Origin of the sequence: Arenibacter arenosicollis, assembly GCF_014397245.1 — a bacterium.
GTDB classification, from domain to species: Bacteria; Bacteroidota; Bacteroidia; order Flavobacteriales; family Flavobacteriaceae; genus Arenibacter; species Arenibacter arenosicollis.
In genome coordinates this window covers 1-57,671 of record NZ_JACLHY010000029.1, presented here as the reverse complement: position 1 = coordinate 57,671, position 57,671 = coordinate 1, and the positions used below count along the sequence as shown (strand labels likewise).

General features: G+C 38.6%; 39 protein-coding genes (1 of these 39 running past the window's edge). 15 read left to right on the top strand and 24 right to left on the bottom strand.

Annotated elements, in window-relative coordinates:
• A protein-coding gene (locus H4O18_RS19615; RefSeq protein ID WP_187587826.1) for a PVC-type heme-binding CxxCH protein crosses the window boundary here: on the top strand, positions 1-1,430 show its 3' end. 1,453 nt of this gene lie to the left of the window's left edge; only the last 1,430 of its 2,883 coding nucleotides appear in the window; the start codon falls outside the window, past its left edge; it ends in the stop codon at positions 1,428-1,430.
• Between the two features lie 55 nt (positions 1,431-1,485).
• Positions 1,486-2,670, top strand: coding sequence for an FG-GAP repeat domain-containing protein (locus tag H4O18_RS19610; protein WP_187587824.1), 1,185 nt, complete (start codon positions 1,486-1,488; stop codon positions 2,668-2,670).
• A gap of 259 nt (positions 2,671-2,929) precedes the next feature.
• Here the strand turns inward: H4O18_RS19610 and H4O18_RS19605 are convergent, their stop codons facing one another.
• The 13 genes from H4O18_RS19605 to H4O18_RS19545 form a co-directional block, all read right to left on the bottom strand.
• On the bottom strand, positions 2,930-4,513 hold the full coding sequence (locus tag H4O18_RS19605; RefSeq protein WP_187587822.1) for a SusD/RagB family nutrient-binding outer membrane lipoprotein: 1,584 nt from the start codon (positions 4,511-4,513) through the stop codon (positions 2,930-2,932).
• A 34-nt stretch (positions 4,514-4,547) separates the two neighbouring features.
• Positions 4,548-7,874, bottom strand: a complete 3,327-nt coding sequence (locus tag H4O18_RS19600) for a SusC/RagA family TonB-linked outer membrane protein (RefSeq protein WP_187587820.1) — start codon at positions 7,872-7,874, stop codon at positions 4,548-4,550.
• Between the two features lie 544 nt (positions 7,875-8,418).
• Entirely contained in the window at positions 8,419-11,754 is a 3,336-nt protein-coding gene (locus tag H4O18_RS19595; protein WP_187587818.1) for a VCBS repeat-containing protein, read from the bottom strand.
• Positions 11,755-11,863: 109 nt separating this feature from the next.
• Complete coding sequence (locus H4O18_RS19590) at positions 11,864-13,336, bottom strand: SusD/RagB family nutrient-binding outer membrane lipoprotein (RefSeq protein ID WP_187587816.1); 1,473 nt, start codon at positions 13,334-13,336, stop codon at positions 11,864-11,866.
• 10 nt (positions 13,337-13,346) lie between these two features.
• Complete coding sequence (locus tag H4O18_RS19585; protein WP_187587814.1) at positions 13,347-16,454, bottom strand: SusC/RagA family TonB-linked outer membrane protein; 3,108 nt, start codon at positions 16,452-16,454, stop codon at positions 13,347-13,349.
• A 286-nt stretch (positions 16,455-16,740) separates the two neighbouring features.
• Positions 16,741-18,225, bottom strand: coding sequence for an alpha-L-fucosidase (locus tag H4O18_RS19580; protein ID WP_187587812.1), 1,485 nt, complete (start codon positions 18,223-18,225; stop codon positions 16,741-16,743).
• 11 nt (positions 18,226-18,236) lie between these two features.
• The gene (locus H4O18_RS19575; protein WP_187587810.1) at positions 18,237-20,480 is read right to left on the bottom strand and encodes a DUF4838 domain-containing protein; all 2,244 of its coding nucleotides are present in this window, start codon (positions 20,478-20,480) and stop codon (positions 18,237-18,239) included.
• An 18-nt stretch (positions 20,481-20,498) separates the two neighbouring features.
• On the bottom strand, positions 20,499-22,739 hold the full coding sequence (locus H4O18_RS19570) for a GH92 family glycosyl hydrolase (RefSeq protein ID WP_187587808.1): 2,241 nt from the start codon (positions 22,737-22,739) through the stop codon (positions 20,499-20,501).
• A gap of 285 nt (positions 22,740-23,024) precedes the next feature.
• Positions 23,025-23,408, bottom strand: a complete 384-nt coding sequence (locus H4O18_RS19565) for an endonuclease domain-containing protein (RefSeq protein ID WP_187587806.1) — start codon at positions 23,406-23,408, stop codon at positions 23,025-23,027.
• 579 nt (positions 23,409-23,987) lie between these two features.
• A complete protein-coding gene (locus H4O18_RS19560; protein ID WP_187587804.1) occupies positions 23,988-26,315 on the bottom strand; it encodes a glycoside hydrolase family 20 protein in 2,328 nt (775 codons plus the stop codon).
• Between the two features lie 58 nt (positions 26,316-26,373).
• The gene (locus tag H4O18_RS19555; protein ID WP_187587802.1) at positions 26,374-27,441 is read right to left on the bottom strand and encodes a carbohydrate-binding family 9-like protein; all 1,068 of its coding nucleotides are present in this window, start codon (positions 27,439-27,441) and stop codon (positions 26,374-26,376) included.
• Between the two features lie 57 nt (positions 27,442-27,498).
• Complete coding sequence (locus H4O18_RS19550) at positions 27,499-28,464, bottom strand: glycoside hydrolase family 130 protein (RefSeq protein WP_187587800.1); 966 nt, start codon at positions 28,462-28,464, stop codon at positions 27,499-27,501.
• A gap of 87 nt (positions 28,465-28,551) precedes the next feature.
• On the bottom strand, positions 28,552-30,429 hold the full coding sequence (locus H4O18_RS19545; RefSeq protein WP_187587798.1) for a sodium:solute symporter family protein: 1,878 nt from the start codon (positions 30,427-30,429) through the stop codon (positions 28,552-28,554).
• Between the two features lie 310 nt (positions 30,430-30,739).
• On the opposite strand from H4O18_RS19545, the gene H4O18_RS19540 reads away from it, so the two are divergent.
• The 7 genes from H4O18_RS19540 (at position 30,740) to H4O18_RS19510 (ending at position 39,958) form a co-directional block, all read left to right on the top strand.
• A complete protein-coding gene (locus H4O18_RS19540; protein WP_187587796.1) occupies positions 30,740-31,822 on the top strand; it encodes a sensor histidine kinase in 1,083 nt (360 codons plus the stop codon).
• On the top strand, positions 31,822-32,538 hold the full coding sequence (locus tag H4O18_RS19535; protein WP_187587794.1) for a LytR/AlgR family response regulator transcription factor: 717 nt from the start codon (positions 31,822-31,824) through the stop codon (positions 32,536-32,538). The genes H4O18_RS19540 and H4O18_RS19535 overlap by 1 nt, the downstream gene beginning before the upstream one ends.
• Positions 32,539-32,668: 130 nt before the next feature.
• A complete protein-coding gene (locus tag H4O18_RS19530) occupies positions 32,669-35,041 on the top strand; it encodes a PSD1 and planctomycete cytochrome C domain-containing protein (protein WP_187587792.1) in 2,373 nt (790 codons plus the stop codon).
• 2 nt (positions 35,042-35,043) lie between these two features.
• Positions 35,044-36,537 carry a DUF1501 domain-containing protein gene (locus H4O18_RS19525; protein WP_187587790.1) on the top strand — a complete coding sequence of 498 codons (1,494 nt, stop codon included), beginning with the start codon at positions 35,044-35,046 and terminating at the stop codon, positions 36,535-36,537.
• Positions 36,538-36,695: 158 nt separating this feature from the next.
• Positions 36,696-38,753 (top strand): FN3 associated domain-containing protein, encoded by a 2,058-nt coding sequence (locus H4O18_RS19520; protein WP_187587788.1) that lies wholly within the window; start codon positions 36,696-36,698, stop codon positions 38,751-38,753.
• 92 nt (positions 38,754-38,845) lie between these two features.
• Positions 38,846-39,409 (top strand): YeeE/YedE family protein, encoded by a 564-nt coding sequence (locus tag H4O18_RS19515; RefSeq protein ID WP_187587786.1) that lies wholly within the window; start codon positions 38,846-38,848, stop codon positions 39,407-39,409.
• A 135-nt stretch (positions 39,410-39,544) separates the two neighbouring features.
• Positions 39,545-39,958 carry a DUF6691 family protein gene (locus H4O18_RS19510; protein WP_187587784.1) on the top strand — a complete coding sequence of 138 codons (414 nt, stop codon included), beginning with the start codon at positions 39,545-39,547 and terminating at the stop codon, positions 39,956-39,958.
• Positions 39,959-40,128: 170 nt separating this feature from the next.
• Here the strand turns inward: H4O18_RS19510 and H4O18_RS19505 are convergent, their stop codons facing one another.
• The 5 genes from H4O18_RS19505 to H4O18_RS19485 form a co-directional block, all read right to left on the bottom strand.
• The gene (locus tag H4O18_RS19505; protein ID WP_103440092.1) at positions 40,129-40,404 is read right to left on the bottom strand and encodes an ATP-dependent Clp protease adaptor ClpS; all 276 of its coding nucleotides are present in this window, start codon (positions 40,402-40,404) and stop codon (positions 40,129-40,131) included.
• A 21-nt stretch (positions 40,405-40,425) separates the two neighbouring features.
• Positions 40,426-41,262: a 50S ribosomal protein L11 methyltransferase gene (gene prmA, locus H4O18_RS19500; RefSeq protein ID WP_187587782.1), complete on the bottom strand. Its 837-nt coding sequence runs from the start codon at positions 41,260-41,262 to the stop codon at positions 40,426-40,428.
• Positions 41,263-41,402: 140 nt separating this feature from the next.
• Positions 41,403-42,155: a triose-phosphate isomerase gene (gene tpiA, locus H4O18_RS19495; protein WP_187587780.1), complete on the bottom strand. Its 753-nt coding sequence runs from the start codon at positions 42,153-42,155 to the stop codon at positions 41,403-41,405.
• 75 nt (positions 42,156-42,230) lie between these two features.
• Positions 42,231-43,328, bottom strand: coding sequence for a BT_3928 family protein (locus H4O18_RS19490; RefSeq protein WP_187587778.1), 1,098 nt, complete (start codon positions 43,326-43,328; stop codon positions 42,231-42,233).
• Positions 43,329-43,452: 124 nt separating this feature from the next.
• Positions 43,453-44,001, bottom strand: a complete 549-nt coding sequence (locus H4O18_RS19485; protein WP_187587776.1) for a DUF1599 domain-containing protein — start codon at positions 43,999-44,001, stop codon at positions 43,453-43,455.
• Between the two features lie 108 nt (positions 44,002-44,109).
• Here H4O18_RS19485 and folP point away from each other — a divergent pair, with 108 nt between their 5' ends.
• Both folP and H4O18_RS19475 read left to right on the top strand, forming a co-directional pair.
• Entirely contained in the window at positions 44,110-44,946 is an 837-nt protein-coding gene (gene folP / locus H4O18_RS19480; protein WP_187587774.1) for a dihydropteroate synthase, read from the top strand.
• A 112-nt stretch (positions 44,947-45,058) separates the two neighbouring features.
• A complete protein-coding gene (locus tag H4O18_RS19475) occupies positions 45,059-45,844 on the top strand; it encodes a diadenylate cyclase (protein ID WP_187587772.1) in 786 nt (261 codons plus the stop codon).
• A gap of 23 nt (positions 45,845-45,867) precedes the next feature.
• Here H4O18_RS19475 and H4O18_RS19470 read toward each other — a convergent pair whose 3' ends face one another.
• Positions 45,868-47,634, bottom strand: coding sequence for an ABC transporter ATP-binding protein (locus H4O18_RS19470; RefSeq protein WP_187587770.1), 1,767 nt, complete (start codon positions 47,632-47,634; stop codon positions 45,868-45,870).
• Positions 47,627-48,379, bottom strand: coding sequence for a tRNA pseudouridine(38-40) synthase TruA (gene truA, locus H4O18_RS19465; RefSeq protein WP_187587768.1), 753 nt, complete (start codon positions 48,377-48,379; stop codon positions 47,627-47,629). The genes H4O18_RS19470 and truA overlap by 8 nt, the downstream gene beginning before the upstream one ends.
• 187 nt (positions 48,380-48,566) lie before the next feature.
• Here truA and H4O18_RS19460 point away from each other — a divergent pair, with 187 nt between their 5' ends.
• Positions 48,567-49,064 (top strand): metallophosphoesterase family protein, encoded by a 498-nt coding sequence (locus H4O18_RS19460; protein WP_187587766.1) that lies wholly within the window; start codon positions 48,567-48,569, stop codon positions 49,062-49,064.
• Between the two features lie 182 nt (positions 49,065-49,246).
• Here H4O18_RS19460 and H4O18_RS19455 read toward each other — a convergent pair whose 3' ends face one another.
• A complete protein-coding gene (locus H4O18_RS19455) occupies positions 49,247-49,657 on the bottom strand; it encodes a DUF4293 domain-containing protein (RefSeq protein ID WP_187587764.1) in 411 nt (136 codons plus the stop codon).
• 196 nt (positions 49,658-49,853) lie between these two features.
• Here H4O18_RS19455 and rho point away from each other — a divergent pair, with 196 nt between their 5' ends.
• Positions 49,854-51,539 carry a transcription termination factor Rho gene (rho, locus tag H4O18_RS19450; RefSeq protein WP_187587762.1) on the top strand — a complete coding sequence of 562 codons (1,686 nt, stop codon included), beginning with the start codon at positions 49,854-49,856 and terminating at the stop codon, positions 51,537-51,539.
• A gap of 235 nt (positions 51,540-51,774) precedes the next feature.
• Positions 51,775-52,461 carry a hypothetical protein gene (locus H4O18_RS19445; RefSeq protein WP_187587760.1) on the top strand — a complete coding sequence of 229 codons (687 nt, stop codon included), beginning with the start codon at positions 51,775-51,777 and terminating at the stop codon, positions 52,459-52,461.
• A gap of 274 nt (positions 52,462-52,735) precedes the next feature.
• Here the strand turns inward: H4O18_RS19445 and H4O18_RS22410 are convergent, their stop codons facing one another.
• The 3 genes from H4O18_RS22410 to H4O18_RS19435 form a co-directional block, all read right to left on the bottom strand.
• Positions 52,736-52,861, bottom strand: coding sequence for a hypothetical protein (locus tag H4O18_RS22410; protein ID WP_281387374.1), 126 nt, complete (start codon positions 52,859-52,861; stop codon positions 52,736-52,738).
• 467 nt (positions 52,862-53,328) lie between these two features.
• A complete protein-coding gene (locus tag H4O18_RS19440; protein WP_187587758.1) occupies positions 53,329-54,690 on the bottom strand; it encodes an NAD-dependent succinate-semialdehyde dehydrogenase in 1,362 nt (453 codons plus the stop codon).
• Positions 54,691-54,799: 109 nt separating this feature from the next.
• Positions 54,800-56,080 carry a DUF2254 domain-containing protein gene (locus H4O18_RS19435; protein WP_187587756.1) on the bottom strand — a complete coding sequence of 427 codons (1,281 nt, stop codon included), beginning with the start codon at positions 56,078-56,080 and terminating at the stop codon, positions 54,800-54,802.
• Between the two features lie 482 nt (positions 56,081-56,562).
• On the opposite strand from H4O18_RS19435, the gene H4O18_RS19430 reads away from it, so the two are divergent.
• Positions 56,563-57,435, top strand: coding sequence for a mechanosensitive ion channel family protein (locus tag H4O18_RS19430; protein WP_187587754.1), 873 nt, complete (start codon positions 56,563-56,565; stop codon positions 57,433-57,435).
• The last annotated feature ends 236 nt before the right edge of the window (positions 57,436-57,671 follow it).

Genomic DNA, 57,671 nt, shown 5'->3' with positions numbered 1-57,671 from the left:
GGGGCCCGGACGGATGGCTGTATGGCGTTCAGGGAGTTTTTACACATTCCAATGTGGGCAAGCCCGGAGCTTCTGACAACCAAAGAACCAAAATCAACGCAGGTGTGTGGCGCTATCACCCAACAAGACATGAGTTTGAAGTCTTTGCCGAAGGGAGTAGTAATCCGTGGGGAATTGATTTTAATGATTTCGGACATCCATTCATCACGGTTTGTGTAATTCCACACCTTTACCACGTTATTCAAGGAGCCAGATACCAGCGGCAGTCAGGGAATCATTTTAATCCCTACACCTATGATGATATTAAAACCATTGGGGACCATGTACATTGGCTGGGCGACCGTGGACCACATGCAGGTAATTTTAGGTCAGCGGCAGCTGGTGGTGGCCATGCCCATGCAGGCGCAATGATTTATTTGGGCGGAAATTCCTGGCCCAAAAAATATAGGAATACCATCTTCATGAACAATATCAATGGATCTAAACTTAATAATGATCAACTTACCAGGTCGGGATCGGGATATATTGGATCACATAATAAAGACTTCTTGGCAATGAACGATTCGTGGTCACAATGGCTCAACTTTAAATACGACCCCAGTGGATCTGTATTTGCCATAGATTGGTATGATCAGAACCAATGCCACAGTTCCAACCCCGATGTGCATGACAAAACTTTGGGACGAATCTTTAAGATCAGTCATAAAAATGATCAATGGGTACAGGTTGATTTGCAAAAAGCTACAGACCTGGAACTCGTCAACTACCAGTTACATCCCAACGAATTTTATGTGAGACAGGCCAGGACAATTTTACAAGAACGAGGCGGCAATCCTGAAGTCCATACAGCACTTAAAGATATTCTTGTCAATAATCAGGATGTAACCAGAAAACTTAGAGCGCTATGGACCTTACATGTTACCCAAGGGCTAAATGAAAAGGAATTAAATAATTTATTAAGCAACAACAATGAATATCTTAGAAGTTGGGCCATACAGTTACTGACCGAGGATAAGAAGATATCACCAACCACCTTGGAAAAGTTTGTAGGATTGGCAAAAAAAGATCCATCACCATTGGTAAGACTCTACCTGACTTCCGGCTTGCTTCGCTTAGCACCCGCAAAGCGATGGGACGTTTTGGAAGCCCTGGTCCAAAAGTCGGAAGACATAGGGGACCACAACCTACCCTTAATGCTATGGTACGCCACTGAGCCCTTAATCCCTTTGAATACAGAGCGTGCGCTCCAATTGGCAGGAAAAGCCAAAATTCCTGTTATTCTAACGTATACGATTCAGCGAATAGGCGCATTGAAAACTGCGGAATCCAAAAATTTATTGAAAAAGTACCATGACCAGTTAAAAAATGGGCAATCAGACGAAAGTAAGGCACATAAAATGCTCATTGAAAAACTATTGAGTGAACAATAGCCAAACATCATCATCCAAAAAACAATTAACTTTAATACCATAACAAAATCGAAAAATGAGAATGACAATTAACAATACTGTTGGACAAGTCTTATTTGGTCTTTTGATATATTTCTGTATTATACCTATGTCCATTGGCCAGAGCACAACCTCCAATGATTTTAAAAAAACAGTCATTACGAGGGATTTTATCTCTGAAGGTGTAGCAGTGGCAGACTTAAACAAGGACGGGTTGATGGATATTGTCGCGGGCTACTATTGGTTTGAAGCTCCTTCTTGGACGCGCCACGAGATGGCTCCCTCCCGCACCTTTAACCCGTGGAAGGAATACTGTGAATCTTTCCTAAATTTGGGTATGGACGTAAATTTGGACGGATGGGATGATGTGGTCATCATAGATTATCCTGGAAAACCAGGTTTTTGGTTCGAAAATCCAAAGAACAAATCCGGGGTTTGGAAAAAGCATATTATAGCTGACGGAATGGGCATTTCCAATGAGTCGCCGGGTTTTGTAGATATTGACGGTGACGGTAGATTGGATATCCTTTGTGGAGATGTGGATAAAAAACAAATAGTTTGGCTACAGGCTCCATTGAATCCAGGGGATACCGAATGGAAAAGATTTCCTATCAGCACTGAAAATGTACCCGGAACAGAGAAATTTTCCCATGGCATTGGTCTGGGGGATGTTAATAATGATGGTTTGGATGATGTGGTTATTACGGAAGGATGGTTTGAAGGAAAAGCTGATAAAAAGGCAGGAAATTGGAAATTTCACGCAGCTAACCTAGGTGAGCCCTGCTCCCACATGCAAGTGATGGATGTAAATAACGATGGTAAAAACGATGTGGTAAGTTCCTCGGCACATGCCCTTGGGGTTTGGTGGCATGAACAGCACGACGGACAAAACTTCAACACACATCTCATAAGCAGCACAACCTCCCAAACTCATTCCACCATTATGGCCGACATTAATGGTGATGGTAAAAAGGAACTAATTACAGGCAAACGATATTTGGCCCATAATGGCAACGATGCAGGGGACAGTGATGCTCCAATCCTGCTTTATATTGAATTTACTCCCGAAAAAGCCCCCTATTTTCAAGAGTACATAATTGACCATGATTCAGGTGCAGGCCTTAATATTGTGGTCGAAGACATGAATAAGGACAAGAAACCGGACATCGTAATAGCGAACAAAAATGGCGTTTTTCTTTTTGAAAATAAGATGGGGATGTGATGATTTAAATAGCTTTGTAGAATAAATTTAATTCCATAGCCTGTACTTAAACATATTTCTAGGATGATGGGAAACCGCTCACTAAATACTTAGTTCTGCATTATAGAACACTCTTTCCATCAACCTTTGATTAACTTTAAAAAAGTGCGTCCAAACAATCTTTCTTTGATATCGCTGAAGTTTACAGTAATGGTCAAAGAAAAAACCCGATACAATAATTGTATCGGGCTTCTTAAAAAAATAAAACTAACTCAAATCCTTAATTAACGTCCCAGAATATTTTGGTAGTTAAGTTATCCTCTCCACTAACCGCATTATAGTTTTCAGTGTTATAAACACGCTCGCTATTTGGGTATAACCATCTGTTAGGAGGCAAGGTTTGTTCGTTGGCGTTATCTACCTGAAATGAGAATTGAGGTAAATTTAATCTTCTTTGCTCCGCCCAACTATCAGGTAATTGAAGCACACTAAAATGTATCCACTTTTCAGTTGCAATTAAGGCCAATTTCTCTGCATTTGTAGTAGCGTTATCCCAATTAACATCGGCGCTATTAATATAAGCCTGTACTTCAGTATCATTTGTAGGAGTCAAGGGACCAGAGGTACCATCAGTACTCAAGTCACGTAGGCTATAGTAGAATTCGGTAGATTTCTCTATCGCATCCTCATAACTAGCTTGTGCCATAGCGTCATTACTGGCCTTCAAATAATATTCCGCCTTAAGTAGACTAACTTCCGCTGCCGTAAACAATAGTCCAGGGAAATATTCATTTCTACTTAAAGTGGAACGGTTATACCTAGATAATGTTCCAGTAGCAACTAAAGTTGTTTGAGCATTTTCGCTTAACAATGGATCCAAACCTAAATAGGAGGTACCGGCTTCTTCACCTGGCTCGTACATAGCCCTTAATCTTGGGTCAGCATTATCCAACATATGGTCGATCATTTCCTTTCCGGCCAAGTTACCATCCCAATCTTCCAATCCGCCTCTGAAACCCTTAGAGTGTATTGGGGTATCCAAACTAATAACGTCTATTTGTACGTTTTCAACATTGGTTTCCACTACAGGGTATTGAGAAGGATTTCCTAAAATAGCGGCAATTTCAGATGTTGCCCTAGACTGAAATTCCGAAACTCCGGAAACTCTGGTCAACATTCTTAATCTAAGCGAGTTACAGTACTTTTTCCAAGCAGATAAATCTCCTCCGTTAACAAAATCCTGAGTCTCAAAACCTACCATGATTCCAGGACTAACGTTGATACTGTTCAATTCATCCGAAAATCCTTTTAAACCATCCAACATAGTAGTATAAATACTTTCCGCTGTATCATAAGAAGGTAAGGAAGCCAAATAATCACCTCCATTTTGACTTAGACGACCAGCCTCAGAGAATGGGATATCACCATGTAGGTCAACTACCCTTTGGGTATGATCATAAAGGTAAATAGTTGCCGTAAGCATATACACCCGTAAATCAGCTTGATCTTCCGGAGAAAGATTATTGTAAATTTTCTCCAACTCCCTGTATTGAGCCAAGAAATCATAGTAATTACTCCAACGTCCGCCTATACCCGCTTCACCAGGAACATATTGGTTGGAAGAATTAATCCAACCTACTGCTTGGGTATAACGTGTTAATGTAGTTCTTAACACTACAAAATAGTTCCAATAAGCTGGAAGAACATATTCCCTATTTGCAACCAACATACCAGCAAATTGCTTTTCTACCGTAGCTGTCGATACTTTTGAAGGGTTTGCGTAATTCTCGCTAAAATCTGCCTCAGTACACCCGCTGATGGCCGTAGCCATAACAATACTGAGTATTATCGATAATTTTTTCATGAAATATCTTTTTAAATAATTCTTATTTATACTATTATAAACTAGCTCTAACCATTAAACCGAAAGAACGAGTGGAAGGGTTGGAACCAACGTTATTAACATTTTGGAACCATCTAGAACCAGCTGTTGTCTGTTCACCATCCATATCCTTAATTGTTCTGTACAGATAAAACAAGTTTCTACCAAATACAGAGAACTGTAGTTTACTAAGCCCAATGTTATCCAAAACTTTTCTAGGCATTTTATAACCTATGGACAATTCCCTCATTTTGAAATAGGTGTTCTCCTTAATGTATAGCTCGTAACGTGTGTTTGGGCTATATTGAGGTCCACCCCAGTTGTATACCGTCCAATAGTAATCAGCAGAGGAAGCAATTTGATCGTTAGGTTGACCATCATTGGTAACCCCATCCAACAAAATACCATCATGATAAACTACTTCTCCTCCTGGACCAGCAGTTGCGCTTGGGGTAGTCTGAATTCTGGTACCATTAACGTCCTCATAATAGCTAAGTCCACCACTTTCCGTATCCATGAACTTTGTGCTCTCTTCTGTTAAACCACGACTGGTCATCCAGTTTAGTGCAGTTGGCATAACGTGACCTCCAATTCGGCCATCCACAAGAGCGTCTAAAGTAATGTTCTTATAGCTGAAGGAGTTCATTACACCACCAGTCCATTTTGGCATGGCATTACCGAATTTTTCCATTTTATCGGCATCCACCTTGTAAAGACCATTGGGGTCAACAATTCTTCTTCCTTGAGCATCCGTTGCAACTGGATGCGCATAAAGATCTCCCATGGGTTGTCCTACTAGTGACTTTAACTGAGCGGCATTACCATCATAATCTGCATGTAATAATTCATCCAAACCAGGTGCAAGCTTTTCAACTACGTTTTCGTTCTTTGCTAGGTTTACAATAACATCCCATCTAAAAGATCCTGTGTCTATTGGAGTACCTGTTAAACCAAATTCATATCCTTTGTTCCTTAGTGTACCTATGTTGGTAAGCACTGAGCTTGCTCCTGAGCTGTTTGGAAGCGTTAAAGGAAGGATTTGATCAACAACTTGGGCATTGTAATAGGAAACATCAAGACCTAACCTACCTTGAAAAAATTTGAGCTCCATACCAAATTCGTACTCATGTTTTTCTTCTGGTCTAATCCCGTCATTACCGAAACTGGAAGGGATAGTAGTGTACAATACTGGGTTACCACCTTGAGAACCTAAAGTATTCTGATTGTAGGCGATGTTTGCCCCATAAATATCAGGGTAATTACCAACAATACCCCAAGATCCACGAATTTTGAAATAATTCATAAATAGTGGAAGATCAAATGCCTCTGAAAGAACAAAACTAGAGTTTACCGAAGGGTATACAAAGCTATTGTTGTTAGGATTCATAGTGGAAGTCTTATCCTTACGAATTGTACCTTCTACGTAGAAATATCCTTTGTAATCCAAATTCATGGTCCCCAAAAATGCATCTTTTACAATAGATTCACGGCTACTACCTGAATTGGGAGTGTTTACCGATGCGGCAACATCGAACCAGTTTTCTACACTTAATCCACCATTTGTTCCTCTGTTCAAATTGGACTCAGATTGTTTGGTGGCGTTGTAACCGGCCATCATAGCCAGAGTCAAATCTGTAGTAATTGGAGTTTCATATCTCAACAACAATTCACCGTACAATACATTGTAATTGTTATTACTCATACTAAATCCTCCAGAATTACCAAAAGCCAAAGGTCTTTCTGTAGAATTACTGGCCTCAGTTCTTCTATTGGTGAAGTCGTTGGAAATTCTACCTCTTAGGTTAAGACCTGTTGTTATGTCCCAGTTATTGGTAATGGTACCAATAACCCTGTTGCTCTGTTCTTCCAGCCTATTCTCTTTAACTCTCCAAATAAAATCTCCGATGGCATCCTTAAATCCGGGATAAATAATATTTTCCTCTGGAGTAAGACTTTGCCCTGTCCCTTGAACATAACGATAGCCTTTACTTGTTTTATATCTATCCAAATACCAGTCGGCACTATCGAAGGGAGACATCATTCCAGAAAAATTGTTCGTCAATCGGTCTACAGAATAAGGTCTATTGAATACGGACTGATTAACATAATTTACAATTACATCAGTAGAGAAATCCTCTGCCCATTTGAAGGTTGTATTCAAATTAAATATGTTCTTTTTCTCCTCAGCACCTATACTTATACCTTCGTTATCCTGACGTGTATAAGAAAATCTTAAATTGGAATTATCGGTAACATTGGTAATAGACATGTTAACACTGGTGTTATGGGCAGTGTTGAACAAACCGCTATAGCGATCATCCTGAGCCTCATAAGGTCTTACGATTCCATCCCAACCAATAGTTGGTTTACCGTCAAACTTAGGTCCAAAGTTAATACTATAACCTAGTACACCCCTTGTTTCGGCTGAACCATTACCATCTACATCGTGATAAATAAATCCTTCTGCATCCTGTCCTCCATCAGATACGTTCAAGGGAGCACCTGGACCCCTCACAGTTTGATATCTTGGAAGATAAGCTACTTTGTCAAAACTATAGGATGAACTTAAATCCACAGTCATACCATTCTTTCTATTCTTCCCACTCTTTGTAGTAATCAATACAACACCGTTTACCGCCTCAGAACCATAAAGCGCTGCTGCAGATGCGCCTTTAAGTATGGATATGTTATCTATATCTTCTGGGTTAATATCCAAAAGACCATTACCTCTTAAGCGTTGGTCTCCCCAATAGTTGTTATTGGAAACTTCACCATCCCTAATTGGCACCCCATCCAAAATAATTAGCGGCTGACTTCTCCCAGTAATGGAGGCCACACCCCTTATAGTGATGTTGGAAGCACTTGTAGATCCACCTGGAGTAGTGTTGATACTAACACCGGGCGCTTTACCGTACAATGCAGTGGCAAAGTTAGGTGTAGCAGTTTCGGTCAAAGCTTCTGCACTAATAGTTGCAGTAGCATAACCAAGGGCTTTCTTTTCCCTAGTAATACCCAATCCAGTTACAACAACCTCCCCCAATTGTTCAGCATCTTCTTCAAGAACAACATTAAGAGTAGTTTGTACGCCTACTGCAATTTCCTTTTTAGTAAATCCTAAAGATGAGAAAACCAAAGTGGCATTGTTGGATACTTTAATTGAAAAGTTTCCATCAAAATCTGTAGAGGCACCGTTATTGGTACCCTTCTCCACCACGTTTACACCTGGCAGTGGCGTGCCCAAATCATCGGACACTGTTCCGGAAACAGTCTTGGTCTGAGCCATCATTCCCTGTACCAGAAGAAATGCACTCAGCAATAAATAGTAATGAAATTTTTTAATCATACTAATAATTTTTAGTTAGTTAATTAGAAGTTATTTTAGGGAGTTACCCTAATGTTAAATAATTACTAAATTTTCGTTTTCTTAGTAAGGAAAAGAAATTAATTCGACTAATGACGATAGTGAAAAGTCTAACAACGTGTAATCGAAAACGATTGCGTTGAAAAATTAAATAGTATTCTTACAGCTGAGCACAAATAAAATTAATAAGGGTATAAAACGTATAACATTGTTCTCATTAATTAACATATTCTAAACATGGAGATTTGAGATACTGGAGAAATTATCGTGCTTGCCTAAAGCGTCGAAAGGACTATTTTTTTGATCTACAAACATTCCATTTATTAAATGTTTTGGACAAAAACGAAATGTCGTCCAAGTAGTTTTACAAAAAATCTAAAGGAGTTTTTTCCAGTCGGAAATTATATTGGTTTATGGATTTTATAGCTTTTTAACATTTGCTGCAATGGTGTAAGTTGTCTTTCTTCCAGACTTGCCATAGTTTGGCAAAAATGTAAAAATCAACAACTTTAGTCTTCATATGCCATCAGTCGATTGCAACCTTTTGGTGCACTGTAATCTTCTCGTTATTGTTACCTACTACAATCCATGTTTTTCCACTAGTGGATACAGAAATAATCTTTTTGGCATCTTTATTGGCAAAAAATCCACTTTCCATAACGGTCATAGGATCAAAGCCTCCCCGGCCATCCCCCAGCAATAATACTCCGGTACCGGCATCGTTCCTAGGGGTCTCAATTTCGGAAACATACAAATTACCAACGGCCAGGATATCTAAATGGCCATCCCCGTTGTAATCCTCCAGCAACATATCATTAATACTTGAAAATTGTGCGATATTTGGCAATGCCGAAATCTTGAAACTTCCATTGCCCAGATTCTCTATGTAGGATGATGCAAATGTATTTGCCTGATAGTGAAGTGATTTTTCTAAATTTTCCTTCCCATATACCTCATCTATTTCCAAGGAAGCGAACAGGTCGTACTTTTGAATTTTGTTCTTTAATCCCGGTATTTGTTCGGAGGAACAAGAAAACCCCCGAAGAGGGTAATGCTTTTCTCCATTGTAATATCCCAGGACTATATCGTAATTGCCATTATCGTCAAAGTCATTAAAGTAAATGTCGAAAGGTTTTTCCATCGAGGTCTTGTACTTATAATTCAAGCCAATATTGCCGGCAATAAAATCCATATCCCCATCTTTATCGAAATCACCTTTCGCTATACTATACCACCAGCCAGAGGTAGCGTTCAGTACTGGGACCGTCCCCTTCTTCAAGGTTCCATGTTCATTTTCAAATACGGTGATCGGCATCCACTCTCCAACCACAATAAGGTCCATATCCCCATCATTGTCATAATCGCTCCATACAGCATCGGTAACCATCCCCAAATCTTTTAATTGTGGTGCCAACTCCAAAGTACGATTTACCAGTTGTCCATTTTCATTAAGAAGCAACATGCTCGAAGCGGGAATTGGATAATGATGTGGCACATGCCTACCTCCAACAAAAACATCCAAATCCCCATCGTTATCATAATCTTCCGCTACAACGCTTGAACCGCTGCTACGGTCAACATTAAGAATAGCACCTTTTGTAAAACCGCCAAACCCGTTATTCAAATATAGACGGTCTACGTAATGGGCATCATTGACAACATACTCGTTTCCACCGCTTACCACATAAAGATCCTGAAACCCGTCTCCATTAATATCTAGAAACAATGCATCAACATCTTCATAACCCGCATCTTGCTCCCATAAACCCTGAGCTATCTCGGTAAAGTTGCCATTTTGATCGGCAATGAAAAGGGCCGGACTAAACCCGGTAGCGCCACCTATAAAAATATCATCCAAACCATCATTATTTATGTCTCCCTTCGCTAGAGCTGGTCCAAACTGGGACATTTTGTGAGGAAGCAAAACCTGATATTCGTAATCGTTAAAAACGTTTTCTTCGTGTGTAAACTCAAATGGCTTCGATCTATCTTGTAGTAACTTAAAAAGTGGTCGAATAGCATTCGAATTGAGAGTGGAGTTAAACTGTCCCTCCCCCATATCCAATTTTAAAAGTTGATTGACCTTTACTTGGTACAAATGGGTTATGGAACTATTAGGCCATTGAATCTCAAGACTATCGATAATTGATCCACTGCCCACACCAAAATGCAGAATGGGTTCGCTGGTCGAATATATTCCTCGGACATTGGTATGTTCCAAAAATTGTTTTCCCCCATCCATATAAAGTGTGGCCTTTGTACCAAATACCGGTCTATTCCTTGAATCCTTCAATTGAATACGGAAAAAATTACCAGCCTTAAATCTTTCAGAATTGTTTTTATAAACGAAAGCTTTTTCATTAATATTATTTACAACCAGATCTAAATCCCCATCATTATCGAAATCTGCATAGGCCGACCCATTGGAAAAGGATTTTTCCCTAAGCCCCCAATTGTCCATTGTCTTCTCAAATTCAAGGTTTCCCAAATTTTTAAACGCATAATTTTGTAATGGCTGAGAAGGAAGTACCGAAAGCACCTTTTCCAAATTCAAAATATCGAAGACGCTTTTCACATTGCCACCCTGTGGGTTTTCCTGCAAGTATTTAAAACTTGCTTCATTTATGAGTTTTGCAACCAGTTTATCCGCATCGGTATTCCTAATATCATGTAGTAGGCCATTGGTTATATAGGTATCTTTCAGACCATCGTTATCAAAATCGGCAACAAGGTTGGACCAGCTCCAATCGGTAGCGGCCATACCCGTCAATTGGGCCACATCACTAAAAGTTCCATTGCCATTATTGAGCTGCAGCGCATTGTACATATATTGATAATGCCCTCCATCGTTGACCACTTTCCAAAATGCATCCGGGTTCATCCCGCTCATATTGGATTTTAACCTGAAGTTATCCTCCGCAACCATATCCACAACAAAAATATCTAAAAGGGCATCGTTGTTAATATCGGCCACATCCACGCCCATACTATAGTAGGACATATGGCCAAGTGCTTCTTGCGCTACATTTGTAAAAGTGCCATCTTGGTTATTTATAAGCAGAAAATCCGGGGCATTAAAATCATTGGCAACATAAAGGTCCGTCCATCCGTCGTTGTTCAAATCACTGGCAGACACTCCATTTGGAAAACCCGTCAGAACAATCCCTGCTTCCTTCGTTGTTTCAACAAAAAAATCATTACCGGTGTTTCTAAAAAGTTTTACATGATATTCCTCTTTAAGCAAAGTAGTCCCGGAAAATTCAGAATAACTTCCAGGATTGGGAGGCTGTGTCAACAAAAACAAGTCCAAATATCCGTCCTTATCATAATCCAGAAAGGTGGCATGCCTAGTTCTTTGGGAATCGGCGATTCCAAACCTTAAAGCCGACTCCACAAAAGTTCCATTTCCCTTATTGATATATAAAAGATTGGTTCGCCAATCCGGCCTTTTGTCATAAAGTTCGCGACTTACATAAATATCCAAATTACCATCATTATTCACATCCGCTACGGTAACTCCCGTAGACCATCCGCCATCATCTTCAATTCCCGAGGAATTGGTTACATCTTTAAACTTAAAATTGCCTTGGTTGAAATATAACTTATCGGGAACCATATTGCCCGCAAAATAGATATCCTGAAGGCCATCATTGTTAAAATCGCCCACTCCCACCCCAGCACCTCCGTAAAAGTTGGAATACAAAAGTATATTTACCTCCTTGCTATCTTTAATTTCGTTGTTAAAATCTATACCAGTCTGTTTGGGGCTCAAAAGCGAAAATCTCGGGTCCACTTGGGATAGACCAAGAAAGCATCCAAACGTATGAAACGATAAAACCAGTAAAACAATTAATTTTCGCATTGCCCTAAGCGTGAAAACAATAAATAATTTAACCAAATAAAGGAGGGTTTCCCCTCCTTTATGAATTTAAAACTTTAGAATTACATTTACAAAAATAAATTGCAAACGTTTATTCTGCATCCCACCATACTCTAGTAGTCAGCTCATCTGGTCCTTGAGCTGCAATTGCGGCTGCATAATTTTCAGGATTGTTACTTTGTTCACTTTCAGAATAGGTAAGTCTCCTAGGAATAGTACCACCCGTAACATTCCCTGGATAGTTTACAGGAACCAAGGTTGGAAAACCTGTTCTTCTCCAGTTAGAGAATGCTTCGTATTCATTTAAAAAGGTTGCTGCCCAATATTGAGTGTTAATTTGCTCAATAGCATTGGCTGAATCGAAGGGATTCGCCACTAAATAAGCATCGATATCGGCATCGGCAATAACAGCATCCTGTCCATAAATTTCCAACATCTTCATCGCTGCCCTTACCCCCGCGTTGTAATGTGGTTCAGGGTCTCCTCCTGCCAAATTCCATCTTACTGCGGCCTCTGCCAACATAAATTCTACCTCTGCATAGGTCTGAAAGAACATTGGGGCTTCAAAAAAGGTAATTATATCACTAGGTTCGGCATAAAGCGTTGTATTCTCCTCTCCCGTAGCGGCCAGTAACAATTCTGAATCCAATCCATTAGGCAAACCTTTCAAATCTGCTGGTGCAGTACTACCGTCACTCCTTCTAGAAGCAAGTATAGGCAGTCTTGGATCACCCTGTAAAAAGTTTACAAATGTATCGCTCAAACGTTGGTTCCCATCCGCATCAAAAGCCTCACTATTACCATTACGGTTATTTACATCATGCTGAAGATAAAAAATGTCATCGTTAGATTCCATAACTCCTCCTGCAATTGCCTTTGTAACCCATTCTTGGGAAGCTGCGGCGTCTCTCTTTATCAAACGAAACCCTAATCTCAACATAAGGGAATTTGCTAACTTTTTCCACTTGGCCTGGTCACCTTGATAAATAAGGTCCGCTGCACCAAATTCAGAGGTACCAGTTCCCAAAGCCGCTGCAGATTCCTCCAATTCCTTTAACATATCAGCATAGATTTCACTTTGAGCATCATATTTAGGAGTTAAAATGCCAGAAATAAAAGCTTTACCCGCCTCACTGTAAGGTATATCACCATACAAATCGGTAAGCCTCGAATAAACGAAAACCCTCATTATTCTGGTAATAGCCTTCATTTCAGCAGGAGCTTCTTCCTCCTCCAACTGAACCAACATGTCTTCCAACGATTTTACTACATTTCCATAGTACCTATCGATCAATGAAGATGCATACCCTTTGTTCCAGGTATATTTGTCTCCGGACCAATATCCTGCAGTAACCGCCAGATGTTGCATCATGGTAGACTGATAAATAAGGTTGGCGCGCCAGTTGTCATATCGTTCACTGGACATAAATTTTTGTGCCGCAGTTAGTTTAGTGGAAAGGCTAACCTGTACCGGCTTGGTAGGGTTAACGTTGAGTTCCTCGAAACCTTTATCGCATGCACCGAACAAGAATGCAATTAATAATATATAAATCGAATTTTTCATAGTTATATTTTTAAAACTTAACATTTACATTTAATCCAAAACTTCTTGAAGAAGGAACACCAAAATATTCCAAACCTTGCGAATTACCCACATTGTAAGCACTTTCCGGATCTATGTTATCTACACTTCTTTTTAAATAAAACAAATTGGAAGCAATGACAGAAATATTTACATTGGTCAAGAAAATATTCTCCAATGACTTTTGGGGCAAACTATATCCAAGACTTAATTGCCTAAATTTTATGTAATCGGAATCTTCTACAAATTCTTCCGCGATATCGTTTATTTCCCCGTAATAATTCTGCAAAAATTCAGGAGCAACGGTTGTGGTAAAAGGCTGATTGGTATCTGCGTTGATTCCAGAAACCGTTAAACCATTTTCTCTTCCTGCCAAGGTAGCTTTATGAAGACCATTTCCGTAAACTGTAGTATTGGTACCAGAAAAAATCTGTCCACCAAATTTTCCATCGATTAAGAAATTAAGGTTAAAGTTTTTATAAGAAAAACTATTGTTGAAACCTAATGTCAAAGGTGGTACTCCTTCACCCAAAATTTTTCTTTCCCCTTCGACAGCCACAGGGACTCCATCTCCATTTATAGTATATTTAATTACACCATTTTCATCCCTATCATAGGATACACCAACTATGGTACCATAAGCCTCACCTACGATGTGGGTGATTCTAACATTTCTAGTACGGGGCTCATCTAAATTAACATCCGCATTGGCTTCATTGGTAGCCAATACTTTTCCTTGGTTGTAAGCTCCGTTGATACTTGTGGTCCAATTGAAATTTTGAGATCTAATAGGACTTCCAGATAACAAGATTTCAATACCCTTGTTCTCTACCTTTCCTATATTGGCCTTTGCACCGCCATATCCAGAAAATACAGAAGTAGACACATCCACAATATCCTTGGTGGTCTCATTTTCGTAATAGGCCATATCCAAAGACAACCTGTTATTAAAGAACCTTGCATCCACCCCAATTTCCGCTTCTGTTTTACTGAAGGGCACTAAGTTGGAATTTGGTACAGTCCCTCCATTTACACGTCCTGTAGGCTGACCCAAAAATCCTTGTCCAAAAATTTCATACGTAAGCGCCAAGGCATAAGCATCCTGAGCTCCACCCGCCACTTCGGAATATCCACCTCTTAATTTCAAGAAGCTTATTGGTTCTGGCATATCAAAGGCATCAGACAATATTAAACTAGCATTGACAGATGGATAAAAATCGTTGTTAGGAGTTGTTTTTCCCGGGAATGAAAGGGTAGAAAACCAGTCGTTCCTACCAGTGAACGTAACATAGGCCCATCGGTCATATGAAAATTCCACTGAACCGTATACGGAACCAATTTTTCTTTCACTATAACTACGGCCTCTGGATTGATTGGCCGTATTGGCAATATCCTCAAGACCAGGCACAATAAAATCGCTACCGCCCAAATTTAATTGCTCCTGTTTTATATGATTGCTGTTAATTCCCACAAAGGCGGAGGTTGCAAATTTATCCGTAATATCCCTTTCAGCTCCCAAGATCAAATCCGCATCAATTTGAGAATATCGAATTTCAGTTTCATTAATTCCACCTAAAGGCTTATATGCAGTACCATAAGGTTCAACGGAAGTCCTTTTAATGGTGGAATGATCTATACCTGTACGTCCTGATAAATATAACCAATCGGTAATATCATATCTCAGGGAGGTTGAAGCAATTATCCTGTTTTTAGTATCCTCGTTCCTGAAATTATAAGCGGCAAAATATGGATTTTGGGAAAACGTATTATTGGAATACTGTCTTTCTGTACCATCAGGATTGGCGCCAGGATTCATAAATCTAACGTCTACATTAGGCGATAAATTGGCAACCGTAAAGTTCCCGTTACCTGGTGCATCGGATAAACGTGGTCTATTCTGAACATCTTCCTTAATGTATTTTACATTCACCTGTGAAGATATTTTGTCACCTAAAATAGTACTAGAATTCAAAGAGAAAGTTTTTCTGTTCAATCCGGCATTAGGCATTACATCTTCATTTGAAAGATCTGAGGCGGAAAATCTATAATTCATTTTCTCCGACCCACTCGTAAGTGCTACAGTATTAATAAAGGTAGTACCTGTTCTATAAAAATTATCCAAATTGCTACCCACATAGGAATATGGTCTTTCTACACCATCCCATTGTACGACAGGAGACCCGTCCAATTTAGCACCCCATGAACTGGTACCAAGATCCAAAGCCTCTGCCTGATTTACCGGCTTTCTTCCTCTGGTTCCTTGACCGTATTCCGTTTGAAAATCCTGAAGCGAGGAATCAACGGTATCAAAGGTTACAGAACTGCTGAGCTCTACACCGAAACCTTCTTGACCTTTACCCGATTTAGTGGTAACTATTATAACACCACCTGCAGCTCTAGAGCCGTAAAGTGCGGAGGCCGCACCACCCTTAAGAACACTTACAGACTGTATGTCATCAGGATTTATACTGGAAATTCCATCACCCCCATCTGATCCGCCCCATAGACCTGCAGAACCGTTATTTTCATTTCCTATTGGAATTCCATCTACAATATAAAGCGGTTGGTTGTCTCCCGATAAGGAGCTTGCCCCCCGGATAATAACCCTACTGGAACCAGCTGCACCAGTGGCATTTTGAGTAATGTTAACCCCCGCAACCTTACCTTGTAAGGAATTGATGGCATTGGTCTGTTTGATGTTTGAAAGTTCTTCGCCACCTACTTCCGTAAGGGAGTATCCCAAGGCTTTGGTTTCTTTTCTAATACCCAAAGCAGTGACGACAACTTCACCTAATTGCTCAGCATCTTCCTCCAAACTTACATTAATCACCGATTGTCCATTAATGGCAATCTCTCTGGTTGTGAAACCAAGTGACGAAAAAGTTAAAGAACCATTATTATTGGAAACTTTAATGGAATAATTACCGTCAAAATCGGTCGATGTTCCGTTGATAGTTCCCTTTTCCACAACATTTACACCCGGCAGTGGAGTACCTAAATCATCGGTGACCGTTCCGGTAACTGTTATGTCCTGAGCCGTAATTCCCTGCATGCAGAAAATAGCCATAAACATTAAATAGTAATGAATTTTTTTAATCATACTAGAAATTTTAAGTTAGTTTAAATTAGAGTTAATTAATAGGGAGTTATCCTAATGTTAAATAATTACTAAATTCCTCAATTTAACGACCAGATGAGAAATTAATTCGACCAATAACGGCTAATTTATGCCAAATGACGTTGAATCCAAAGGAAACGTTAATTTTTTTGGACAAAAATAGTATCTTTATTGGTGAAAAAAGTATCATAAATTAGGGTATAAAAAAATCCCGATCAGCACAAAGACTATCGGGATATAATTCGAGGATTATAATTTTACAAATTCATTATTTTATCTTTATCACAAATGCCTCTTTACTTAACAATTTAGCCTCCGCATCTTTGGGAAGTTGAATTGCCATTCCATTGCTTTTTTTGTTCCATTTTAATTTCTTTCCAGTCCCCAAAAGCTGTGCCCTGGCACCTCTGGATGGAACATAGTCCGGAAACACAATTTCCGATGGCAACACAGTTTGACCTTTTTCCACTAAATAGGTTAGATACACAGTACCATCCGGCTTGGCCGTAACACATACATTATCAAACTTAAAAGGAGCCATGGACCGAGTTCCATAAATAGCCTCCTTGTTGACGGACATCCAATCCCCAATTTCATTTAACAATTTGTATGCGCCCGCATCCCATTCGCCCTCTGGGCTTGGTGCTATATTCAACAACAAGTTTCCTCCCTTGGCCACTATATCCACCAAGGTATGGATGGCCTCACGACCGGACATATATTTGGCATCAAAAGAATAGGACCAACCGCCTCCGGCAATGATACAGGATTCCCAAGGATAAGGAAGTGGCTTTTCTGGCACCCTATTCTCTGGAGTTAGGTAATTTTGGTTTTTTCCATGAACGGCACGGTCCACCACTATTAAGCCTGGTTGTTTTTCCCTGGCCTTAACCACCAATTCATCCATCTTAATATCCTGATTGATGATACGATGCTTTAAATAGCCATTGTCATTGTTTACCAGCTGTTGCTCATACCAATTGGTTATTTCCGATTTTGGGGTTTTGGCTACCCAACCGCCATCGAGCCACAATATATCCACTTTACCATAATCCGTTAGTAACTCCAAAATTTGATTGTGTGTAAAATCTATATATTTCTGCCATTTTTCCGGATTGGCCTCAGGCTCGTAATTTACATTTCTATCCCGAGGTGGATAATAGGGATCCCAATAGGTAGGGGTGTTCCAATCGGGCTTTGAAAAATAGGCTCCAGCCCATAATCCCTGCCCTCTAAAAGAATTGAATATTTCCTTGGTGATATTCGCCTTGGGATTTGTGGAAAATGGCGTTTTCGGGTCCGTAATTTTATAGTCCGTGTATTTGGAATCGAACATGGAAAATCCATCATGATGTTTGGTTGTAAATACAACGTATTTCATGCCTGCATTTTTTGCTGCCTTGGCCCATTTGTCAGGATCAAATTTCACGGGATTAAAGGTCTTCTGCAAACCTTCATATTCCTTTTTGTAAGTATTATAATCACTGGGGTTAGACCCCTTGGTGCGCTCACACCAGCCATACTCTTCAGGACAAAGCGACCATGATTCCACAATTCCCCATTGACTGTAAGTTCCCCAATGCATCAGTAGTCCAAATTTCATGTCCTGCCATTGTTCCAGCTTTTCAAGTACTAAGGGATCTGTTTCAGGAACATACCTTTCATCTTCATAGATTGCCTGGGCATTCATACCCTGAAAAACCAAGGTTGTAGCGAAAGCCAACAGTAAATATTTGTTTTTAATTATATTCATACGGTTCTGGATTAATTAATTATAATTTCATCTGCAAAAAGCCAGGAAGGCAGACCTGCTGCGTGATGCCAATAGGGTGTTTTTGTGTTTAAAGCCTTCACTTTTATATAGCGGGACCTTTTCTGATCAAAATCCAACTTAAAAAATTGGATGTCGTTCACCTTACTTTCTTTGGATAAGGGCAATGGATTATTAATGGTTCCTAAATTGAAGTAATGCTCATTATCCAAAGACCCCAAATAGACAACTTTGGATGGAAAAAATACAATATGATTGGTAACCTGCAAAAAGGCCAAGGAAATTGTACTTATGTTCATTGGTTCTCCCAAATCCACAACTACTTCCATATCATTACCCTCATATCCCAACCAATTGGCATAAAAACTGCTTCCGCCAAGTGCTCCATCCGTTAGTACCATAGGATCCTCCTTGGCATATTTCTTTGGTTGGGTGTTTGTGACAACAGCTTTACCCATGGCCTTGTTTGGCATTCTAGCTACTTCAAGAGCTGACATATAATTTGCAAGATATTCAGTTACCGTAAAGCCCATTTCGTTCATCAATACCACATTATTCTTCGCACAGGTTGCCGTAAAATTGTCCAATAAGGTGGTTACCAAAGGGTTTATACTCTTTTTACCATCAGCTGTGGGAATCAAAAGTCTGTAGTCATCCGTTAATCTCTTTCTACATGCTTCCAATACTGCATAATCTACACCTAAGCGCGCCATTTTTACCCGAGCAACTATTTCAGGTTTATTTGCAACCGCTTTTTCGGCCTCATTAAACAATTGAGAATAATCGTCCAACAGCTCAGGACTCAAATAGGATGTAAATGCCTCAGATGGATCACCGTATAGGAACAAGAAAAAATCCTTATCCTCCTTTATTTTTGCATGAATTTTAGTGATGTAATTCTTTACAAATGGTCCCGCTTCTTCATAATACCCATTTGTGAAATCGGTCAATAGGACATCTATGTCTTGATCAGGATTCCAAAGGAGTTGGGCGGTAATATAGGATCTAAGTTCAAAAAGTTCACTAGGATTGTTACTGTGCTGTTCAAATACCCATTTGGCATTGTTATCCCTAAACAATTTAATATTTGGCTTTAGGGTTTGGATATTGGGAAAAGGAGCCAAAAAGTTGGTGAACTGTGTAGTATAATCCCAAATCCTTATGTTGTTTGTCAACCTGCCCCATCCCTTTAAATCGTTTGCAAAATCGGTGCATTTTTCAGAAATAGGCGCACTTCTATCACACTCTATAGAACAAAGTGTAATCAATACGTTATCCAAAGGTTTCGACTTACATGGCTTCCGGGTATATTGATAGGCCAAAGTAGAAATCATCTTGTCCGGGAATGTAGCTGCCACCTCGTTTACAAACCTTATCATGGTCCCGGATGGACTTCCTTCTTCTTTATCTATTTTGCTGCAATTGTCGCACTGGCAATGTTGCTGATTATCATCCTGACTCACCGACAACACCCTAGCCTTGGGATATTGTTGAAACAAGGAAGCAACAGAATCCTTTACTATTGCCAAGACATCAGGATTGGTTAGACACAATTGGGTAGGCAATCGTTGATCACCCCTCAATGCATAATATTCCGGATTTGATTCATAAAATTGTTCCTCAGGCAGAAATTTATGGAAGGTATGCACCCTGGCACTGGGCACATAATTGGGAAACGATTCATGCGTCACCTTTTGCTTATCTGCAAAATCGGTATTATCATAAAATAATTTTGAATGCACCGTTCTAGTGGTAATGGATGGGGTATACTCAAAATCTATCCCTGGAAGGTCAATTGTTTTGGATGATGGAATTTTCTCTGAGCCGGGAGCATACCATCTACAACCCAAGTAGCGCTCCAAGAATTCGTAAACTGCATATTTTGTTGCCTTATCCGAACCTCCTGAAATTAATAGGTTATTACTTTTGGTCCTTATTGATATACCATGTGCCTCAAGATCCTTTTCGTAATCGATGCCTAGATAAATCTTTTTCTTTTCTACATGTTGGGAAGTTTCATTAACTACATCCAATTTTGCACCACTTATTTCATAAAGATAACTTTGTAGTACCTCCGCGGATTTATTTAGACTTTCAGTACCTCTTCCCATAAGTACTATTTCATAGTCCGACTTGCCCTCGTGAATCAGTTCTATCCCATCCATATTACAGGATGAAATGACCAAAAACATAAGTAAGAGACCTAGAAATCCGAATTTTGACTTTACTATTTTCATTCTCAATTTGATTTAGATCTAATTGTTCAATTTAAACTCCAAGAATTTACAGTTCACCAATTCTTCATGAGTTATAAAGTAACCTTTGTGGGGTTTTCCCTGAATACTGATATTCTCTATGAACTGATTTTCTTTAGTAATATTGGAACTTATTATCAGTTTTTCCTGCTGGTAATAATCGGTATCCAAATGAATGGTTATTTTATTGAATTTTGGTGTTGTTATCGTGTATAAAGGATTCGCTGGACTAATTGGATATATTCCCATCATAGAAAACACTGCCCAAGCGGACATGGTACCCGTATCATCGTTTCCTGGGAGTCCGGCTGGGGCATTCTTGTAATATTTGTTTAGCAAATTCGAAACCATTTTTTGAGTTCGCTTTTCTTCCCCTTTTACATAATTGAACAAATACGGATAAGCTATATCAGGTTCATTGGCCATATCGTATTGACCCTTGTCAAAAACATCCTGAAGACGACTGGCAAAAGCCTTTGTCCCTCCCATAAGTCTTATAAGACCTTTGGTATCGTGAGTAACCATAAAGGAATACTGCCAAGCATTGCCTTCAATAAAGCCCAAATTCTTCTCAAAATTAGCTCCTGATTCTGGATTGTATGGCGTTAACCAACTACCATCATCATTTTTGGGTCTTAGCAAATTAAATTCCTTATCAAAGAGGTTTCTGTAAGAAACCGATCTTTTGGAGAAGCGATTAAAATCCTCCTTTTTGCCTAAGGCTTTGGCTAATTGGGCAATTGCATAATCCGAAATATTGTATTCCTGAGTGGTAGATACCGAACCGCTATTGGTTGTTTTTGTGGTGAGATATCCTTTTTCCAAATAATCCTTAAGTCCTGGACGCAGGGGGTTACCATCTATTTGATCCGCACTTTTAATCATCGCCGAATACGCCTTTTCCACATCAAAATCCCTAATACCCTTCAAATAAGTATCGGCAATTACGATTCCCGCCGGATCTCCGACCATAGTGGTGGTTTCTGTGGCATTTAGTTCCCATTTTGGCAACCAGCCACTCTCATCATAGATCTGGAGCATACTTTTCACCATATCGGATTGCTGGCGAGGATAAACCAAGCTCATTAGTTGGTGCAAATTCCGATACGTATCCCAGAGTGAAAAAACAGTATAGCGGGTATCTTTCGTTTTTAAGGTTTCCCTAGTTTTCATTTTGGGATAGTCTCCATTAAAATCGTTAAGGGTACTAGGGTGTATTAGGGTATGGTACAAGGCCGTATAAAACTTGATCTTGTCCTCTTCTTCACCGCCCTCAACCTCAATTTTAGATAGATATTTGTTCCAGTTTTCTTTGGTTTCCGCCCAGATTTGGTCGAAACTGTGTGTTGATGTTTCCTTTTCCAAATTTTCACGGGCGTTGTCAATGCTCACATAAGAAACTCCTACTTTCATTTCTACAACGGTAGGCTCCCTAAATTTGTAGCGCATATAGCTTCCTATACTATCCCCGACCACTTCTTTTGTATAGCCAGGCATAATACGCGTTTTTCCATTGTAGCCCATCCATTGCGCCTCTGCCCCATTGTAGGTAGTAGGTTTTTTCCAAACTCCAAACTCATCGGCTGGCTGGGAAAATTGTACTACAAAATATACGGGATAAGCTTCCTCCGGTTTGTAATAACAAAATGAACCTACGCTACGCACACCTTCAATTTCCGTTGGAGAAACAACCCTTACGGAAGCACCTTGTTCATTGGTCAAACCTAAGCCCAGGTTGATCAAGATATTTGCATCCCCTTTTGGAAAGATATATTTGCTAACCCCTACCCTAGTAGTTGCCGTGGCCTCCACCTTTATATTATAGTTATCCAGCGTATTGGAGTAATACCCAACTTTTGAAACCTCATTGGAATATGTTGTTCCATATTTAAAGTGCTCAACTTCCAAATCACCTGTGGTGGGCATGGCCAAAATTACTCCCAACTCTGGGCAGCCTACACCGCTTAAATTAACGTGACTAAATCCTGTCAGGAAAGTGTTTTCCTGTACATATGGGGTGGACAACCATCGACTGTCCTTCTCCAAAGGCAAATTTTTGGGTCCAGCCACGTTAAAAGGGGACACACTGACCATTCCCCTAACGGCAATCGGCCCTGGATTGGTAGTTCCAAAATTAGAGGTCCCAATAAACGGATTCACATATTCTACGGGTTGTTTTTGGGCAAAAGCTCCTAGGGAAAAGACTGCCAGTAATAATAGAATTGTATGTTTTAAGCTCATAGTTGTTCTTTACTATTTATGTTTGTAATGCGTGCGCTTCAATCTTAAATTTACACACCCCCAGCCCCTCTCAAGAGGGGAGTTTTATGTGCTCTACTGATAAAGTTTATCCTCTCAATAAAACATATTTATTACAATTATTTTCAAAGAAATAATGAATCAAGAAATAAATCTCCTCTTCCCAAATTCTACTCCGTATGAAATACTATTCATATTTTAATATCCGTTTCCGTTCCCCTCTCGAGAGAGACTGCCACACTTTTTCGGCAGAGGGACTAGGTGTTTTTATGCTTTTTCTTCATAATCCTGGATATATGCTTCAATTACCCTCAACACATTGTCCATATCCCTCAATATTTGGTCATCAGTAAAACGTAGAATCCCAACACCCAAGTTATTCATCTTCTCCTCTTTTATTAAATCCTTATTATAAACTTCGACTATACCGTGTGAATAACCGTCAACTTCAATACCCAACATAAGTTCCTGACAAAAGAAATCTAATATATAGTTGTTTATAGGTTTCTGACGATGAAAATCGTAACCATACATTTGTTTCGATTTCAACTTTAACCATAGTATTATTTCTGCTTTCGTACTATTGTTTCGCAAATCGCGAGCTAATTCTTTCAATTTAGGGTTATAAGGAATGATTTTTCTTTTTTTCATTGTTTATCTTTTTACACACCCCCAGCCCCTCTCAAGAGTGGAGTTCTCTTTGCCCTTATGATAAAGTTTATCCTCACAACAAAACATCCATCTTACAATTATTTCTCAAAAAAATATTGAATCGACAAATAAATCTCTACTTCAACAATACTACTCCTATTTGAATACGATTCACATTTTTATAATCGTTAAAATTCCCCTATCAAGAAGGGAGTTTCTGTACCCTTATCTATAAATTTATGCGCTCAACCAAACATATTTCTTACAATTATTTCTCAAAGAAATATTGAATCGACAAATAAATCTCTACTTCAACAATACTACTCCTATTTGAATACGATTCACATTTTTATAATCGTTAAAATTCCCCTATCAAGAAGGGAGTTTCTGTACCCTTATCTATAAATTTATGCGCTCAACCAAACATATTTCTTACAATTATTCTTAAAGAAATATTGAATCAAAAAATAAATCTCTATTTCACAAATTCGACTCCTATTTGAATACGATTCACATTTTTATAACCGTTAAAATTCCCCTCTTGAGAGGGGTTAGGGGTGTGTTTTCCAAACGCCCAAATTACTCCACTACCACCTCATCAATAAACATCCATGAACCACCGCCAGTAGGTGGCGTACCTAAATTTGTTGCAATAACCTTAATGTATCTTGTGGTTTGTTCCTTTATTCCTACCACATAATTCTTTAATTCCGAGCCATTATTTGCCGAATATTCTCTTTTTACAATACCCGCACTTTTAAAGGTCTTCCCATCTGCCGAAAGTAAAACCTCCACTTGGACAGGAAAGTAGATTCCAGAACCTTGATTTTCCAAGGCACCTACAGTGATTTTTTCCAATTCCGTAGGCGACTCCATATCGATCAGCAGTTCCATATCACCACCTAGCCAGCCCTGCCATTGCCCATCGTGAAAGTTCTTTGATCCGCGAACTACATTTACCATCCCCAATTCCTTGGCTCCCTGGTAACTGTCGTGATATTTTTTTAAATAGGTTACAGGTTTTCCAACAGCTTTATTATAGGTAATTGTTTTTTTAAATAAGGCGCCCACAGGTTTTTCTTCTTTAAAAACTTGAGCCTTGATGGTAGTTGTCTTTTTGATATCTATAGGAGTAGTGTACTTTTCGGACGCTACGGTAATATCACTTCCGTCCAGGGTATAACGGATATCCGAGCCTGTAAATTCTGATTTAAGCGCTATCGAAATAGCTGCACTTTCAGGATCCACCGAAGTTTCAGTCGTTACTTGATAGGCACTTTTGGCGTAATTAATTCCCATTTTTCCATATCTTTCGAATAAGCTTTCTACCCTATTTGAAAAATCGTCCCAATTTCTATTTGCCTTGCTACTCCAAACTGCTTCTGCCAAGGCGGCCAAACGTGGATAGGTCATATATTCCGCTTGGTCATATGTCGGGACATATTCCGTCCATAAATTAGCCTGTCCACCTAAAACATGTTTAGCTTGCTCAGCTGTCATTTCGTCAACCACAGGGTCAAATTGATAGACCTTACTTAGCGGTAAATTACCACCCCAAGCTAACGGCTCAGCATCTTGGTCCCCTTGGTAATAATCAAAATAACAATGTGAATTCGGTGTCATAACCACATCGTGTCCGGCCTCAGAAGCTTCCAGACCACCTTTTACACCTCGCCAGCTCATGACGGTTGCTCCAGGGGCCAATCCACCTTCCAATATTTCATCCCAACCCAATAAAATCCTTCCCTTGGAACTTAGAAAACGTTCCATACGCTGAATAAAGTAGCTCTGAAGTTCCTCAACATTGGCCAAACCTTCATTTGCCACTCTTTTTTTGCAATCAGGGCATATCTCCCAGTTGGTCTTTGTAGCCTCATCACCGCCCACATGAATGTATTGTGATGGAAACAATTCCATTACTTCCAATAAAACGTTCTCCAAAAACTCGAAAGTTGAATCCTTGCCAGCGCAATATATTTCAGTTATGGGCCACACCCCTCCAGAAGGTACCATGATCGGTTTTTGAAAACATGATAATTCAGGGTATGCCGCTATGGCGCTCATTACGTGCGCCGGCATCTCTATTTCCGGAACCACAGTAACTCCCCTACTACTGGCATAAGCTACAATTTCCTTAATATCCTCTTGGGTATAAAATCCACCATAAGTAGTCTCTGTCCCCAAATCCGGCGTTGGCCGAGCATTCCAAGGCTTATCTTCTTGGTCGACCCTAAAACCACCCACCTCCGTTAATTTTGGATATTTTTTTATTTCTATTCGCCACCCTTGATCATCTACTAAATGCAAATGCAGTGTGTTCATTTTTAACAAGGCCAATTGGTCTATGGTAGCCAGAACATAATCCTTATCAAAAAAGTGCCTGGAAACATCAAGCATAAAACCTCGCCATTTAAATCGAGGACTATCTTTAATTTCCACCTTGGGAATATCCCAATTAATATTGTTAACCAGGCTTTTACTTTCTATGGCGACCGGAAGTAATTGTCTAATCGTTTCCAAGCCATATAAAAATCCATTAAGGCCATTGGCTTTAATAATTATCTGATTATCCATCACCTTTAGGTCGTAGCCTTCCTCGGCCATGGACGAATCCGTGGATAATAGGACAAAATTGCTTCTTGGTGCCGTATCTAACACCTCCAAGGTCCATCCGGCCGCTGCGGTAAATTTATCCTTCAGTACATCCAAAACCTCCCCTTGATCCTTTGGTGCCACCAATTTGGTATCCTCGTTAAAGCGAAAAGCGCCTTGGTTAAATTTCATTTCCAAAGGTTTGGGAACGATACTTATATCATTTTCCGTAAAAATGGTTCTACTTTCCTCTCCACAACCCACTAGAATAACTAGCAGAATCATACTTAAGCTTTGAAATATTGCATTTTTCATTTTTCTCCCTTTATTCAATTCCATTGACCACCTAAAATTTTATGCGCTCACATCATTTTTATTCATCGACACTTCGAAATTCGCCATCCTCACTTATCTTCAATATTTTTCCGGTAAATGGACTTTTAACCCAAATATTATATCCAAATCGGTGCTTATCCAAATTAGGTTTTATAGACTTGCCCAAAATATTCTTAGGTGTTGCGACTTGCTTTTCAGCACCCTTTTTCCCTTGTAAAACTCCTCTGTAGAGGGAATATAAATGCCATTTTATGTAGTCGTCCTGCGGAATTGAAAAACTGTCCTTTCCACCCGCTTCTTCTGAAGAAAAATAAACATACCCCCAATGCTCTGGCTCATGCATATTAATAACTCCTTGTGGCGACCACACCCAATTATATTCGGGAAGGAACTTGCCCTTGTCATCCTTTTTTCTGGAATACCTCCCGTCCGTTAAATCGAAATTCCAGTTGACCCTAGAAAAATTAATCCTCCAAAAATCGTTCTCCGGAACATCATTACCATTACTCGCCTCCGTAATTACCTTCCATGGAATAGCTATTTCCACCGTCCATCCCTTATCCGTATCCGATGAATCATTTAGTGTACCATCAATACTTACCGCTGATTTTACACCTTGAATATCCCAACTGTCAATCACTTTGCCGTGATTCCTATACGGCTTGGTCAAAAAGAGGTCCCAAAGTGTATTATGGGCATTCATCTCATATTCGTAATAATTATGAGTGTCGCCATCGGGATCTATAAAAATTTCAAAATCATTGTTATAAAAAATAACGGTATCCCTTTGTTTTAAAGTGGCCCACACATGTGGTTCATCCATTTCTGCCATAACATAGAGGTAATCGTTATCCCATAACATTTTCATCCTGGTTCTATATTTAGGCGTAATTTTACCTTCGATATCAATATAATCTTGGGACCAGGTTGCTTTTTGCCATGAAGCATCATCTCCTTTTCCATCTATAACCAAGGTTTCATTCGCCTTAAAGGCGATATAGTTCCTAGGCACCAGTTCTTGGCCGTTTATCCCGGTAATGCCAATAAACAAAAATATAATTGCTATTGACCACCTATTGGTTTGTTTGAAATTAGTTTGCCTCATATTTTGATTTTTGTTGTTTCCTTTTTAATCACCGACGATCCCACTTAAAAGCCTGAGCTATAAACTATTCTCCTTTGTGAATTTTACAATTTCAGAAATACGTCCAAATGCCAAACCTGTAACCGTGTCCGCTGCCCCATAATAAATGGCAACCTTGTCCTCTTCAATAGAATGCAATGCAGCACATGGAAATACTACATTTGGCACATCGCCTACACATTCATAATTGGTCTGGGGGGACAATAAATAAGGCTTCGTCCTATATAATACTTGATCTGGGCGCTCTTTATCCAAAATAGCCGCTCCCATGGAATATCTAAATCCGTTGCAGGTATTTATTACACCATGATAAAAAGTTAACCAACCCTCATCTGTAAGAATAGGAATGGGTCCGGCTCCAATTTTAGTACACTGCCATGCACTATCTACAAATGGGGTAACCTTCATAACACATCTATGTTCTCCCCAGAACTTCATATCCGGACTATAGCTAATGTAGATATCACCAAATGGCGTATGTCCATTATCACTTGGCCTGCTAAGCATAGCATATTTCCCGTCAATCTTTTCTGGAAACAACACCCCATTTCTATTAAAAGGCAGAAAGGCATTTTCACATTGAAAAAATTCCTTGAAATCAAAAGTATATCCTATTCCAATAGTTGGACCATTATACCCATTACACCAGGTAATCCAATACCTATCCTCTATAAAGACCACCCTGGGGTCGTATTTATAATCGGATTCGATCATGTCAGTATTACCGGCCTGGAATTGAATGGGGTCATGGTTAATATCCCAATCTATACCATTCTTGCTAAAACCTGTAAAAATATTCATTTGCACCGCCTTATTATCACAGCGGAATACCCCGGCAAACCCATCTTTAAATGGTACTACTGCACTATTAAAAATACTGTTGGAAGAAGGGATTGCATCTCTCTTTACCACAGGATTCTCTGTATATCGCCAAACTACATCTGCACTATTGGCAGGCCTTTCTTGCCATGGAATGTTACTCACTTTATTTTGATTTAAATATTATAACTAATCTTATTTCTCTCTAATGTAATCTATCTAAAACTTAGTTTCTGAAACTTGTCAATTTTTCTAATTTGGTATTTTTCGAACTTTATCCAACCAGGTAAACTTTAAAATTGCCGAGGTGACACCAAATACCAAAAATGCAATGAAAGCCTTGGGATAATCCCTAATCATAAAGTATATGGGCAGCACGATCATACTGGACTGCCATATTATACCAATGGCACAGTTCATCATATCCCACCAAAATTCATTGTTCTTTTCAAATTTGGGATCTTCCGCCTTTATTTCTTTATATATCGGATTCCACCAACCCCATGGTTTCACATTTTTGTAGAAGGATTTTAATACTTCCTTGTCAGTCGCAGGGCTAAAATAGGTTCCCAAAAACGAACCCAATATAGAGACCCCAAAAATAATAGGAAATAAGTAAATGGCATGGACATGGGAAAGCTCGTATAACAAGCTACCCTCCGTAAAATTACCCTTGTTGTTATCCAGCACAAATTGTAATGAAGCAATTATCAAACCGGACAACATACCCCAAAAATAGCCCCAACCGTTAAATCGCCACCATATCCATTTTAAAAAATTAGCTGCAACATATCCCCCGAAAAGCGCACTTGTTATCCAAAGGGTCAGTGAATTGATGGAATCTGCAAAAAATCCCATAAAAACACCTAAAATTACTACCAAAAATGAGGCTATATGACTCACCTTTATATAATGCTTATGTGATGCTTCCGGCTTAAAATATTTTTTATAGATATCATTGACCAAGTAAGCTGGACCCGCATTTACAAAAGCTGAGAAAGTGGACATAAAAGCCGCAAGCAAACCGGCCAACAGCAAGCCTTTTATCCCTACCGGCACATGAAAGTTGATTACTTTGGGAAGCAAAATCTCCAACTCGGCACCCGTAAGTCTCGGATTGGCAATCATTTCCGGTGTTAGTACCACCAAGGCAATGACAACAATACCAGTTATTAATAAATACCTTGGTATAAACAGCACCAAATTAGTAAACCCGCTCATATAAGCGGCATCCTTAACTGTTCGGGTAGACAAGATTCTTTGAAGGTCGTAACTGGGTGTTGGTCCCGCTATACTGGCAAAGAAACCTTTAAAAAGTGTCATCCCTATTAAAGCTCCGAACATCTTATATCCCTCGGAATCGATCAAATTATTAAACGCCTCAAATTCAGCATCCCAATGGGTGCCCAATTCCCAGCCAAAAAAGACATTTTTCCATTCCGTACTAATAACCGAATTGATTTCTACATCTGTAAAAGCAAAAAAGGCATATCCTGCCACTAGAATTCCCGCGATTACCATGATAATATACTGTAAAACCTCAGTGGCCACCACGGAGAACATTCCCCCTTTTACCGTATAAATAGTAGTCAAAAATATGATGATCATAGCATATGACTGCTCGGAGGTAAGTAAAACCATTTCTCCAAAATGTAGGGCCAGATCCCAGGGCAGGATAATGGTCAAAAATTTACCGACACCTTCAAAGAAATAAGCAATAAATCCTACGGCCGCTACAATAGCAAATACGGCAACTATACTATGGGAAGCCCTCCCGGCCCTATCATCCCCAAAACGGGTAAGTATCCATTCCGAACCGGTCATAATATTTGATCTCCGTATCCAAACCGCCAAAAACATCATCACGAAAATCTGATTCCAAATAGGCCAAAGCCACATGAACATAAAGCTTTTTACCCCGTACAAAAACAGGATTCCAACCATCCAGGCAGTACCGGAAACATCAAACATACCCGAGCCATTACTGAGTCCCAGATAATACCATTTTATGTTGTTGCCTCCTAAAAAGTAAGACTTGAGCCCCTTGGATGCTTTTTTTGATACCCAAATACCAACAAAAAGTGTAAGTACTATATAGGCTATAATAATTGCAACATCAATTACGTTCATTAAAATTTATTTTAGTGTTGTAGAAAATAGTCCGCCAATTAGGATTTCGTGCCTTTAAAGGTTTAAAAATGGCCACAGCCTATTGATTTTTCGCCATAAAAGACAACTACTCTTATTTTTTTTATAAATTCCCCGAATTTTCCTGGCGATGCAGCCACATTTCATGAATTATATAAAAAATATTAGCGGTTACTACTAATCAGAATTAAATATTTAATTTTTTTTCGAGGAAGGAGAATAAATTTAGACCAACAACCTGCCCGTAAAGCCAAACGCCTAATTTTAGAAATAAAGTCAGTAATCAGGACCTATGCAAATTAAAAAGCTGAATCATAAATTACTTGGTAGAAATAGCTCTGGCGATTTCAATATTACCTACAAGCATCATATCATTTTTTGGGCCGTATATATCCTTTTCAATATTTTCCGTTGGGGGAATCTACATCAGGATTTTGCCTATTCCATAAAAACCAATCTCCTGGGGTTCCCCATACATATGGCCTTGGCATATTTCAATATTTATTTCTTAATGCCAAAATTTGTTTACACCAAAAGATACTTCACTTACACCGTTTTATTGCTCGCCACATTATTTGTTGGCCTTTTGGTAAAATTCAACCTTACCTATTATTTAGTAAGCAATAATGTAATGCCAGAGGCAGGGGACGTTGAAAGCCTCACTTTAAATTACGCTATTGTTACTATGTTGGGAGAACTTTATGTGATGTCTTTTGTAACAGCTATAAAAATTACGGTGGATTGGCTCAATGAAAATAGCAAATTGCATGAATTGGAGAAAAGGCAATTGACTACCGAATTGAAATTCCTTAGATCTCAAGTATCCCCACATTTCTTCTTTAACACCCTAAACAATATATATTCATTAACTTTAGAAAAATCTGACCGAGCTCCAGAAATTGTATTAAGGTTGTCCGAATTAATGCGTTACCTGTTATATGGCACGGACAAACCCTATCAAGATTTGGCAAGAGAAATTGAATGCATCCAAAATTATATCGATTTGGAACGAATTAGATTCGACAATTCGTTAAAAATTGATGTGAATGTTGCAGGGGATATTGAAGAAAAAAAAATTGCTCCTATGCTTTTAATGCCCTTTATTGAAAATTGCTTTAAACACGGTGCCGGTAAAAATATAGGCGAAATGTACATCAAAATACGCATGGAGGTAATTGACAATATTTTAAATTTTGAAGTGAGCAATAACTTACCACCAAATGCAACACGAAATAAATTAAATAAAACGGATTGTGGAATTGGACTCACCAACGTAAAAAAACGACTGAAATTGGGTTATGAACCAGAAGATTATAATCTTTCTATATTTGAAAAAGATAAAATGTATAATGTTATTCTTAAATTAAAGGTGTAATGAGTTTTAAGGTAATAATAATTGACGATGAACCCCTAGCTATCAATATATTAAAAAACTATATAGAACAAATTAAAGAACTGTCGCTAGTACAGACCTTTACCAATGCAATTGACGCTTCCACTTTTTTACAAAGAAATGAGGTCGACATTATATTTTTGGACATCAATATGCCCATTATGAACGGTCTGGACTTACTAGGAAGTATAAATTCCAAAGCTATGGTGGTAATGACCACTGCCCATGAGGATTATGCCCTTAAAAGTTTTGAACTGGAAGCAATAGATTATTTAGTGAAACCAATACCATTTCACAGATTTTTAAAAACAGTTCACAGAATAATAAACCTTAAGGAAGGATTTCCTAAGAAAGAAGTACAGAACACCAATGAAAATCACAGCATTTTCGTAAAGGTTGATAAGAAAAAATTACAGAAGATTTATTTGGATGACATAATCGTCATAGAAAGTTTAAAGGATTATATCAGGATAAAGACAAAAGCCAACAAATTTATTATTCACAGAACGTTGAGCAGTTTTACTGAAGAACTTCCATCGGATAAATTCATTAGAATTCATAGGTCTTATACCATAGCAATTGATAAAATAGAAGCTATTGAAGGTAACAGTGTGGAGGTCCAGGGTATTAGATACACCATTGGTCGCAGTTATCTAAACGATGTTAAAAGTAAAATTCTTGATGAGAGTTTGGAATAAATCCTCGCAATTACAATTAATTCCATTTTTCCAGCAGCATTTAGCTTTCCTAAATAGTCATTTGTCGAAATTTACTGTTAAATAAATGCAAAAGCAGTAATTTAGAGGGTATTAAATTACCAAAAGTCAAATGTCTATCAAACCTCTAAAATATATCTATCCACATTCCCAAACTAGGTCTTGTGTACTGTTGGTATTAATTCTCGCTATAGTCACCTTAGGTTGCAATACGGGTGTACAAACCACGGAAACCACCAAAAGTGGTGAATTTAAAGGGAAGGTTCCCGACAAAATCGACTTTACTTTTGACGTAAAACCAATTTTATCTGACCGCTGTTTCAAATGCCATGGACCGGATAAAAATGCCATTGAGGGTGGACTTTCTTTGAACACCGCTGAAGATGCTTATACCGCACTGGGCAAAAACAAAGACCATTACGCCATTGTACCAGGTGATGTAAAAAAAAGCGAATTGGTAAATCGCATATACACCCAGGACGAATCTTTGATGATGCCACCACCGGAATCCAACCTAACACTTAATGACTATGAAAAAGAGATTCTAAAAAAATGGATAGAGCAGGGCGCTGAATTTAAAACCCATTGGGCGTTTATTGCTCCTGAGACACCTAAAGTGCCGAAGACAAATAACACTACTTGGGTTCAAAATGAAATTGACCAATTTGTTTTATCAAAACTGGAACAAAATGGATTGGAACCCAACGAAAAAGCCTCCAAAGAGAAGTTATTGCGCCGGGTATTTTACGACCTTACAGGATTACCACCTAGCGTATCACAAATTGAAGCTTTCGTGAAAAACGATTCACCTTCAGCCTACGAAAAAATTATAGACTCCCTTTTAACCACAGTAGACTATGCCGAACATATGTCCTCTGAATGGATGGATATTGCCCGTTATGCGGACACCCATGGATACCAAGATGATTTTGAACGTATCATGTGGCCTTGGCGGGATTGGGTTATACACGACTTTAAGGAAAACTTGCCATACGATCAATTTGTTACCTATCAATTAGCTGGGGATCTTTTGCCCAATGCCAATGCAGAACATATACTTGCCACGGGCTTTAATAGAAACCACAAGATTACCTTTGAAGGAGGCGTTATACCAGAGGAATATAGAATTGAGTATGTGGAGGACAGGGCAGTGACCTTTGGTACTGCTTTTCTGGGTTTAACCTTTGAGTGCGCGCGCTGCCATGACCACAAATACGACCCTATAAGCCAAAAAAACCACTTTGAATTATTTAGTTTTTTCAACAATATAGATGAACTTGGATTGACACCAGGGGGTGCGGGGAAAATTCCAAAACCCTATATGACCATAACGGAAAAGGAAAAAAATGGCATACTGAGTTTTGTACAACTTCAAAAAACGAGCATGAAGGAAGTTCCTGTCATGGTAATGAACGAGATGGAGGAGATAAGGCCTTCGTATATACTCAACAGGGGCGTCTATGACCAGCCCACAACACAGGTATACCCCAACACACCCGAGGCTATACTCCCTTTTCCGGAGGACTATCCCAAAAATAGATTGGGACTTGCCAAATGGTTGTTCCACAAGGAAAATCCATTGACCGCCAGGGTTACTGTAAACAGGTACTGGCAACGCATGTTCGGTAGCGGCTTGGTGGCTTCTTCCTTCGATTTCGGTAATCAGGGATCACTGCCGACACATCCCGAATTGTTGGACTTTCTGGCCATAAAATTTAGGGATGAAGGCTGGGACACAAGAAAGATTTTAAAGTATATAGCCCTTTCTGCAACCTATCAACAGAGCACCAAAGTTTCCAAGGAATTACAAGAATTAGATCCTGAAAACCGCCTTTTGGCACGTGCCCCAAGATTAAGGCTTACGGCAGAATTAATAAGGGACCAGGCTCTGAAAATAAGTGGATTGCTCAACAAGGAAGTGGGTGGGCCAAGTGTTAAGCCTTATCAACCAGATGGCATTTGGGAAGCAACCACAGGTGGTGGTGGTGGAAGTACGGCCACATACATTACAAGTACTGGGAAGGATCTTTATAGAAAAAGTTTGTACACTTTTTGGAAGAGAACGGTACCTCCCCCGAGCATGATGACTTTTGATGCAGCTTCCAGAGATCTTTGTTCGGTAAAACGCCAAGAGACCAATACACCTTTACAGGCCTTGGTCTTACTAAACGACCCTCAAATTATTGAGGCCTCAAGAATACTTGCCAGAAATGCCATTGATCGAAATAAAGAAACCAATGATCAAATTAGCTACATATTTATGCAGGCAACCTCTAGAGCTCCAGATGAGGAAGAATTGACCATGTTGAGCGATTATTACACCAGTATGCTCCAAAAAGTTGAGGGAGAAGGAATAGAGGCCCAGGAGTACTTGTCCATTGGAGCAACTGAAATTGACAAAAACATTTCAGAAACCCAATTGGCGGCATTGGCTTTAACTGCACACACCATTTTAAACTTGGATGAAACTATAACCAGAGGCTGATTATGAGTGAGAAAAAAATTATAGAAGAAAGGTCGTTGATATTAAATAGACGGTCATTTTTAGGCAAAACGGCCCTAGGAGTAGGTGGCGTGGCATTGGCATCCTTATTGGGCGCCAACCTGTTTAGAAAAGATAAAAATGGAATTTTAACCAAGGATGATAGTTTAAATGGGGTAAAGGGAATTTTAAATTCGCTACATCATCCCGCTAAAATTAAAAGGGTGATATATCTGTTTCAAAGTGGGGGGCCATCCCAACTGGAACTTTTTGACTATAAGCCTTTGCTGAACCAAAGACGTGGAGAAGATCTCCCAGAATCCATTAGGAACGGACAACGCCTTACGGGCATGACCGCGGGACAGGACAAATTTCCCTTGGTCGGATCTCTATTTAATTTTAATCAACACGGGAAGAACGGCACATATATCAGTGAACTACTTCCTTACACGGCCAAAATGGTGGATGAACTGTGTATCATAAAATCCATGTATACAGAAGCCATCAACCATGACCCTGCTGTTACCTTTTTTCAAACAGGGTCCCAGCAACCTGGAAGACCCAGCATAGGATCTTGGTTAAGTTATGGTTTGGGTAGCGAAAATGAAAATCTCCCTGCATTTACGGTGCTATTGTCGCGCGGTACCGGCAGACCCAATGGACAACCATTATACACCAGATTATGGGGCAATGGGTTTTTACATTCCCTACACCAAGGAGTACAATTTAGGGCTGCCAAAGACCCTGTATTGTATTTAAATGACCCCAAGGGCATTACCAAGGAGGTTAAACGGGAAATGCTGGATAATTTAGCCGCATTGAACGATAAACATTACCAAGAATCCGGTGACCCAGAAATTAAAAGTAGGATTGCACAGTATGAAATGGCTTATAGGATGCAGACCTCGGTCCCCAATGTAATGGACACGACCAAGGAACCCGACTATATTTATGAAATGTACGGACCTGAAGCAAAAATTCCAGGTACTTACGCCGCAAATTGCCTTTTGGCAAGGAGATTGGCGGAACAGGACGTACGTTTTATCCAATTATACCATATGGGATGGGACCAACACGACAATCTTCCTGGAGCCATAGCGAAACAGGCAAAAGACGTAGACCAAGCCTCTGCAGCCCTTGTGGCCGATCTAAAACAACGTGGATTACTGGAAGACACCCTAGTTATTTGGGGAGGAGAATTTGGAAGGACCAATTATTCCCAAGGCCTTTTAACCGATACCAGTTACGGCAGGGACCATCACCCAAGATCTTTCACTATTTGGATGGCTGGCGGCGGTATTAAGCCGGGAATGGTTTATGGGGAAACGGATGATTTTGGATACAACATTGTTAAAGACCCGGTCCATGTACATGACTTTCAGGCTACAATGCTGCATTTATTGGGCATAGACCATGAAAAATTAACCTATAAGTATCAGGGAAGAAGATTTAGACTAACCGATGTTGAGGGACATATTGTTAAGGATATTTTGACTTAAATGAAAATTCAACAATACAACAGAATGGTTATGGAGTTTCATGTTAATGGTTTAGATGTTTATTGGCTGTAACCGGAAATTAAAAACAAAAGAGGAAATACGCCAAGGTAAGAACACCCGACCATGGATGTTTTTGGATGAAATATTGATAGCATAAAATGATACTACAGATTATAAACATTGGGCGCCTACACCCCCTATTGGTACATTTGCCCATTGGCATACTTGTTTTGGCCTTTCTAATGGAACTTTACTTTAGAAAGAAAGCTTCCGGTACGGAATACAAGTTAATCACATTTGCCCTTGCCATGGCAGCCTTGACTACAGTATTATCCGTGGGTAGCGGTTGGTTATTGGGAGAGGATGGAGGTTATGACGAGACCTTATTATTTAGACATCGTTGGATGGCTGTTGGCTTGGCCATTGGCTCTATCTCGCTCTATCTCATAAAAAAATATCCCAGGTCGTGGTCCAAAACCATTTATTTACCTCTTTTTATCGCAGTAATGGGACTCTTAAGTTTAACCGGACATTTTGGGGGCAGTATGACCCATGGCGAGGATTACCTTTTCAATAATGGACAAATTAAAAAACCAGTCATTACCGACGTTGACAAGGCACTTGTTTTTAACGATATTGTAAAGCCCATTCTGGATGATAAGTGTGTAAGCTGCCACAATCCCAATAAAATTAAGGGAGGTTTAATAATGACCAATAAAGCGCAGTTACTTAACGGTGGAGATTCCGGTAGTATTTTGTTGGCAGAAGAGGGGGAATTGCCAAGTTTGATACATCATATTAAACTACCAATGGAAGACGAGGATCATATGCCGCCAAAGGGCAAAGTACAACTTACCAATCATGAAATAGAATTATTGGAATGGTGGATCGGTCATGAAAACTGTTTTGATTGCGTTGCTGGGACACTGGACAAGACAGAGAAAATCAGTGCTATTTTAAATTCATTGGAAGAGGATACATCCACAAGGGCCGTTATTGCAAAAGAAGTGGAAGTGGTTCCCGAAGACTGGCTGGCCTCCATAAACATAAATGGCCCAGTGGTTACGAAATTGGCAGCAAAAAATCCGTTGTTGATCGTAAACTTGTCCGGTATTAAGGATTTAGGAAAAAGTAATCTCAAGGCATTAAAAAAGCATGCCGAAAACATTGTTGAACTCAATTTGGCCAACTCCAATTTTAGTGACACTATTTCTTCGTATTTAACTTCTTTTAAAAATCTTACAAAACTACAATTACAAAATACAGCTATTACGGATAAGTCTATGGAAACTCTAAGCAATTTAAAACACTTGGAGTCCCTAAATATATACGGTACTGAAATTACCGATAAGGGTCTGGAAAAATTAACCGCCCTTTCCGGTTTAAAAACTTTATACCCATGGAATTCAAAAATCAGCAAGGAAGCTCTAGATGGTTATAGCAGTAAACATCCTGCTGTTACGGTCGTTAGTTTGGATGAAGACCTCTTTACTCCGTCTAGCTTGGAACCTCCGTCCATTATAGCTGATACCGACTTTTTTACGGATTCCATAGAGGTTACGTTGGATTATTTTTTTAAGGGTGTAGACATCTATTACACCTTGGATGGTTCTGAACCCGACACCACATCCACTAAATATAATAAACCCATTGTACTCAACAATTCTGCTCAGATCAAGGCAGTAAGCCATAAACCGGGATGGGATTTAAGTACGGTAAAAACAGTAAGTTTTAAAAAATCGAACATTCTTCCCAGTTCCATAACGCTGAACAATAAACCTAACGACAAATACAAGGGAAATGGGGGAAATACCTTGATAGATCTAAAAAGGGGAACTATTAATTTTGTTGATGGGAATTGGATCGGTTATGAAGGCAGCAATTTTGCTGCTACCTTAAAACTCAAAAAAGAAGAATTGATATCTACGGTGTCCGTAGGCGCCTTTTCTTCACCTGAGAAATGGATTTTCTTTCCTACAGGATTCAAGGTATGGGTATCCCAGGATGGAAACAATTTTAGACTTGTACATACGGAAAAATTAAAGGCAGAACGACCTAATTCAGATACCAAATTTCAATTTTTCGACCTTAACATACCACCAACGAAATCCAATTTCGTAAAAGTAGAAGTAATGAGTCAACTTAAGAATCCTTCCTGGCATCCCAACCCAGGAGGCAAAAGTTGGTTATTTGTGGATGAGATAGTACTCAACTAAAACTAATCCACATTGCCTTCAAAAAGTCTTGTGTAACAATTATTACATTCAGATTTTTAGATACCTTTATCTTTGCAGATTAAATTGATAATATGGAATATATACTTCAACCATGGCCATGGTATGTTTCCGGGCCTTTGATTGCCTTTACGATGCTAATGTTGGTGTATTTTGGAAAAACATTCGGCATGTCGTCCAACTTACAAACACTTTGCAGTATTGGTGGTGCTGGGAAATATTCAGACTATTTCAGGTTCGACTGGAAGGCCCAGCGCTGGAATCTGACCGTTGTTCTAGGTGCTATTATTGGTGGATTTATAGCAACACAATTTTTATCGGATGGTTCGGCAATTGCCCTGAGCAGCGAGACCATTTCAGAATTAAATAATTTAGGATTTAATGAGGTTGGGGAATCCCTCCTACCTCCCGAAATTTATAGCTGGGAAAATGTTCTGAGCGCAAAAGGGATATCGATTTTGGTCATTGCTGGATTTTTGGTTGGCTTTGGAACCAGGTATGCCGGAGGATGTACTTCGGGCCATGCTATTACAGGCTTAAGCAACCTTCAGCTGCCCTCGTTAATAGCGGTAATAGGATTTTTCATAGGCGGACTTATAATGACCTTCTTTATTTTACCCCTAATTTTTGGGGCCTAAAATGAGGTTCGGAATTTACACCGTCATTGTAATGGGCAAAATTTTCAATTAGGAAGTTATAAAAAGAACAATCAATTAATAATAAGCTTAGACTGGAGAAATTGTTTCAGCAATAAGTACATAACATAAACAAAAATGAAATTTTTAAAATTCTTGTTGGTAGGTATCTTCTTTGGTATTGTTCTGGTAAAATCGGAAGCAGTATCCTGGTATCGTATCTATGAAATGTTCAAGTTTCAATCCTTTCATATGTACGGAATTATCGGCTCTGCAGTATTTCTTGGCGTACTATTTATTTGGATCTTTAAAAAATACAAGGTAAAAAGTATTGAAGGTAGAGAAATAGATTTGGCTCCAAAAGATAAAGGAGTGGCAAGATATATTCTTGGGGGTACCATCTTTGGATTTGGATGGGCTTTGGCAGGTGCTTGCCCAGGACCTATGTACATTTTAGTAGGCACTGGTGTTTTTAGTATGTTTATTGTAATTGGAGCCGCCCTTTTGGGAACTTTTATCTACGGCCTACTGCAGAACAAATTGCCCCATTAAGACAAAAGACTCCATATAAACAGTATTGTGGTTGAATTTTACCTTTAGGAAATTTCCTAAGTATTGGCAAGATAAATCATGAGAGACAGGAATGGCCATATTTATCCCTTACCTTAACAAGGCTGTTGATTTGTTTAATTAAGAATAGGCTCTTTGGAACTATTTTCTACTTACACGATTTCAGCACTTAATCCTGCGTTCAGAAGCTTACTACATCTTGGCTCCAAATCGTTATACTCCCCTGTTTTAACAGTACATTTACCATTGTAATGAACAATTAAGGAGCATTGCTCCGCCTGTTCCGGAGTATGGTCACAGGCCATTATTAATGTTTCAATGACATGATCAAAAGTATTAACCTCATCATTGAACAAAACAATCTCATTTTGTTTTAGCGTCTCCTCTTCCAAAAGCAATTCTTCCGAGACTTTTTCTTTGGTACTCATAGAATTCAATTTTAATACCTTCTAAAATACATATTTTACTGCAACCCAATTATTCTTTTCCAGATTTTTTTCAAATTTTAACCCTACTTCCATGCATCTTTCCGTAATCTGGGGTATATCCTGCACATAAAAGCCACTCAAGAACATAGTTCCGCCTTTGTTTAGGCATTTTACATAGGCCGGAATATCTTCCAACAGAATGTTTCTATTTATATTGGCTATAATAATATCATATTTTTGATCTACCAATAGATCGGCAGTACCTTCAAAAACATTGATATGGCCACAATTATTTCGCTCAACATTTTCCTGAGCATTAAGGTAGCACCAGTTATCTATATCTATGGCATCTATATCCTTGGCTCCTTTCATTGCTGCCAAAATAGCTAAAACCCCTGTTCCACTCCCCATGTCCAAGACAGATTTACCATTAAAGTCATGATCTAGAATGTGCTGTAACATCATATGGGTAGTTTCATGATGCCCAGTACCAAAACTCATTTTAGGTTCAATAATAATATCATAATCCACTTTGGGCTTCTCATGAAAAGGAGCTCTCACCACGCACTGGTCTCCCACTTGAATGGGATTAAAATTACTTTCCCATGTAGCGTTCCAATTCTCCTGCTCTATCTCCGAATATTCATACTCAATTTTAAACAATGGATTTTCAAGAATTTCTAAGTCATCCAAAATATTTGGATTCCAATCTTCCTTTTTTATATAAGCTTGTACCCCATCCTCTTGTTCCACAAAACTTTCGAATTGAACTTCCCCCAATTCAGCTATCAGGATGTCAGAAGCTGGTTGAACAGGATCTACCTTAAAATTATACTCGATATATATGGAATTCGACATTTTATTAAAATTAGCTAATTGACCATCCTATTGGAGAAAAAGAACCCGTTGATAATACAACGGGCCTTTCCAAATATTTTATTGTATCCAAACCACTGAAAATGGTGAATTTGAACAGATATTGAATTTTATATTATTCTTTATGATATTGCTTTAATTATCGCAATAAAATCATCCGCTACCAATGCAGCTCCTCCAATTAAACCTCCGTCCACATCTGGTTTAGAAAAGATTTCTACGGCATTGTTAGGTTTTACACTACCTCCGTAAAGTATGGAAACATTATTCGCTATACCAGAGTCGTATGCGTTGGTAATTGTATTACGAATAAACGCGTGCATTTCCTGTGCTTGTTCCGGCGATGCCGTTTCTCCCGTTCCAATTGCCCAAACAGGCTCATATGCCAAGATAATTTTGCTCCAGCTTGAGGCGTCCAAAGAAAATAAAGCATTTTTCAATTGACTTTCCACTACTTTAAAGTGATTTTCAGACTTACGATCTTCCAATTCCTCTCCAAAACAAAACATTACCCTCATGTTATTGGCCAAGGCGGCCGCTACCTTCTTTGATAAAATTTCATCGGTCTCCCCAAAATAGGCTCTTCTTTCCGAATGTCCTATAATGACGGTATCTATACCAATACCTAAAAGCATATTGGCAGAAATTTCTCCCGTATAGGCCCCACTTTCAGCAAAATGCATATTCTGTGCAATAACCTCAATGGTAGACGATTTCAATTTATCTACCGCTGCGGCCAAATTCACAAAAGTTGGTGCCACCATTACTTCTGCTTTAGTATCCGGAAGTTTAGCGGTAAGTTCGGCCAACAACACTTCCGTTTCCGCTAAATTCTTGTTCATTTTCCAATTTCCTGCAACTATTTTACTTCTCATTTCGATTCTAATTTATATTGTTCTCTTTTGTAATTAAAGATTTTGTCTTTTTGATTCAGCAAATGTCCACACTTGCTATTTAAACTCTAAATCCTCCAGGTCGTTGTAATGGACTTTTTGGTTGATAGTGCCATGCTCCAAAACCAAGACACCTGGATTAGACCGTACAATTGTTTTTAAAGTGGTTTCATCCGTGAAATAAAAATCGAAACTCAATTTATATTCCTTAATCATTTTTTGAGTATAATCCGGACCGGAAGCGGACATTCCAATAACCTTATAACCGTTCTTAATAGCCTTATCCGTAACCTCCTTAATATCACTAAAGACATTGTAGTGGCTTTTCGCCAGATCATATGCGATTACCATTACCAATTTCGGTTCCTGTAACAGGGAGGCCGAAAAATCTTCCCCATCCCGCTCAATAGTGAAATCATGTATCGGGGGTTGGTATCCCTTCTGAATTTCCTTTGTTTCCACACCAATAAATTCTCCTTCTACCGAGGGATAATCCCCATTGGTCACCACCACTTTTTCTTCCCCGTCCACATTGAACTTCCAACTATAATCAAAAATGGCAACCGGTGCATTTTCTGGAACGCTCATGCCTTCCTCTATGTTAGCTCCAATTTTATAAGGTCTAAAATCTATCGCTGGTAAGTGGTTAAGCACATAATAGGCAAAGATAGCACTTATCAACAAACTAAGCCCCACAAGTAGCCTTTGACTTCTGTTCCCTAATGGCGATTTAATATGTTTAACCCCTAAAAAAAGTATAACAATGAGTACCAATAAAATTACATCCTTGGTAAAGGATTCCCAAGGCGTTAGTTTTATGGCATCTCCAAAACAGCCACAATCGGTAACCTTATTAAAATAAGCAGAGTAAAAGGTTAGGAAAGTGAAGAATACGATCATTAAAAGCAGACTCCAAAGTGTAATTTTAATTCGAAAACCTATTAATAGCATTACACCCAGCAATACCTCCAGAATTACCACAAAGATTGAAATCCCCAGGGCATAGGGCATCAGAAAATCTAAATCCAGTACGCCTGGACTAAAATATTCCTCCAATTTAAAGGAAAACCCAACAGGGTCATTTAGCTTAATAAATCCACTGATAATAAATAAAACGCCGACAATAATACGGCACAATGCCACTATATATTTCATATTCTAATTCAATTCTCTTTTAATGAATCCAAATCCAAATCCGATTTGAAATTTTATCGTTTTCCCAATTATCTTAATCTCACAATAATTCATTGTTCAATATCCAATATTTAAAATTGGAGTTTTAGGATTTAGTTTCTTTTCCTAAATGTATCATTGCAAATACAGCATAGTTGATCATGTCCTGATAGTTGGCGTCTATCCCTTCGCTTACCAATGTTTTACCTTTATTATCCTCTATCTGCTTAACGCGCAACAACTTTTGCAAGATCAAATCCGTAAGGGAACTTACCCTCATCTCCCGCCAAGCTTCCCCATAGTCGTGGTTTTTATTTTCCATTAAGGTTTTGGTGACGGAAATATGTTTGTCAAACAATGTTACCGCTTCGGAAGGGGACAGATCTGGTTGATCAACAATTCCTTTTTCAATTTGAATTAAGGCCATTACGGAATAATTAATAATTCCGATAAATTCTGAGATCTCACCCTCATCTACCTTACGCACTTCATTTTCCTGCAAACTTCTAATGCGTTGTGCCTTGATATATATTTGATCTGTAAGTGATGGAAGCCTTAAAATTCGCCATGCACTACCGTAATCTTGCATTTTTTTCAGGAAAAGTTCCCTACAAATATTAATAACGGCATTGTATTGCTCGGAAGTATTATGCATTTAATCTTTCTAATTTGTGTAAATTTCGCTTAAAATTTTAAACTAATCAAAAATCGAGGTTTAAACTTAACTACCCAAAGTTTTACAGCCTTTTATCTTACAAAAAACATGACCATTAACTGCAAAGGAAATTTATTGGATTTAAGTACACCAAGAGTAATGGGCATACTCAATATAACTCCAGATTCTTTCTACGATGGTGGCAAATACAAGAACGAAGCCGACATTATTTCCCAAGTAAAAAACATGTTGGCAAGTGGCGCCACCTTTATAGATGTTGGGGCGTATAGTTCACGACCCGGTGCGGCACACGTAGATGAAAAAGAGGAGTTGACACGAATTATTCCAATTACAAAACTATTGCTCAATACTTTCCCGGACATCCTATTGTCCATTGACACCTTTAGAAGTAGTGTGGCCGATGAATGCCTAAGTCTTGGAGCTGCCATAATAAATGATATTTCCGCTGGTAATTTAGATCCTGAAATGTTGGCAATTGTTGGCAAACACCGCGTACCCTACATCATGATGCATATGAAAGGTACCCCCAACAGTATGCAGGGCAAGACAAATTATGAAAATCTAATAGGCGAAATTCTCTATTACTTTTCGGAAAAAGTGGCCTTGGCAAGGAGTTTTGGCATCAATGATATTATCATTGACCCCGGCTTTGGTTTTGCAAAAACTTTGGAGCAGAATTATGAGATTTTAAAAAAATTTAATTTATTGCACAGCCTGGAACTACCAATATTAACGGGCATAAGCCGAAAATCCATGATTTATAGACTTCTTGATAGCTCTCCGGCCAAAGCTTTAAATGGCAGTACGGCATTACATATGTATGCGCTGATCAAAGGCTCACAAATATTGAGGGTACATGATGTTAAGGAAGCCATGGAATGCATTAAATTATTCAAAGCCATCCAAGGCTCCTATAATCCATAGGTACCTATTTAAATTATCGGCATAGGGAAATTGTTTAAAAAAGGACCAAAACATTTTTCGGAATTTAATATTCGGTTATAGCTTATTTCCTATTTTTACAAAAACCACAGGATTGGATTTTTTAAATTTCTTAGATTTTAGTGTTACAGATATAATAGACATCTTTTTGGTGGCTGTACTCATGTATTATGTATACCAATTGGTCCGGGGAACCGTAGCCATTAACATTTTTATTGGTATTGTCATCGTTTGGGCCTTTTGGAAATTGACGGAAGTCCTGGGAATGAAAATGATCAGTAGCATGGTAGGTGGTTTTATGCAAGTGGGTCTAATTGCCCTTATTATAGTTTTCCAACAGGAAATTAGAAAGTTCCTGTTAATGGTAGGTTCTACCAATTTTGCTTCCAAACGCAACTTTCTAAAACATTTTAAATTCTTAAAAGAAGACGGACTGACCATTGGAACAAATGTAGATGCCATTATTTCGGCCTGTGAAAGAATGGGAAACACAAAAACTGGCGCGCTAATAGTTATTGCCCGAAATAATTCCTTGGACTTTGTAAAGTCTAGCGGTGATAAAATGTATATAGAAATTACCCAACCTATTCTGGAAAGTATTTTTTATAAGAATAGTCCCTTACATGATGGCGCAGTGGTTATTGAGGATAATTTTATAGTAGCGACAAGGGTAATTCTTCCCGTCTCCAATGAACGCTCCATTCCATTGCGTTTTGGCCTAAGACATAGGGCTGCAGTTGGTATTACCGAAAAAACCGATTCCCTTGCCCTAATTGTAAGCGAGGAAACCGGCCTTATATCCTATATAAAAAATGGGGAATTTGTACTGTTTAAGGATACGGAAGAACTGGCCAGTTTAATAAAATCCGATCTGCTCTGATTCCAACACCATTAATATAACCCTTAGGCCACCTCTTCGGCCAAGAATTGCGCTTCATAAAGGTTTTGGTAGTATCCTTTTTGCTTCAATAGCTCTTTGTGGGTTCCGGTCTCCACAATCAATCCGTCCTGCATCACCAATATTTTGTCGGCCTTTTTAATCGTTGCCAAACGATGGGCGATAATAATTGAAGTACGACCCTCCGTAATTTTTTCTGTGGCGCGCTGTATCAACTGTTCCGAATAGGTATCTACGGACGAAGTAGCCTCATCCAACACCAGAATACTGGGGTTACTAACATAAGCCCTTAAAAAAGCTATCAGCTGTCGCTGCCCACTGGAAAGCATGGTACCCCTTTCCTTTATATTGTAGGTATAACCACCTGGAAGACTGGAAATAAACTCGTGTACCCCGATCTGCTTAGCGGCCTGTTCCATAAGCTCTATGGTAATATCATTATTCTTTAGTGAAATATTATTGGCAATGGTATCGGCAAAGAGAAATACATCCTGCAATACAACTGCAATTTTAGATCTTAAAGAGTTTAATTTATAGTCCTTAATATTAATTCCATCGATTAAAATAGCGCCAGAATTAATTTCGTAGAAACGATTTAGCAAATTAATAATGGTGGATTTCCCCGCACCTGTTGCCCCTACTATGGCAATCGTCTCTCCCGCCTTAACTTTAAAGGAAATTCCATGCAGTACTTCTTCATTTTCCAAATAACCGAAGCGCACATTTTTAAATTCAATATCCCCTTTTACACTTTCCCTATCTATTGTCCCTACATCCTGAATATTACTGTCCGTATCCAATATTTTAAACACCCTATTGGCAGCCACCATTCCCATTTGAAGGGTATTGAACTTATCGGCAATTTGACGTAAAGGGCGGAACAACATGCTGGACAATAATATAAACATGAAAATGGTACCGTATTCCTCTTGGCTAATATTGGCGACATTCTGCAAACCGCCGTACCACACGATCAAACCTACCGTAATGGATGAAACAATTTCAGCGACCGGAAAAAAGATAGAGTTATACCAAACTGTTTTTAACCATGCATTTTGGTGTTTCTCGTTGATTTCCCTAAACTTCTCCTTCTCTATTTCCTCCCTAGTAAATAGCTGCACTATCTTCATACCTGTGATACGTTCCTGGACAAATGAATTTAGGTTGGAAACCTGAGCCCTAACCTCAATAAAAGCTACCTTCATAGCCTTTTGAAAAAGCCTTGTGGCGTACAATATTATGGGCAGTACAGCGAATACAATTAAAGACAGTTTCCAATTGGCAACTAGCATTACTACGGCCACCACCAGCATTTTTAGGAGGTCGGATACTATGACAAAAAATCCTTCACTGAAAATCTCGCCAATCCTTTGCATATCAGTTACAGCACGTGTAACCAATAACCCAATGGAAGAATTGTCATAATATTTCATCTTAAAGCCCATAAGATGATTAAATAGCTTTATCCGAATGTCTTTTATAACGGATTCCCCTAGCCAGTTGGCGTAATAATTAAAATACAGCTGACTAAGAACTTCGCCTAACAAAACACCAACCATGGCCAAGGTCAAATTCAATAATTTTTGACTATCCTTATTGGTAATGGCGTTATCCACGATCTCACCAACCAAAATAGGGGTAAGCACAGCAAAACCGGATAATAGTATTGCCGCGATGGCAACGCCGTAAAAGGTTAATTTATATGGTCTAACATGCCTAAGCAGGCGCTTAAACAATCTATAATCAAATGCTTTTCCTGTATCCTTATCCATTGTAATCAATAATATTTTTTGGATATTTTATTGCTGTCAAATATAATCCTTTTGCGGGCACCGATACCCCGGCATTGCTCCTATCCTTACTTGCAAAAACGGACTCTATGTCCGTCAAGGAAGATTTACCCAGACCAACATCAACGAGGGTACCAACAATAGCGCGTACCATATTACGCAAAAATCTATCTGCGCTTATAGTAAAAACCAACTTATCACCATCATAGGTCCATATGGCCTTTCTAACATCGCAGAGGTAGGTTTTTACATCGGTATTGGACTTTGAAAAACATTTAAAATCCTTATGTTCCACTAAAATAGTAGCCGCTTCGTTCATCTGCTCTATATTTAACGGATATTTCACATAATAGGCCGCATCGGTCAAAAAAGGATTCTTTTCCTGTACTATCCAATATTCGTATATACGTTCCAAAGCATCAAAGCGGGCATGTGATTCCAAGGGAACTTCAAAAATTTCACTTACCGCGATATCATCAGGTAGAAAAGCGTTTAAACGGTAAATCAGTTCAGTACAATTAAAAAGTACATCAGTATCAAAATGTGCGTACATTACCTTTGCATGTACCCCCGAGTCGGTCCGCCCCGCCCCGGTCAAGGAAACGGTTTCCCGTAACATCAGGGAAAAGGCTTTTTCCAAAACTTCCTGCACCGTTATTGCATTGGGTTGTTTTTGCCAACCGTGATACGGCTTACCTTTGTAAGAAAATTGGACGAAATATCTCAATTGAATGATTTAGTTTTGTAGTTGGCAAAGATACTTGTTCTTAAGGAGAAAACGGATCATGGAGTTGTTTTACTAAGATGAAAATGTAGTTTTGCGCTCAATTAATTATTTTTTTTGGCCTGAAGGGTTTTAAAATGGGAATCTTTGATCCTAGCTACCAGCAAGCCTTAATTTTCTAAAGCACCCTATGAAAAAAATACTCTTGCTCTCCGACACCCATGGCCATATGGACGAAAAAATCCTAAAATACGCCAGGGTCGCAGATGAAATTTGGCATGCAGGTGACATTGGCAATTTGGAGGTAATGGATACGTTGGAAAAAATAAAGCCAGTAAAAGGTGTTTACGGCAATATAGATGAACATAGGATTCAATTGGAGTATCCATTGGACAATCGGTTCAAATGTGAGGATGTTGATGTCTGGATGACCCATATTGGAGGATATCCCAATAAATACAATGTACGGATCAGGGAAGAGATCAAAATTAACCCCCCTAAACTTTTTATCTCCGGACACTCCCATATTCTTAAGGTAATGTGGGACAAAAAGTTGAACCTGCTACATATGAACCCTGGGGCCTGTGGAATCCATGGTTTTCACCAAATACGTACTATGCTACGGTTTGTTATAGACAAAGAGAACATTAAGGATTTGGAGATTATTGAGCTTGGAAAAAGAGGATAATTTTTAGAGGATCTGTGATACTTATTAAAGACTTAAACCACTATATGCCCCTGAAAAGGCTGGAATAGTTCAACTAACTGCTATAAATTTCGTCTCAAAGCACCTTTTTAAAACAAGTTCCACAAATAAAAAACCCGGGCACTACCCCGGGTTCACGCACTAATACTACTAAGATGTTAGGCTTAACGCAAACGATCCACAGATTTTACAAGATCTTCATCCTTTTTTATTGCCCTGTTGGCCAGGACTAAAAAAACGATAGAAAATACAGGAATCAGCATCCCAATACCCTTCTCAGAAACAATAGTTTCTCCGGATAAGTTTAGTGATCGGTAAACGAAAAATCCTAGTAAAAAAAGATTCAATATCATATTCAACCTGTTTACCACAAATTGATTTTGTCTATTCTTATATAAAACTATAGCCAACAGCCCAAGGACTGCCACAACATAAAAAGCAACGGAGAGGAAAACTTCATTTTCAGCGAATATTTCATTTCCTGCGGCATCAGACCATAGATTTACAAAAAACGGTACAACCGCCCCTAATAGTATAACTACGATTAAATAAAGTGTCTGAATTCTTTGAATCATGCTTTTTAATACAATTGAAAAGCAAAAATAAGCGTCTTTTTAAAATTTATCACCTAAATATTGAAAATAATTTGTAATATTGCTACGTTATAAGTCAAATTACTTACCAACAGGGGATTTCATTCCCTTTATTACCCATAACAAGAACAACATACACTTCATATTTTCGTAATAAGTATAATTTATTCAAAACTTAATGTTTGAGATTTCAGATTTAAAATCAAAAAAGCTTCCTGAGCTTCAGGAAATAGCCCAGGGACTTAATGTTGCCAAATTTAAAACTTTAAAAAAGCTGGATTTGGTATATCAAATTTTGGATGTACAAGCATCCAACCCCAAAATTGTTCAAGAAAGAGTCGAAACAACTAAGGAGGACAGCAGTGCTCCAAAGCCCAAACGATCCAGAATAGCAAATGACAAGTCCAAGTCAGCTGTCACCAAGTCTCCTATTGCTAACAAACCAGTTACAAAACCGGCAGAAACAATAGAAAAAACTACGTCAGAAGAAGTTATACCCACGACAGTCGAGGAAAAGAAAGAGGACAACAAACCAGAAAGAAAACCTCGCCAGCACAATAAGCCGGTACAGGCGAAAAAGGAATTTCAAAAAACTGCACCTCAACAAAACGCAGTACAACAGAATACTCCGCAATCCAACAAACCACAACATAAAAAAAATCCTCACCATCAGAAAGGTAACGTTGACAAAAACAACAGTAATTTTGACAAGGATCTAAAAAACAAATACAAAGAACCGGAATTTGAGTTCGACAGTATTATTGAAAGTGAAGGTGTACTGGATATTATGCAGGATGGCTACGGATTTTTGAGATCTTCGGATTACAACTATCTTTCCTCACCGGATGATATTTATGTTTCCCAGTCCCAAATAAGGTTATTTGGACTTAAAACCGGAGATACGGTACTTGGCAATGTACGCCCACCAAAAGAAGGTGAAAAGTATTTCCCACTTATTAAAGTTAATAAGATAAACGGGATAGACCCTCAAATAGTTAGGGATAGGGTGTCTTTTGAACACTTGACCCCATTATTCCCACAGGAAAAATTTAACCTTGCCGAAAGGCAGAGCACCATTTCCACTAGAATCATAGATTTATTCTCGCCTATTGGAAAAGGACAAAGGGGTATGATCGTTTCCCAGCCTAAAACTGGTAAAACCATGCTCTTGAAGGATATTGCCAATGGCATTGCCGCCAATCATCCTGAAGTTTACCAAATTATTCTTTTGATAGATGAACGTCCTGAGGAAGTTACGGACATGCAGCGTAATGTACGTGGTGAGGTTGTTGCTTCTACTTTTGACAAGGAGGCTACAGAACATGTACGTGTTGCCAATATTGTTTTGGAAAAAGCTAAACGTTTGGTAGAATGTGGACACGATGTGGTTATCCTATTGGATTCCATTACACGACTGGCTCGTGCCTACAATACAGTACAACCAGCTTCCGGAAAGGTATTAAGTGGTGGTGTGGATGCCAATGCGCTTCATAAACCGAAACGTTTCTTTGGTGCTGCACGTAATATTGAAGGAGGAGGTTCCTTAACCATTATTGCAACTGCACTTACCGAAACCGGTTCCAAAATGGATGAAGTAATCTTTGAGGAATTCAAAGGAACTGGTAACATGGAATTACAATTGGATAGAAAAATATCCAATCGTAGAATATTCCCTGCTATCGACCTTACCTCTTCGAGTACAAGACGGGATGATCTTTTATTGGATGAAAACACCATTCAGAGAATGTGGATCATGAGAAAGTATTTGGCAGATATGAATCCTGTAGAAGCCATGGAATTTATTGAACAAAGATTTAGGCAGACAAAGAACAACGAAGAGTTTTTGTTGACCATGAATCAATAAACTATAATTTTACTTTTCCCTAAGATGGGGAAAGGTTCAAAATCCCATTTGGTTAAAAAGCCAAATGGGATTTTTTTTGTTTCAATTCTTAACACAAAAATGTACTTATTTTTTTAAGTGATTTTTTTAGATGTACAATAATCAGTAATTTAACATTTAATTTAACAAGTGTTTTCCTCCAACGCTTACCGATAAAGTTTCACTTTTATTAACACTAACTGTAAAAATTTAACTTATGAAAAATCTAAAAAGAATTTGTACCAAATTATGTTTTGGATCCCTAGTTGTTTTTGGTTTTATGTCCTGTGAACAAAAAAAGGAAAAATCACCTGTTCAGGAACCGGAACCCAGAGAAATCAAGGCCCCTAAGCAGATTGTTTCCGTGGCTCAAGCCAAAACCATGTACGACTACTATGGCGAGCGCAGAGTAGCCCTAATTGAGAAATACGAAAATGACCTTGAACCGGAGAAAAAGTTCGACGTGGCCCGTTTTGGATACTATGACTACAACACCATTAAAGAATACATGAACTATATTGAACAGGAAGCTAAAAAAGCAAATGTGGAGATTTCCTCCCTGCGTTTTTATTTTTCCAATTATCCCGATAAAAAAACTTTTGACAATGGTCGGGAAATAAAACATCCGAAACAAAATTCATTTTTTATCATTCCTGCCATAAAGGGCGAGAACGATCGTGAATACGGATTTTATATTAGGGAAGAGGACGACGGAAAAAACATTCCCGTATTGCTTACCGATAATTTGGAACAAAAAAAAGATGGGGATATGGACAGACAACAGTCGGGAGCAGCTAAATCCGAGGCTTCATTTATGCCTACCACCCCTCCTGCCCCATTTTATGTCACAAATAAAAGTCTTGTTTTAAACGAGGCCAATATGGTGCCTCCACCCTACCATTAATAATACCGAATAACCCCAACTCGAAGCAAAAATGGAAGTATTGGATACTATTTTAGAGAATGCCAGTGAGCCTCTCTATGCTTTAACCTTATTGGTAGCCTTAATAAAATACCCAAAATATTACAGTAGTCCATTAAAGTATTTTCCCATTCTGTTAATGTATACCTTCTTAACAGAATTATTGGGCTATTTTACAAAGAACTACGAAGTGTTCCATATTTCCATTTTTACTTCTATCGTTAATCACAATGTCTTTATTTATAATATTTACAATCTAGTATTCTTTCTCTATTTTTTTTACGTGTATTGGAGTTACATAGAAATCAAAAAGTACAAAAACTACATCCTGTATGGTGGAATATTTTATCTGATCCTCTCCTTCATAAATCTTTTTCTTCAAAACTTTAAATTGGAATCCCAGATATACAGTTATTTGGCAGGTGCACTTATTATTTTGATATGCATAATTCTATTTTTCCGTGAACACCGTAACTCATCCAAAAGATTGGATTATAGGTATTCAGGAATTAAGTGGATCAGCATTGGGCTCTTAATATTTTATATGGGTTATGTCCCCATTAAAGCTTCCCGATTTTATAATTATATAAACCAATTAAATGAATACGTCCATTTTAGAAGAATCCACCTCACGCTGATCATTATAATGTATATCTGTTTTATGGTAGGATTCCTAAGAATGAAACGCAAATTTTGGATTTGATGTGGGCAGGGTATTTTCTACCCCTTTATTTTAAAGCGATTGATTTTTCCCGAAACCTAACATGCCTTCTTCCATATAAAAGAAACACCCTGAAAATTGGTATCTGTGTCACCTAAAATATTTTAAAGAAAAGCTTCTTTACAAGCCTACTTATTAATATATACCGTCTTTTTGTTTACAAACTCCAACATACCTTCCATAGACAATTCCCTTCCATATCCTGAAGCTTTAGTACCCCCAAAAGGCAATCTAGGGTCCGACTTCACCATTTCATTTATAAAAAATGCCCCATCGGGTATGTCTCCAATTATTTTTCTTGCCGATTTTATGTCCTCTGTGAACAACATGGAACCCAAACCAAATTTAGAGTTTGCCGCCAAAGCAATGGCTTCCTCCCTATCTTTTGCTTTTACGATGGCCGCAACAGGCCCAAAAAGTTCCTCGTCAAAAGCCGGCATCCCAGGCACCACACCTGTAAGTACAGTAGGTTCATAATAGGCACCTCGCCGGTTATTGCCATATAAGACTTTGGCACCCTTATCTACCGATTCCTTTACTTGTTGGGCAAGGGTTTTAGCCAAGTCCTCTCTTGCCATTACACCTATATCTGTTTCCTTGTCCAATGGATCTCCAGATTTCAGGGTCTGGACCTTATTGCGAAATTTCATTAAGAACTCGTCATAAATCTCCTCCAACACTATAAATCTTTTTGCTGCTATACAACTTTGCCCGGTATTCTGCATTCTGGCCATTACCATAGTATCCATATAGCTATCCAAATCGGCATCTTCCCATACAATACAGGCATTATTGCCCCCCAGTTCCATGACGGACTTTTTCAAATGTTTTCCCGCCTCTGCCGCTATTGCCCTACCCGCTTTCTCACTCCCAGTAAGGGTAACCCCCTGAACAATAGGATTGCCTATTATAGACTCCAGCTGTTTATGGTCCGCTAGAATAAATTGAAAGCTACCCTCCGGATAACCTGCCAATGTAAACAACTCCTGCAGTGCCAAGCCACAACCAGGAACATTACTGGCATGTTTTAATATTACCGTATTACCAGCAGTGAGCGTAGGGGCTGCAAAACGGATAACCTGCCAAAAAGGGAAGTTCCAGGGCATAATGGCCAATATGCAACCCATGGAATCGTAACTAATAAAACTTTCGTTCGCCTCTGTATCTATAAGATCATCTGCAAGAAATTCGACCGCATTCTTAGCATAAAAATCACATGCCCATGCGCATTTTTCAATTTCCGCAATACCTTGGTTAAGGGGTTTACCCATTTCCTTTGACATTAATTGGGCATAAACTTTTTTATTTTTTAATAAGGCTTTTGCTAAATTTTTCAATAGTCCGGACCTATATTCCACAGCTTCATTTTTCCAACTTTTAAAGGAAATATCGGCCTTTTCCAAAACTGCCTTTATATCCCCTTCCGTAAACATTCTATATTTTTCCAATGGCTCTCCATTATATGGGTTTACTGACTCTATGTATTCCATTTGTTGTAATTTTAGTATTAATAAAAATGCAAGTTAAAAGGATTGTATACATTATTTAACTCCACACAATAAACTCTATATAGTATTGCTATTTTATACTTGTTATCAATTAAAACAGTGCCAAAATTTTTTCCCGATCAAATTTATTCTCAATATTACCCTCCACATCCATTTTTAAGGCTTCCAATTCCTTTTGAACTTCTTCCATACTTTCCTTTGATATATTGGAATCCTGGGATATATACTTTAAGGCTCCCATAAGGGCGAGAACCACTGAACTATCCTTTTTTGCATACAACCTGATAGGCTGGATTATTATTTGCATTAATTCTTTGGCTCTGAGGTTATTTGTGACTAAAATCAATTTCCCCTCCCTTAGCGACTTGGATACTTTATTCGGGAACCTCATTGTCTTCATAAGCAAAGGTGCCAGTTTATTAATGGAATTAATGGCAGTTCCTGGATCATTTATTCCCGGAGACATAGCCTTGACCGCAATTTCCATTAATTTAATAAATCCACCTATACCATTGTTTTCATCTGTACGATTATTGGATATATCTACACATAACAATAGATCATCCAAATCCTTACCTTCAATCATTTTCTGAACCCGCACTAGCGGCATTCCTTCCCAAATATGCTGACCCACAAAAGGTAGCACTTCTATATGGTGGCCTTGATCAAATAGGGAATCACTTAACAATGAGACATCAAAACCCCTAAAATAGCCAGATTTATGTGAATAAATGGTTTCAAAGTTATGCATCCTCAGGTCTTGTAGTCCCACTTTCAATGAACTGAAATCCTTATATTCCTCATCCAAATATCTTGAGCTGGTGCGAAATATATTGTTGATTATATTTTGAATTTGAATGGATGTAGAAATGCTATGAATAAAATATACAAACAGGCCAATACAAAGCACTCCTGAAATTGCGGCGAACATAGTTGAAAACCCAACGGAATGGGCATCCATGCCATGGCCTCCCAGAAAAATCAAAATTATGATACAGTATAAGAGCGTGCCTATGTACACACCTAAAATTAATTGATGCCTTTTATTGGAAACCAAACTAGGCAATAATCTTGGTGAAAAATTGGAGGAGGCTTGACTGAGTACTACCATAACCATTGTAAAACTAAATACCGTCAAAGAAAGGATACCGCCTATTAAGGTCGTCAATATGGCTCTAGCAGTTTCATAATCCTCTATAAAAAAATAAGGTATACGTTGTTTTAAAGTTTTAGCCAACTCCAAACTTTCCAATTCCAGCATTATGAAAGCCAATACAAAGAATCCAATGGAAATGAGAACGGGATAAAAGGCAATACTCTGTAACACCCTACTATAAAGATTCTTCAATATTTTTATAGCCCATTTAAACATAGTATACCCAATTTTCAAGTTATTTAAAGGTAGTGAATTCCAATTTTCATAATAGCACAATACCTAGAAATAGTGTCACAAACGATTGGAAAAAAATAAAGTGTGATACAAAAAATAAAATCTGCTTTGTATAAGAGTTAAAAATAATTAGAATACAGCACCTATATTTTAACCCTCTTGGATAAATTTGTTATAACAAAAGAAAAAAGACGATTGCCTTCTTCGATCTGGCAATTGGAAAAGCCTAAATTTCGGGGGACATTTAGGATTAAAAGTATTCTGTTTTGAATTACTAAGAACTACAAATGTAATTCAAAATATGATGGTTAGGTTGGTTGTTAATTAATGGTTTCGACATTTGAACAGGTCGGAACCATTTTTTTTTAACAATGGCCCTCTATAATTTGGTATATTTATGAATCATTGGGGTGAATCAAAATAATCTACCTAACTTCTAGACCAAAGACTTAAAAATTACTATTATGGATTTCAATATTGACGAGGCTTGGGCGGACATGATGAATAGATTAACCTCCTGGTTGGATAGTTTAATTGTGAATCTGCCCAATTTCATTCTTGCCTTGGTCGTATTCACCATGGTAATTGTACTTTCTAAATATGTCTCCAAACTCACCTGGAAACTACTTGAAAAAAGTAGTCTACAGAGATCTATGAAAAGCCTTATTGCCAAGTTGCTTTCCATATTGGTAATTTTGACTGGGCTATTTTTGGTTCTTGGAATATTGGATTTAAGCAAAACCCTAAACACTATATTAGCAGGTGCGGGAGTTGCCGGTCTTGCTGTTGGCCTTGCATTACAGGGGGCTTTAGCCAATACTTTCTCTGGAATTGTCCTCTCGTATATTAAACATATTAAATTTGGAGACTGGATAGAAAGCAACGGTTATGAAGGCGAAGTAATAGATATAGATTTAAGGGCTGTGACCATTAAACAATCGGATAATAATTTAATCTATATTCCAAACAAATTGGTCCTGGAAAATCCGTTACGGAACTTCTCCACTACGGCCCAATCCCGTGTAATCCTAAAATGTGGCGTGGGTTATTCATCCGATTTGGAATTTGTACGTGATTTGGTTTGCAAAACGATCAAGTCCCATTTTGAGAATATAGAAAACACCAAGGAAGTGATTTTTCTTTATACCGAATTCGGCGATAGCTCCATTAATTTTGAAACACGATTCTGGATTAAATCCACTTCCGCCATAGAATTGTTAAAAGCAAAAACCACAGCTATGATCGCCATCAAAAAGGCATTTGACCAAAATGGCATAAACATTCCTTTTCCTATTCGTACATTGGATTTTCCGAAAGATTTCATGAAGTCTTCTTAATATTGTCCAAAGAACAATTTTTTAATTTCTCACGGTATTCCATGGCTTTTTGGAAAAGCCTCCAATTAGACTATGGACAACACCTAAAGAGGAATCCTTTACATATTGCGGATCAAGAACAATTGTTGTGTTTATGCAAATATTGTGGTCAATCTATAAAGGAAGAATTCTACGTTTTTGACTCCTCTGAATTGCGCTCTAAAAGCTTTTATTTTTGCATTGAATGATTCCGCCGA

Bases quoted from the DNA above. Each gene is read 5' to 3' on its own strand.
- H4O18_RS19515 (WP_187587786.1), top strand. From the start codon at position 38,846: ATGGAATATATACTTCAACCATGGCCATGGTATGTTTCCGGGCCTTTG.
- H4O18_RS19535 (WP_187587794.1), top strand. From the start codon at position 31,822: ATGAGTTTTAAGGTAATAATAATTGACGATGAACCCCTAGCTATCAAT.
- H4O18_RS19540 (WP_187587796.1), top strand. From the start codon at position 30,740: ATGCAAATTAAAAAGCTGAATCATAAATTACTTGGTAGAAATAGCTCT.
- H4O18_RS19430 (WP_187587754.1), top strand. From the start codon at position 56,563: ATGGATTTCAATATTGACGAGGCTTGGGCGGACATGATGAATAGATTA.
- H4O18_RS19575 (WP_187587810.1), bottom strand. From the start codon at position 20,480: ATGAAAATAGTAAAGTCAAAATTCGGATTTCTAGGTCTCTTACTTATG.
- prmA (WP_187587782.1), bottom strand. From the start codon at position 41,262: ATGTCGAATTCCATATATATCGAGTATAATTTTAAGGTAGATCCTGTT.
- rho (WP_187587762.1), top strand. From the start codon at position 49,854: ATGTTTGAGATTTCAGATTTAAAATCAAAAAAGCTTCCTGAGCTTCAG.
- H4O18_RS19435 (WP_187587756.1), bottom strand. From the start codon at position 56,080: ATGTTTAAATGGGCTATAAAAATATTGAAGAATCTTTATAGTAGGGTG.
- H4O18_RS19585 (WP_187587814.1), bottom strand. From the start codon at position 16,454: ATGATTAAAAAAATTCATTACTATTTAATGTTTATGGCTATTTTCTGC.
- H4O18_RS19530 (WP_187587792.1), top strand. From the start codon at position 32,669: ATGTCTATCAAACCTCTAAAATATATCTATCCACATTCCCAAACTAGG.
- H4O18_RS19490 (WP_187587778.1), bottom strand. From the start codon at position 43,328: ATGAAATATATAGTGGCATTGTGCCGTATTATTGTCGGCGTTTTATTT.
- H4O18_RS19470 (WP_187587770.1), bottom strand. From the start codon at position 47,634: ATGGATAAGGATACAGGAAAAGCATTTGATTATAGATTGTTTAAGCGC.
- H4O18_RS19600 (WP_187587820.1), bottom strand. From the start codon at position 7,874: ATGATTAAAAAATTTCATTACTATTTATTGCTGAGTGCATTTCTTCTG.
- H4O18_RS19460 (WP_187587766.1), top strand. From the start codon at position 48,567: ATGAAAAAAATACTCTTGCTCTCCGACACCCATGGCCATATGGACGAA.
- H4O18_RS19570 (WP_187587808.1), bottom strand. From the start codon at position 22,739: ATGAGCTTAAAACATACAATTCTATTATTACTGGCAGTCTTTTCCCTA.
- tpiA (WP_187587780.1), bottom strand. From the start codon at position 42,155: ATGAGAAGTAAAATAGTTGCAGGAAATTGGAAAATGAACAAGAATTTA.
- folP (WP_187587774.1), top strand. From the start codon at position 44,110: ATGACCATTAACTGCAAAGGAAATTTATTGGATTTAAGTACACCAAGA.
- H4O18_RS19525 (WP_187587790.1), top strand. From the start codon at position 35,044: ATGAGTGAGAAAAAAATTATAGAAGAAAGGTCGTTGATATTAAATAGA.
- H4O18_RS19565 (WP_187587806.1), bottom strand. From the start codon at position 23,408: ATGAAAAAAAGAAAAATCATTCCTTATAACCCTAAATTGAAAGAATTA.
- H4O18_RS19520 (WP_187587788.1), top strand. From the start codon at position 36,696: ATGATACTACAGATTATAAACATTGGGCGCCTACACCCCCTATTGGTA.
- H4O18_RS19440 (WP_187587758.1), bottom strand. From the start codon at position 54,690: ATGGAATACATAGAGTCAGTAAACCCATATAATGGAGAGCCATTGGAA.
- H4O18_RS19505 (WP_103440092.1), bottom strand. From the start codon at position 40,404: ATGAGTACCAAAGAAAAAGTCTCGGAAGAATTGCTTTTGGAAGAGGAG.
- H4O18_RS19445 (WP_187587760.1), top strand. From the start codon at position 51,775: ATGAAAAATCTAAAAAGAATTTGTACCAAATTATGTTTTGGATCCCTA.
- H4O18_RS19590 (WP_187587816.1), bottom strand. From the start codon at position 13,336: ATGAAAAATTCGATTTATATATTATTAATTGCATTCTTGTTCGGTGCA.
- H4O18_RS19555 (WP_187587802.1), bottom strand. From the start codon at position 27,441: ATGAGGCAAACTAATTTCAAACAAACCAATAGGTGGTCAATAGCAATT.
- H4O18_RS19595 (WP_187587818.1), bottom strand. From the start codon at position 11,754: ATGCGAAAATTAATTGTTTTACTGGTTTTATCGTTTCATACGTTTGGA.
- H4O18_RS19455 (WP_187587764.1), bottom strand. From the start codon at position 49,657: ATGATTCAAAGAATTCAGACACTTTATTTAATCGTAGTTATACTATTA.
- H4O18_RS19545 (WP_187587798.1), bottom strand. From the start codon at position 30,429: ATGAACGTAATTGATGTTGCAATTATTATAGCCTATATAGTACTTACA.
- H4O18_RS19510 (WP_187587784.1), top strand. From the start codon at position 39,545: ATGAAATTTTTAAAATTCTTGTTGGTAGGTATCTTCTTTGGTATTGTT.
- H4O18_RS19610 (WP_187587824.1), top strand. From the start codon at position 1,486: ATGAGAATGACAATTAACAATACTGTTGGACAAGTCTTATTTGGTCTT.
- H4O18_RS19485 (WP_187587776.1), bottom strand. From the start codon at position 44,001: ATGCATAATACTTCCGAGCAATACAATGCCGTTATTAATATTTGTAGG.
- H4O18_RS19580 (WP_187587812.1), bottom strand. From the start codon at position 18,225: ATGAATATAATTAAAAACAAATATTTACTGTTGGCTTTCGCTACAACC.
- H4O18_RS19605 (WP_187587822.1), bottom strand. From the start codon at position 4,513: ATGAAAAAATTATCGATAATACTCAGTATTGTTATGGCTACGGCCATC.
- H4O18_RS19560 (WP_187587804.1), bottom strand. From the start codon at position 26,315: ATGAAAAATGCAATATTTCAAAGCTTAAGTATGATTCTGCTAGTTATT.